The organism is Leifsonia poae, from assembly GCF_050632865.1.
GTDB lineage: Bacteria > Actinomycetota > Actinomycetes > Actinomycetales > Microbacteriaceae > Leifsonia > Leifsonia poae_B.
The window spans coordinates 780,931-834,964 of the sequence record NZ_JBODSA010000003.1; the positions used below are offsets into that span (position 1 = coordinate 780,931).

Annotated in this window: 61 protein-coding genes and 4 pseudogenes (2 of these 65 running past the window's edge); 41 read left to right on the top strand and 24 right to left on the bottom strand. The window is 71.1% G+C overall.

Annotated features, from left to right (window positions below; all coding sequences use genetic code 11):
- Window positions 1-126, top strand: partial view of a hypothetical protein gene (locus ACRAWB_RS14020; RefSeq protein ID WP_431353868.1) — the 3' end only. 1,431 nt of this gene lie to the left of the window's left edge; 126 of the gene's 1,557 nt are visible here — the last part of the coding sequence; its start codon lies beyond the left edge, outside the window; its stop codon occupies window positions 124-126.
- A gap of 19 nt (window positions 127-145) precedes the next feature.
- Here the strand turns inward: ACRAWB_RS14020 and ACRAWB_RS14025 are convergent, their stop codons facing one another.
- Entirely contained in the window at window positions 146-343 is a 198-nt protein-coding gene (locus ACRAWB_RS14025) for a hypothetical protein (protein ID WP_431353869.1), read from the bottom strand.
- An 89-nt stretch (window positions 344-432) separates the two neighbouring features.
- Between ACRAWB_RS14025 and ACRAWB_RS14030 the strand changes: the two genes are divergently transcribed.
- A complete protein-coding gene (locus ACRAWB_RS14030; RefSeq protein ID WP_431353870.1) occupies window positions 433-1,002 on the top strand; it encodes a CGNR zinc finger domain-containing protein in 570 nt (189 codons plus the stop codon).
- A gap of 65 nt (window positions 1,003-1,067) precedes the next feature.
- Here the strand turns inward: ACRAWB_RS14030 and ACRAWB_RS14035 are convergent, their stop codons facing one another.
- From ACRAWB_RS14035 to ACRAWB_RS14045, 3 genes are all read right to left on the bottom strand, one after another.
- The gene (locus ACRAWB_RS14035) at window positions 1,068-1,574 is read right to left on the bottom strand and encodes a DUF2087 domain-containing protein (RefSeq protein WP_431353871.1); all 507 of its coding nucleotides are present in this window, start codon (window positions 1,572-1,574) and stop codon (window positions 1,068-1,070) included.
- Between the two features lie 589 nt (window positions 1,575-2,163).
- Window positions 2,164-3,735 (bottom strand): transporter, encoded by a 1,572-nt coding sequence (locus tag ACRAWB_RS14040; RefSeq protein WP_431353872.1) that lies wholly within the window; start codon window positions 3,733-3,735, stop codon window positions 2,164-2,166.
- Complete coding sequence (locus tag ACRAWB_RS14045) at window positions 3,717-4,490, bottom strand: ABC transporter ATP-binding protein (RefSeq protein ID WP_431353873.1); 774 nt, start codon at window positions 4,488-4,490, stop codon at window positions 3,717-3,719. Before ACRAWB_RS14045 ends, ACRAWB_RS14040 begins: the two co-directional genes overlap by 19 nt.
- Before the next feature lie 483 nt (window positions 4,491-4,973).
- On the opposite strand from ACRAWB_RS14045, the gene ACRAWB_RS14050 reads away from it, so the two are divergent.
- A complete protein-coding gene (locus ACRAWB_RS14050) occupies window positions 4,974-5,696 on the top strand; it encodes an ABC transporter substrate-binding protein (RefSeq protein WP_431353874.1) in 723 nt (240 codons plus the stop codon).
- A gap of 906 nt (window positions 5,697-6,602) precedes the next feature.
- On the opposite strand, the gene ACRAWB_RS14055 is transcribed toward ACRAWB_RS14050, so the two are convergent.
- The 4 genes from ACRAWB_RS14055 to ACRAWB_RS14070 form a co-directional block, all read right to left on the bottom strand.
- On the bottom strand, window positions 6,603-7,256 hold the full coding sequence (locus ACRAWB_RS14055) for an MFS transporter (RefSeq protein WP_431353875.1): 654 nt from the start codon (window positions 7,254-7,256) through the stop codon (window positions 6,603-6,605).
- Window positions 7,142-7,882 carry an MFS transporter gene (locus tag ACRAWB_RS14060; protein ID WP_431353876.1) on the bottom strand — a complete coding sequence of 247 codons (741 nt, stop codon included), beginning with the start codon at window positions 7,880-7,882 and terminating at the stop codon, window positions 7,142-7,144. Before ACRAWB_RS14060 ends, ACRAWB_RS14055 begins: the two co-directional genes overlap by 115 nt.
- A 132-nt stretch (window positions 7,883-8,014) precedes the next feature.
- Window positions 8,015-8,983 (bottom strand): carbohydrate ABC transporter permease, encoded by a 969-nt coding sequence (locus ACRAWB_RS14065; protein ID WP_431353877.1) that lies wholly within the window; start codon window positions 8,981-8,983, stop codon window positions 8,015-8,017.
- A complete protein-coding gene (locus tag ACRAWB_RS14070) occupies window positions 8,983-9,951 on the bottom strand; it encodes a carbohydrate ABC transporter permease (RefSeq protein WP_431353878.1) in 969 nt (322 codons plus the stop codon). Before ACRAWB_RS14070 ends, ACRAWB_RS14065 begins: the two co-directional genes overlap by 1 nt.
- 352 nt (window positions 9,952-10,303) lie before the next feature.
- On the opposite strand from ACRAWB_RS14070, the gene ACRAWB_RS14075 reads away from it, so the two are divergent.
- From ACRAWB_RS14075 to ACRAWB_RS14120, 10 genes and pseudogenes are all read left to right on the top strand, one after another.
- A complete protein-coding gene (locus tag ACRAWB_RS14075) occupies window positions 10,304-11,338 on the top strand; it encodes a LacI family DNA-binding transcriptional regulator (RefSeq protein WP_431353879.1) in 1,035 nt (344 codons plus the stop codon).
- 77 nt (window positions 11,339-11,415) lie between these two features.
- Window positions 11,416-12,348 carry a BadF/BadG/BcrA/BcrD ATPase family protein gene (locus tag ACRAWB_RS14080; protein WP_431353880.1) on the top strand — a complete coding sequence of 311 codons (933 nt, stop codon included), beginning with the start codon at window positions 11,416-11,418 and terminating at the stop codon, window positions 12,346-12,348.
- Between the two features lie 29 nt (window positions 12,349-12,377).
- Window positions 12,378-13,643, top strand: a complete 1,266-nt coding sequence (locus ACRAWB_RS14085; protein ID WP_431353881.1) for a 6-phospho-beta-glucosidase — start codon at window positions 12,378-12,380, stop codon at window positions 13,641-13,643.
- On the top strand, window positions 13,640-15,193 hold the full coding sequence (locus ACRAWB_RS14090) for an FAD-dependent oxidoreductase (RefSeq protein ID WP_431353882.1): 1,554 nt from the start codon (window positions 13,640-13,642) through the stop codon (window positions 15,191-15,193). The genes ACRAWB_RS14085 and ACRAWB_RS14090 overlap by 4 nt, the downstream gene beginning before the upstream one ends.
- A 75-nt stretch (window positions 15,194-15,268) precedes the next feature.
- Window positions 15,269-15,583 (top strand): hypothetical protein, encoded by a 315-nt coding sequence (locus tag ACRAWB_RS14095; protein ID WP_363806186.1) that lies wholly within the window; start codon window positions 15,269-15,271, stop codon window positions 15,581-15,583.
- 70 nt (window positions 15,584-15,653) lie between these two features.
- The gene (locus ACRAWB_RS14100; RefSeq protein WP_431353883.1) at window positions 15,654-16,145 is read left to right on the top strand and encodes a hypothetical protein; all 492 of its coding nucleotides are present in this window, start codon (window positions 15,654-15,656) and stop codon (window positions 16,143-16,145) included.
- Window positions 16,126-16,278: pseudogene (locus tag ACRAWB_RS14105) on the top strand (DUF6098 family protein); the annotation flags it as partial. The gene ACRAWB_RS14100 and the pseudogene ACRAWB_RS14105, both read left to right, overlap by 20 nt.
- 35 nt (window positions 16,279-16,313) lie before the next feature.
- Complete coding sequence (locus tag ACRAWB_RS14110; protein WP_431353884.1) at window positions 16,314-16,574, top strand: DUF6098 family protein; 261 nt, start codon at window positions 16,314-16,316, stop codon at window positions 16,572-16,574.
- Complete coding sequence (locus ACRAWB_RS14115; RefSeq protein WP_431353885.1) at window positions 16,567-17,214, top strand: hypothetical protein; 648 nt, start codon at window positions 16,567-16,569, stop codon at window positions 17,212-17,214. Before ACRAWB_RS14110 ends, ACRAWB_RS14115 begins: the two co-directional genes overlap by 8 nt.
- Complete coding sequence (locus tag ACRAWB_RS14120) at window positions 17,211-18,176, top strand: glycosyltransferase (RefSeq protein WP_431353886.1); 966 nt, start codon at window positions 17,211-17,213, stop codon at window positions 18,174-18,176. Before ACRAWB_RS14115 ends, ACRAWB_RS14120 begins: the two co-directional genes overlap by 4 nt.
- A 16-nt stretch (window positions 18,177-18,192) precedes the next feature.
- Here ACRAWB_RS14120 and ACRAWB_RS14125 read toward each other — a convergent pair whose 3' ends face one another.
- The 5 genes from ACRAWB_RS14125 to ACRAWB_RS14145 all read right to left on the bottom strand — a co-directional run bounded on the left by ACRAWB_RS14125 (window position 18,193) and on the right by ACRAWB_RS14145 (window position 22,140).
- Window positions 18,193-19,062 (bottom strand): hypothetical protein, encoded by an 870-nt coding sequence (locus ACRAWB_RS14125; RefSeq protein ID WP_431353887.1) that lies wholly within the window; start codon window positions 19,060-19,062, stop codon window positions 18,193-18,195.
- A gap of 73 nt (window positions 19,063-19,135) precedes the next feature.
- Window positions 19,136-19,813 (bottom strand): hypothetical protein, encoded by a 678-nt coding sequence (locus tag ACRAWB_RS14130; protein WP_431353888.1) that lies wholly within the window; start codon window positions 19,811-19,813, stop codon window positions 19,136-19,138.
- A 43-nt stretch (window positions 19,814-19,856) separates the two neighbouring features.
- Window positions 19,857-21,368, bottom strand: a complete 1,512-nt coding sequence (locus ACRAWB_RS14135) for an FAD-dependent oxidoreductase (protein WP_431353889.1) — start codon at window positions 21,366-21,368, stop codon at window positions 19,857-19,859.
- A gap of 70 nt (window positions 21,369-21,438) precedes the next feature.
- A complete protein-coding gene (locus tag ACRAWB_RS14140; RefSeq protein ID WP_431353890.1) occupies window positions 21,439-21,720 on the bottom strand; it encodes a hypothetical protein in 282 nt (93 codons plus the stop codon).
- Between the two features lie 81 nt (window positions 21,721-21,801).
- Window positions 21,802-22,140 carry a hypothetical protein gene (locus ACRAWB_RS14145; protein ID WP_431353891.1) on the bottom strand — a complete coding sequence of 113 codons (339 nt, stop codon included), beginning with the start codon at window positions 22,138-22,140 and terminating at the stop codon, window positions 21,802-21,804.
- 87 nt (window positions 22,141-22,227) lie between these two features.
- Between ACRAWB_RS14145 and ACRAWB_RS14150 the strand changes: the two genes are divergently transcribed.
- From ACRAWB_RS14150 to ACRAWB_RS14160, 3 genes and pseudogenes are all read left to right on the top strand, one after another.
- A complete protein-coding gene (locus ACRAWB_RS14150; protein WP_431353892.1) occupies window positions 22,228-22,848 on the top strand; it encodes a flavodoxin family protein in 621 nt (206 codons plus the stop codon).
- Window positions 22,849-22,865: 17 nt separating this feature from the next.
- The gene (locus tag ACRAWB_RS14155; RefSeq protein ID WP_431353893.1) at window positions 22,866-23,639 is read left to right on the top strand and encodes a putative protein N(5)-glutamine methyltransferase; all 774 of its coding nucleotides are present in this window, start codon (window positions 22,866-22,868) and stop codon (window positions 23,637-23,639) included.
- Between the two features lie 46 nt (window positions 23,640-23,685).
- A pseudogene (locus ACRAWB_RS14160) lies at window positions 23,686-24,500 on the top strand (TspO/MBR family protein).
- Here ACRAWB_RS14160 and ACRAWB_RS14165 read toward each other — a convergent pair.
- On the bottom strand, window positions 24,497-25,009 hold the full coding sequence (locus tag ACRAWB_RS14165) for a tetratricopeptide repeat protein (RefSeq protein ID WP_431353894.1): 513 nt from the start codon (window positions 25,007-25,009) through the stop codon (window positions 24,497-24,499). The pseudogene ACRAWB_RS14160 and the gene ACRAWB_RS14165 overlap by 4 nt on opposite strands.
- Before the next feature lie 9 nt (window positions 25,010-25,018).
- The gene (locus tag ACRAWB_RS14170; RefSeq protein ID WP_431353895.1) at window positions 25,019-25,552 is read right to left on the bottom strand and encodes a TOPRIM nucleotidyl transferase/hydrolase domain-containing protein; all 534 of its coding nucleotides are present in this window, start codon (window positions 25,550-25,552) and stop codon (window positions 25,019-25,021) included.
- 69 nt (window positions 25,553-25,621) lie between these two features.
- Between ACRAWB_RS14170 and ACRAWB_RS14175 the strand changes: the two genes are divergently transcribed.
- A complete protein-coding gene (locus ACRAWB_RS14175) occupies window positions 25,622-25,924 on the top strand; it encodes a hypothetical protein (protein WP_431353896.1) in 303 nt (100 codons plus the stop codon).
- Between the two features lie 10 nt (window positions 25,925-25,934).
- Here the strand turns inward: ACRAWB_RS14175 and ACRAWB_RS14180 are convergent, their stop codons facing one another.
- Together ACRAWB_RS14180 and ACRAWB_RS14185 are read right to left on the bottom strand one after the other, a co-directional pair.
- Window positions 25,935-26,474, bottom strand: coding sequence for a hypothetical protein (locus ACRAWB_RS14180; RefSeq protein WP_431353897.1), 540 nt, complete (start codon window positions 26,472-26,474; stop codon window positions 25,935-25,937).
- Window positions 26,475-26,483: 9 nt separating this feature from the next.
- On the bottom strand, window positions 26,484-26,756 hold the full coding sequence (locus ACRAWB_RS14185; RefSeq protein ID WP_431353898.1) for a TetR family transcriptional regulator: 273 nt from the start codon (window positions 26,754-26,756) through the stop codon (window positions 26,484-26,486).
- An 83-nt stretch (window positions 26,757-26,839) separates the two neighbouring features.
- On the opposite strand from ACRAWB_RS14185, the gene ACRAWB_RS14190 reads away from it, so the two are divergent.
- The gene (locus ACRAWB_RS14190) at window positions 26,840-27,769 is read left to right on the top strand and encodes an aldo/keto reductase (RefSeq protein ID WP_431353899.1); all 930 of its coding nucleotides are present in this window, start codon (window positions 26,840-26,842) and stop codon (window positions 27,767-27,769) included.
- An 87-nt stretch (window positions 27,770-27,856) separates the two neighbouring features.
- Complete coding sequence (locus ACRAWB_RS14195; RefSeq protein WP_431353900.1) at window positions 27,857-29,062, top strand: GDSL-type esterase/lipase family protein; 1,206 nt, start codon at window positions 27,857-27,859, stop codon at window positions 29,060-29,062.
- A gap of 6 nt (window positions 29,063-29,068) precedes the next feature.
- Here ACRAWB_RS14195 and ACRAWB_RS14200 read toward each other — a convergent pair.
- A pseudogene (locus ACRAWB_RS14200) lies at window positions 29,069-29,976 on the bottom strand (5'-3' exonuclease).
- Between the two features lie 91 nt (window positions 29,977-30,067).
- On the opposite strand from ACRAWB_RS14200, the gene ACRAWB_RS14205 reads away from it, so the two are divergent.
- From ACRAWB_RS14205 to ACRAWB_RS14225, 5 genes are all read left to right on the top strand, one after another.
- Window positions 30,068-30,517, top strand: a complete 450-nt coding sequence (locus ACRAWB_RS14205; RefSeq protein WP_431353901.1) for an SRPBCC family protein — start codon at window positions 30,068-30,070, stop codon at window positions 30,515-30,517.
- 26 nt (window positions 30,518-30,543) lie between these two features.
- On the top strand, window positions 30,544-30,948 hold the full coding sequence (locus ACRAWB_RS14210; protein WP_431353902.1) for an NUDIX hydrolase: 405 nt from the start codon (window positions 30,544-30,546) through the stop codon (window positions 30,946-30,948).
- 70 nt (window positions 30,949-31,018) lie between these two features.
- Entirely contained in the window at window positions 31,019-32,239 is a 1,221-nt protein-coding gene (locus ACRAWB_RS14215) for an alpha/beta hydrolase family protein (protein WP_431353903.1), read from the top strand.
- 41 nt (window positions 32,240-32,280) lie between these two features.
- Window positions 32,281-32,646, top strand: coding sequence for a VOC family protein (locus ACRAWB_RS14220; protein WP_431353904.1), 366 nt, complete (start codon window positions 32,281-32,283; stop codon window positions 32,644-32,646).
- 1 nt (window position 32,647) lies between these two features.
- Window positions 32,648-33,499, top strand: a complete 852-nt coding sequence (locus ACRAWB_RS14225) for an SDR family oxidoreductase (protein ID WP_431353905.1) — start codon at window positions 32,648-32,650, stop codon at window positions 33,497-33,499.
- A 16-nt stretch (window positions 33,500-33,515) separates the two neighbouring features.
- On the opposite strand, the gene ACRAWB_RS14230 is transcribed toward ACRAWB_RS14225, so the two are convergent.
- The 4 genes from ACRAWB_RS14230 to ACRAWB_RS14245 all read right to left on the bottom strand — a co-directional run bounded on the left by ACRAWB_RS14230 (window position 33,516) and on the right by ACRAWB_RS14245 (window position 38,023).
- Window positions 33,516-33,737, bottom strand: coding sequence for a helicase associated domain-containing protein (locus ACRAWB_RS14230; RefSeq protein ID WP_431353906.1), 222 nt, complete (start codon window positions 33,735-33,737; stop codon window positions 33,516-33,518).
- Window positions 33,738-33,877: 140 nt separating this feature from the next.
- Window positions 33,878-35,566 (bottom strand): phospholipase C, encoded by a 1,689-nt coding sequence (locus ACRAWB_RS14235; RefSeq protein ID WP_431353907.1) that lies wholly within the window; start codon window positions 35,564-35,566, stop codon window positions 33,878-33,880.
- Between the two features lie 61 nt (window positions 35,567-35,627).
- Window positions 35,628-36,839 (bottom strand): iron uptake transporter deferrochelatase/peroxidase subunit, encoded by a 1,212-nt coding sequence (gene efeB / locus ACRAWB_RS14240; RefSeq protein WP_431353908.1) that lies wholly within the window; start codon window positions 36,837-36,839, stop codon window positions 35,628-35,630.
- On the bottom strand, window positions 36,836-38,023 hold the full coding sequence (locus ACRAWB_RS14245; RefSeq protein WP_431353909.1) for an EfeM/EfeO family lipoprotein: 1,188 nt from the start codon (window positions 38,021-38,023) through the stop codon (window positions 36,836-36,838). The genes efeB and ACRAWB_RS14245 overlap by 4 nt, the downstream gene beginning before the upstream one ends.
- A gap of 226 nt (window positions 38,024-38,249) precedes the next feature.
- On the opposite strand from ACRAWB_RS14245, the gene ACRAWB_RS14250 reads away from it, so the two are divergent.
- Entirely contained in the window at window positions 38,250-38,468 is a 219-nt protein-coding gene (locus tag ACRAWB_RS14250) for a hypothetical protein (RefSeq protein ID WP_431353910.1), read from the top strand.
- A gap of 6 nt (window positions 38,469-38,474) precedes the next feature.
- On the opposite strand, the gene ACRAWB_RS14255 is transcribed toward ACRAWB_RS14250, so the two are convergent.
- On the bottom strand, window positions 38,475-39,122 hold the full coding sequence (locus ACRAWB_RS14255; protein ID WP_431353911.1) for a response regulator: 648 nt from the start codon (window positions 39,120-39,122) through the stop codon (window positions 38,475-38,477).
- Window positions 39,119-39,523, bottom strand: coding sequence for a response regulator (locus tag ACRAWB_RS14260; protein ID WP_431353912.1), 405 nt, complete (start codon window positions 39,521-39,523; stop codon window positions 39,119-39,121). The genes ACRAWB_RS14255 and ACRAWB_RS14260 overlap by 4 nt, the downstream gene beginning before the upstream one ends.
- Window positions 39,524-39,591: 68 nt before the next feature.
- Here ACRAWB_RS14260 and ACRAWB_RS14265 point away from each other — a divergent pair, with 68 nt between their 5' ends.
- The 16 genes and pseudogenes from ACRAWB_RS14265 to ACRAWB_RS14340 form a co-directional block, all read left to right on the top strand.
- A complete protein-coding gene (locus ACRAWB_RS14265; RefSeq protein ID WP_431353913.1) occupies window positions 39,592-42,195 on the top strand; it encodes a PAS domain S-box protein in 2,604 nt (867 codons plus the stop codon).
- On the top strand, window positions 42,192-42,527 hold the full coding sequence (locus ACRAWB_RS14270; protein WP_431353914.1) for a hypothetical protein: 336 nt from the start codon (window positions 42,192-42,194) through the stop codon (window positions 42,525-42,527). Before ACRAWB_RS14265 ends, ACRAWB_RS14270 begins: the two co-directional genes overlap by 4 nt.
- 167 nt (window positions 42,528-42,694) lie before the next feature.
- Window positions 42,695-43,000, top strand: a complete 306-nt coding sequence (locus ACRAWB_RS14275; protein WP_431353915.1) for a hypothetical protein — start codon at window positions 42,695-42,697, stop codon at window positions 42,998-43,000.
- Window positions 43,001-43,067: 67 nt separating this feature from the next.
- Window positions 43,068-43,532 (top strand): hypothetical protein, encoded by a 465-nt coding sequence (locus ACRAWB_RS14280; protein ID WP_431353916.1) that lies wholly within the window; start codon window positions 43,068-43,070, stop codon window positions 43,530-43,532.
- Window positions 43,529-44,760: pseudogene (locus tag ACRAWB_RS14285) on the top strand (NRAMP family divalent metal transporter). Before ACRAWB_RS14280 ends, ACRAWB_RS14285 begins: the two are co-directional and overlap by 4 nt.
- Window positions 44,757-45,161 (top strand): hypothetical protein, encoded by a 405-nt coding sequence (locus ACRAWB_RS14290; protein WP_431353917.1) that lies wholly within the window; start codon window positions 44,757-44,759, stop codon window positions 45,159-45,161. The pseudogene ACRAWB_RS14285 and the gene ACRAWB_RS14290 overlap by 4 nt, the downstream one beginning before the upstream one ends.
- Window positions 45,148-45,492, top strand: a complete 345-nt coding sequence (locus ACRAWB_RS14295) for a PRC-barrel domain-containing protein (protein ID WP_431353918.1) — start codon at window positions 45,148-45,150, stop codon at window positions 45,490-45,492. Before ACRAWB_RS14290 ends, ACRAWB_RS14295 begins: the two co-directional genes overlap by 14 nt.
- 72 nt (window positions 45,493-45,564) lie before the next feature.
- Window positions 45,565-46,059: a DUF4383 domain-containing protein gene (locus tag ACRAWB_RS14300; protein WP_431353919.1), complete on the top strand. Its 495-nt coding sequence runs from the start codon at window positions 45,565-45,567 to the stop codon at window positions 46,057-46,059.
- A gap of 8 nt (window positions 46,060-46,067) precedes the next feature.
- Window positions 46,068-47,309 carry a cytochrome P450 gene (locus ACRAWB_RS14305; protein WP_431353920.1) on the top strand — a complete coding sequence of 414 codons (1,242 nt, stop codon included), beginning with the start codon at window positions 46,068-46,070 and terminating at the stop codon, window positions 47,307-47,309.
- Window positions 47,306-48,268, top strand: coding sequence for a glycosyltransferase (locus ACRAWB_RS14310; protein ID WP_431353921.1), 963 nt, complete (start codon window positions 47,306-47,308; stop codon window positions 48,266-48,268). The genes ACRAWB_RS14305 and ACRAWB_RS14310 overlap by 4 nt, the downstream gene beginning before the upstream one ends.
- 55 nt (window positions 48,269-48,323) lie before the next feature.
- Window positions 48,324-49,361 carry an iron-containing redox enzyme family protein gene (locus ACRAWB_RS14315; RefSeq protein ID WP_431353922.1) on the top strand — a complete coding sequence of 346 codons (1,038 nt, stop codon included), beginning with the start codon at window positions 48,324-48,326 and terminating at the stop codon, window positions 49,359-49,361.
- Entirely contained in the window at window positions 49,358-49,564 is a 207-nt protein-coding gene (locus ACRAWB_RS14320; RefSeq protein WP_431353923.1) for a CDGSH iron-sulfur domain-containing protein, read from the top strand. The genes ACRAWB_RS14315 and ACRAWB_RS14320 overlap by 4 nt, the downstream gene beginning before the upstream one ends.
- Before the next feature lie 149 nt (window positions 49,565-49,713).
- Window positions 49,714-50,193, top strand: coding sequence for a CinA family protein (locus ACRAWB_RS14325; protein ID WP_431353924.1), 480 nt, complete (start codon window positions 49,714-49,716; stop codon window positions 50,191-50,193).
- A complete protein-coding gene (locus ACRAWB_RS14330; RefSeq protein WP_431353925.1) occupies window positions 50,190-50,702 on the top strand; it encodes a DUF6328 family protein in 513 nt (170 codons plus the stop codon). The genes ACRAWB_RS14325 and ACRAWB_RS14330 overlap by 4 nt, the downstream gene beginning before the upstream one ends.
- Window positions 50,703-50,778: 76 nt before the next feature.
- Window positions 50,779-51,795: a PDDEXK nuclease domain-containing protein gene (locus ACRAWB_RS14335; protein ID WP_431353926.1), complete on the top strand. Its 1,017-nt coding sequence runs from the start codon at window positions 50,779-50,781 to the stop codon at window positions 51,793-51,795.
- A 95-nt stretch (window positions 51,796-51,890) separates the two neighbouring features.
- On the top strand, window positions 51,891-54,034 hold the 5' portion of the coding sequence (locus ACRAWB_RS14340; RefSeq protein ID WP_431353927.1) for a molybdopterin oxidoreductase family protein. The gene runs 226 nt beyond the window's last position; only the first 2,144 of its 2,370 coding nucleotides appear in the window; its start codon is at window positions 51,891-51,893; its stop codon lies off the right edge, out of view.

A 54,034-nucleotide genomic window follows, 5' to 3' on the forward strand; every position in this document is an offset into this window, starting at 1 on the left:
GGCATGGTCAGCGAGCGGTACTACCAGACCGCCTGCTTCCAACCGAAGGGGATGCTGCTGACGCTCTCGCACGCCTGGAGCGTCGGCGTGACGCTGCTGGCGTGCGAGCAGACGCTCGCCGGCTGAGCGGGCATCGCGCGCCTGCTCAGCGGTGCAGTCCCCAGAATGCCCACGGTGAGATGCCGTCGGCCCAGCGGTCGCCGTGCGCTCGCCGCGCGAACCGGCGGGCGCGCATCGCCCGGTAGCGGATCCACAGCCACCGCCCCGCCCCCGCCGGCTGCACCTCCTCCTCGACGTTGCTCCGTCGTTCGCCGCCCGCCCATGTCGCTGCTGCCTGATCCACGATAACCTCCACCCCGGCTAAACCTATTTGCTGGTGTTCGCCAGCATGGACGCCTCGACGTACACCTGTCAAGTGCTTATGCTGGTGTCATGGGTAGGCAGACGGATCTGGCGTTCCAGCGAGAGGACGAGGTCATCCCCGTCCCGCTGCGTCTCGTCCGCGACTTCGTGAACACGGTCGAGTACCAGGAGGACGAGGAGGGCTGGGAGCGGCCGGCCGATCTCACCGCGTGGTTGCGTGCGCGGGACCTGCTCGGCGGCGAAGCGGCGGCGTCGGAGCGCGACCTCGAGCTGGCGAAGACGGTCCGCGAAGGTCTCCGCAGCGTGCTGGCGGCCCACGCCGGCCACGACGTCGACGACGCCGCGGTCGCCCGGCTCGACCAGGCGCTGGCGCAGCTGCCGCTGCGGGTGACCTTCGGCGCCGCGGGGACGTTCTCCCTGGCTCCCGCCGGTGGTGATCGGGTCCTGGACGCGCTGGCCGGCGTCCTCGACGCGGTGCGCGCGTCCCGCGAGGACGGCAGCTGGTCGCGGCTAAAGGTCTGCGACCGCGCGACGTGCCGCTGGGCCTACTACGACTACTCCAAGAACCGCTCCAGCCGCTGGTGCACTATGGCCGGCTGCGGCAACGCCGTCAAGATGCAGAAGCGCGCGCACGCGTAGCCGTCATCCATGGGTCGCAACACGCCGTTATCGCCGCGGCGTGACGGCGTGTTGCGTCCCCTCGTTCAGGCGCGGGCGTACTCCGAGCCCGACGGGGTGCGGACGACGAGGCCTGCGTCCACGAGGTAGCGCCGCAGGGCGACCGGGTCGTCGCTCCGGGCCGCCAGCCGCTCGGTCAGCGCGCGCTCCCCGACGACCTCGCCGTCCCCGAGCACGTCCTGCGCGATCATGCGCAGTAGCGCCATCCGGTCGTCCGCAGACGACGGGTACCGGTCGATGCGCCCGTCCGGCCGCAGGAACCGCTCCACCCCCGTCGGCTTGGGCCGGACCGCCGCCGACGCGGCGAGGAGGCTCCGGAACACCCCGTCATCCGCCTCCACGCTGTCGCCAACCCGGCGCACGAGCCTGACCCGTTCGAGCAGTTCCAGCGCCCGCCGCGTCCGCGCGGCGCCCAGGCCAGCATCCGCCTCGCCCGTCGCCACGACCGCGGCCCACACCGCGCGAGCGTCCCGATTGGCCAGCGCCGCGACCACCGGCCGCCAGTCCGCGCCCCCCGCCTCCGTCTGCTCCACCCGTCCACCCTCGCACGCCCCCGCCCGCCCCGCACCTACTGGCCCCAACACGCCGCGCCCAGTGGGTGACTAAACCAGGCGCCGGGCCGCCGCTCGCGCAGCGCCACCCGACGCCCCTGCATCTGCTGGTCCCCCGCCGTTACTCCCATCCGCGTAGCGGCGTGTTTGCGTCAAGTAGATGGGTGGCTCGGGCATCAGCCCGCCTCCCGCGCAGCGCAACCGGGCGCTTCTGCACCTACTGGTCCCGACACGCCGTTGCGACCCGTCGCATAACGGCATGTCGGGCCCACTAGGTGACTGGGCGGGGCGTCAGCTGGCGGCGCCGCGCCGGCGGGCTTCGGGTTGACGTAACACGCCGTCGCAAACGCATGCCCTGCGGCGTGTTGCGTCAAGTAGAGCGCCGCCAGTATTTCCATGTACTAGTCCCGACTCACCGTTACGCCCACTCGCATAACGGCATGTCGGGAAAACTCCGTGACTGGGCTGGGCATCAGCCGGCGACACGCCGCCGGCGGCCTTCTGGTTGACGCAACACGCCGTCGCCAACGCGCGCATTGCGGCGTGTTGCGTCAACTACAGCGGGCGGGCGTTAGCCGTCTTTGCGGAGCTGCTGCAGCAGCTCGGGGGCGCGCGCGTCGAGGACGCGGCCGCCGAGGCGCACGCCGACGACCAGGAGAACCGGGCCGAGGATCACCCCGGCCGCGAGCCCCAGCCAGCCCCACACCGCCTCGCGCGTCACGAGCGACAGGACCAGCAGCACCACCTCGGGCAGGCACAGCACCGCGATCACGCCCCACGCGGCGAAGGTCGGGCCGAGCAGCGAGATGTTCGCACCCGGCCGCGAGCCGAACGGGTTGTCGCCGGGCTCCGGCACGGGGAACACGAAGCGCGCTGACGTGACCGAGCAGACGGCGACGCCGCTCAGGAGCATCCCGAGCGTCAGACCGAGCAGACCGGGCGCCGGGAGCCAGTCACCCTCGACCGCGGCCGAGCCCAGCGTGATGATCGCGACGGCCGGCACGGCGAAAGAGAGCAGCGCGGAGGCGCGTCCCCACCGGTCGGCGCGTCCGGGCACCGCTTTGGACACGTGCAGCGCGAAGGCCGTGGAGTCGTAGGAGACGTCGGCGATCATCCCGATGCCGAGGGCGAACGCGACGACCGGGCCGACGGCGAAGATGTACCCGGTGGAGTGGTTGATGCTCGAGTAGAACCACATGACGGCCGGCAGCAGCGGGATGACGAGCAGCTGGCGCAGATAGCGCGGGTCGCGGAACCAGTACGTCAGGCAGCGCGCGGCGATCGCGCCGGCGGGCGTCCCCGGCAGCACGCCGAACAGCCCCGACTTTCCGGGAGCACGCACCCGCGAGGACGCGCGCACCGGCGTCACGAGCGACCGCGCGAGCCCCCAACGCCACACGAACCACAGCACGACGAAGGTCGCGACGGCGATCAGCAGCCGCAGCAGCGCGCCGAGCGGGTCACCCGCGGCGACCGCTCCAGGCACGGCCCACGCGGCGCCGAGCGGCGACCAGCCGAGACCGGACGCGATGGCCGGGAGGGCGTCCGCCGAGCGACGCAGACCGCTGGTGATGCCGATGACGATGGGTCCGGCCAGGATGAGCGGGATCAGGATGAGCAGCCCGCTCGCCTCCCGGAACCGCCGCCCCGAGGCCAAGCCGCTCGCGACGGAGGTGACCGCCCGCGACACGACGATGCAGGTCGCGGCGCCGAGCACGCCGGTGACCAGCGCGATCACCGCGACGCCTGGTGAGCGCAGCCACGGCAGGGCGGTCCCGAGCGAGGCGATCGTGGTGGCGGCACCCGCGACCCCGACGGCTCCGCTGAGCAGCATTCCGAGCATGAGGGGCCGCAGGCCGATCGGGTAAACGGCGAGGTGACCGGGATCGAGCGTCTGCTCGACGCCCGAGAGCAGCAGCGGGAAGACGGCCCAGCCGAGCACGGCCGCCGACCCAGCCAGCACGACGACGGTGGTCGCGATCTCGGGAGGAGCGAACGACAGGCCGACGAGCCCCGCCAGCACGACGAGCAGGCCGCCGACGCCGTACACGGCGCCGATGATGACGGCGACGAGCTGACTGGTGCTCCGGCGGAACGAGTTCCGCAGAACCAGCAGCCGAAGCCTTACGAGTGTCGCAACCACTCCGGCCCCTCCCCGACGCGGCGTCCTCCGACGAGCTCGACGAAGCGGTCCTCGAGCGTGGATCCGGCGCGCACGTCGTCCACCGACCCGGCGGCGAGCACCCGGCCGGCGCTGATCACGGCGACGTGGTCGCACATCCGCTCGACGAGGTCCATGACATGCGAGGACACGACGACGGTGCCGCCGCCCTGCACGTAGGTGCGGAGGATGTCTCGGATGTTCGCCGCCGACACCGGGTCGACGGACTCGAACGGCTCGTCCAGCACCAGCACCCGCGGCGCGTGCACCATGGCGGCCGCGAGCGCGATTTTCTTCGTCATGCCGGCCGAGTAGTCGACGACGAGCGTGCCGCCCGCCGACTGCAGGTCGAGCAGCTGGAGCAGGTCGGCGGTGCGCTGCTGGGCGGTCGGGCGGTCCATCCCGCTGAGCAGACCCGCGTACTCGACCAGCTGCTGGCCGGTCAGGCGGTCGAACAGCCGCACCCCGTCGGAGAGCACGCCGACCATCGCCTTGGCGACGAGCGGCTGCTGCCACAGGTCGACGCCGTGGATGAGCACCTGACCGGCATCTGGGCGCAACAGCCCTGTCGCCATGCTCAGCGTCGTGGTCTTGCCGGCGCCGTTCGGCCCGACCAGGCCGTAGAAGCTGCCGGACGGCACATCCAGGTCGATCCCGTCCACCGCGACCTTCTCGCCGAACCGCTTGTGCAGCCCGCGGATCCTGATCGCGAGACCTTCGTCCTCCGTCACGCGCACCCCCTCACGTCCGGGCGTTCGCACCTCGATCGCGCCGTCGGTCCACCCTAGCCGCGCCGGGATTCGGGATGCGGCGCGCCGCGGCGCCCCTGGTCGCATTCGGCGCGCCACATCCGTCAGTGGGAGGGGAGGGAAACGCCTGCCACCGATGCTTCATCCGGAGCGGGGCGCTGATCGGTTCGGAGTTTGTGCCCCTTATGAGGGGTCTCCCAGGTTGGCGGCAGAGTATCCGCCGGTCGCGGATGTGGCATCGTTGCCATAAGGGCACAGGGGTTGAGAACCGTCCCGCTCGAGCGTAAGAAACGATCAAGTAACGAAAACCGGCTCCGTGTACCCGGTCCCCTTGTGAAGAGCCGCACCGCTGCATTAGCGTGCGATGTGGGAAGGTTTCCATACTGTCGCCCTCAACCCCGGCGGTAGGGAATCCCGTACCTCTTCGCTCGGGCGAGGACGCCCGCTGCGACACCACTGAAGGGAAATCAGATGAACAAGAGGCACACCGCCCTCGCCGCGTTGGCAATCACCGCGTCGGTGGCGCTCCTCGCCGGGTGCAGCTCCAGTGGCGGCAGCTCCTCCGGCGGGAACTTCTCGAAGGACGCCAAGGGCAGCCTGAACGCCTGGGGCTTCGACAACGCCGACGAGGTCGGCACCTCCCGCATCGACTACGCCAAGAAGCAGCTCAAGGACGTCACGATCAAGATCGACCAGACGCCCTTCGACGCGCAGAAGTTCACCACTCGTGTCGCGGGCGGCAACGTGCCCGACGTCGTGCAGATGGACCGCCAGTTCGTCGCGACCTACGCGGCGCAGGGCCTCATCCAGCCGCTCGACCAGTGCTACTCGGTGCACAACGTCGACCCGCAGAAGCAGTACTACGGCTCGGTCGTCGACGACATCACCTACAAGAGCAAGATCTACGCCGTGCCGCAGTTCTACCAGCCGCCGGCGATCATCACCAACGAGCGCGTCATGAAGGCGGCGGGGTCACCGACGCCGACATCGACACCTCGAAGCCGGACCAGCTCGTCGCGGCCGTCAAGAAGATGTACAAGGAGTCGGGCGGCAACCCGAGCGTCCTCGGGTTCGACCCGCAGGCCTCCGGCCAGGCCGGTCTGTGGCTCCTCGCCAACGGCGGACAGGTCATCGGCAGCGACGGCAAGCCGACGCTCGATGACCCGAAGAACGAGAAGGGCCTGGAGGTCCTGAAGCAGATCGCCGACGCCCAGGGCGGCTACGCGAAGATGAAGAGCTTCACCGACTCCTTCGACTTCTTCGGCGAGAACAACCAGTACGTGAAGGACCAGGTCGGCGCTGAGGTCAACGCCCAGTGGTACGTCAACGTGCTGACCCCGTTCGTCGACAAGGTCGAGATCGGCGCCGTGCCGTTCAAGGACAGCAGCGGCCAGCCGTTCACCGTCGCGTCGGGCACGTCGTTCGTCATCCCGACCGGTGCCAAGAACAAGGACGCCGCGTGCGCCTGGGCACTGAACCTCACCAGCCTGGGTGCGTGGGAGGCTGCGGGTGCGGCCCGCGCCAAGACGATCGAGAAGACCCCTGGGGCGATCAACACCGGCCTCTTCACCGGTTCGCCGGAGGCCGACAAGACGCTCCGCGAGAAGTACGTGAAGCCGTCCGGCAACGAGGGCTTCGACAAGGCCATCTCGACCTACTACGACGTCGTCGGCAACGGCAAGTCGTTCGGTGCGTCGCCCGCCGGCCAGCAGATCCAGACCGAGCTGCAGAACGCGATCCAGAAGTACCTCCTGGGTCAGGCATCGGCCAGCCAGGCCCTCAAGGACGCGCAGACCGCGGCCCTGAAGGCCTACGACCAGTCCACGAAGAGCAGCAAGTAACACGCTCTTGCCAGGGGCGGCCTCCTCGCGGAGGCCGCCCCTTCTGCGTGCCCGGGCGCCCGGCCCTCCCTTCCGTGAATTGCTCGTAGCTGCGCCCGACACGCCGCGCGCGACCGCACCTACGAGCAAATTCACGGGGAGGGGATGCGCGGCTCAGCCACGCGGGCGGGCGCGGTCCTCCGCCGAAGTGCAGCTAGTTGCGCCCGACGCGCCCCGTGGCCCAGCAACTAACTGCACTTCGCGCGGGAGGGGACCGGGCTCACGCGGGCGGTGCGGGCGCGGCCGCCGCGGCGGCCTCGGGGAGGTCGGAGACCTCGCGGACGCCGCGCAGCGCGGACCACAGCACCACGGGGCACGCGAGCAGCAGCACGCCCGCAACGATCAGCGTCCAGCGTGCACCGATCACGTTCCCAAGAATGCCGCCGACGAGCGCCCCGACGGGGAACAGCCCCATCATCACCACCTGCATGGTGGCGTTCACGCGGCCCAGGATGCGGTCCGGGCAGACCTGCTGCCGCACGCTCACCTGCGTGATCGCGTAGACGATCTGCCCGAACTCGCCCGCGGCGATGCCGAGGACGATCAGCAGCGTCCACCATCCCGGCTGCGCGAAAGCGCCCAGGAGGGACAGCGGCGCCGTCACCGCCAGCGACAGCCACACGATCCGCACCGACCCGACCGCCCGCGACAGGCGCGTCGTGAACGCCGCGCCGACCATCACGGTCACCGATCCGACAGCGATGACGATGCCGATCAGGGCCGGCGACAGGCCGAGGGGCCGCGACAGGAACACCATGTTCACCGCAGACGCGATCGCGAACGAGAAGTTGCTGAGCGCGCTCGCCACCGCGGTCGCGCGCAGCACGCGCGTGCGGAAGACGAAGCCGAGTCCTTCGGCGATCTCGGTTCGCATGCGGCGAGGACCGGCAGGCGAGGAGCCGGAGCCTCCTCCCGCGCGCGGATGCCGACGAGACACAGCGCCGACACGGCGAACGTGCCCGCCTGCACCAGCAGCACCGAGGCCGCGCCGATCAGCGACACCAGCACGCCGCCGAGTGCAGGTCCCGCGACCTGACCGGAGGCGCGCACGAACTCGAGCGAGGAATTGCCCGCGAGCACCTTCTCCCGCCCGATCACCGCGGGCAGGTAGCTGCGGTAGCCGACGTCGAAGAACACCCGCGCCACCCCGGTCAGCAGCGAGACGAGGAGCAGCTGCCACATCGACAGCATCCCGAGCAGCGCGGCGAGCGGGATGGTCGCGAGGAGCAGGGCGCGCACGACGTCGCTCGCGATGAGGACCGGCCGGCGTCGTACGCGGTCGATCCAGGCGCCGGCGGGGAGCCCCAGCACGGCGAATGCGATCGTGGATGCTGCACCGAGCATCCCGACCTCGAACGGGGTCGCGTGCAGGGTCACCACCGCGAGGAGCGGCAGGGCGACGCCGGCGATCTGGGCGCCGAGCTGGCTGGTCGTCTGGCCGGCCAGCAGCAGCCGGAAGTCGCGGGACGCGAACAACGAGGGGGAAGAAGAGGAGGTCACGACGTGGGCCTTTCGAATCCGGAACAGGTGGTCCTCCCACCCGCCGGCTCGATCCGGAAATCGTCGCTAGGGGGTTAGACATTACCGGGCGCGGGGACCGGAGTCCACCCGCGCCCGGCAAAAGGGTGAGGTTCAGCCCTTGCGGCCCTGCGTCGCAACGCCCTCGATGAAGTAGCGCTGGCCGAACCCGAACAGCAGCAGCATGGGCAGCGTCACGATCAGCGCGGCCACCATCACGAACTGGTAGTCGCCATGTCCGCCGTTGGTCGGGCTGAACGTCGTCATCGCGTACGAGATGCCGAGCGGGACGGTGAAGCCCTCGACGCCTCCCGCGTTCAGGTAGATCAGCGCCGCCTGCAGGTTGTTCCAGCTGGCCTGGAACTCGAACAGGAAGATGATGATGAACGACGGGATGCTGAGCGGCATCGCGATCCGGGTGAACAGCCTCCAGTAGCTGGCTCCGTCGAGGCGGGCGGCCTCGAACAGCTCACGCGGGAGCCCCATGAAGAACTGCCGCTGCAGGAAGATGTAGAACGCCGATCCGAACAGGTTCATGCCGAACAGCGGGATCCACGTGCCGATCAGGCCCAGGTTCTTCCAGATGAGGTACTGCGGGACCATCGTGACGGCGCCGGGCAGCATCATCGTCGCGAGCACCAGGCCGAACAGCAGCGTCCGCCCCGGGAACTTGAAGTACGCGAAGCCGAACGCGACGATCGAACTCGAGATCGCCACCAGTCCCGCGGCGAGGATCGCGATGACGACGCTGTTGCCGATCCATGACAGCAGCGGCAGCTGGTTCCACACCTCGACGTAGTTCTGCGGCGTGAACGTCTTGGGCCACAGCGAGTTGTCGAACACCTCCTGCCGCGGCTTGAGGCTCGCCGCGAGCAGCCAGGCGAAGGGGTAGAGGAACAGCAGTGCGAAGCCGACCGCGACGATCCACAGCAGGGTCTTCGCGATGATCGACTTGGGGCGGTACCAGCGGCTGCCGGCGGGCTTGTCGCCCTTGTTCGGCGTCTTGCCGGTCTGGTTCTGCGCGGCCTGCAGCTCGGAGGCGAGCGGTGCCGCGGCCGGTGCGGATTGGGTCGCGGACGACATCACTTGTCTCCTTCGTAGTAGACGAGGCGGTTGCTGACCTTCACCTGGACCAGGGTGATCAGCAGGATGATCACGAACAGCAGCCACGCCATCGCCGCGGCGAAGCCGAAGTTGAACTGGCGGAAGGCCTGCTGGAACAGATAGACGCCGTAGAACAGGGAGGAGTCGGGGGACGCGTTCGTCTGATCTCGCCAGAACAGCAGATACGCCTGGTCGAACACCTGCAACGCCGCGATCGTCAGGACGACCACGTTGAAGAAGATCGCCGGCGAGATCATCGGGATGGTGATGGTGAAGAACTTGCGGAACGCGCCGGCGCCATCCAGCGAGGCCACCTCGTAGAGGTCCTGCGGCACGTTCTTGAGCGCCGCGAGGAAGATCACCATCGTGCCGCTCACGCCCCACAGGGTCATCAGAACGATCGACGGCTTCACCCAGTTCGGGTCGATGAGCCATTGCGGGCCCTCGATGCCGAACAGTGCGAGGAAGCGGTTGATGGCACCCGTGTTGCCGTTCAGCAGCAGCAGGAAGATGGAGGCGGTCGCCACCGCAGGGGTCATCTTCGGCAGGTAGTACAGAGTGCGGAAGACGCCGGCCCCGCGCCCCACCCAGTTGAGCAGGAGCGCCAGGAGGAGCGCGAAGATGATCTCCAGCGGCACGGCCATCACCGCGTAGAAGAGCGTGTTGCCCAGCGACAGCGCGACCTTCGGGTCGTTGAACAGCTCGGCGTAGTTGTCGGTGCCGGCCGGGCTCGCGCTGTTGGTCGCCAGGTTGTAGTTGCTGAACGAGATGAAGAGGCTGTACAGCATCGCGCCGAGCGTGAACACGAGGAACCCGATGATCCACGGGCTGATGAAGAGATAGCCCGCGATCGCCTCGCGCCTGTTGTACTTCTTGACCCGCTTCTTCTCCGGCTTGCGGTCACCCGTCCGGGTCTCGCTGCCTGACGTCTCGGAGAGGACAGCCATCAGCGGCCTCCCCGTGTCGCGTCATCGAGCTCGGTGATCCTCATCGCCACCCTTTCGATCCGTCCCCCGCCACCATCGGCGCGGTGTGGCATCGTTACCACATAGCAGCGACTATAGGTCCTCGTGAGCAGGCGGTGCAACCGCGCCCAGGGCTTTCCCGGGCGGGCGGCCTCTCGCGATGCGGACCGGTCACTGGGTGCGGACGTGCCGGCGGGGGTTCTGCCTGTTGCGGCGCACGGTACACCCGGACGGGGGCAGCGTCACCGGGCCTCCGGCGCGCCGGGACGCCGCCGCGACCGTTATGGTGGACTTCGCCGGGCTTCCGGCGCTCCGGCGCCCGGGGAGAGGTGCGATGATCGGGAACGATGCGGAGGGGGCTCCGCGCCGCGCGACGTTGAAGGACGTCGCCCTGGCGGCAGGAGTGTCGCAGTCGACGACATCCCGTGCCCTGAGCGGCGAGGGGTATGTCGCCGCCGGTGTGCGAGAGCGTGTGCTCGCCGCCGCCGAATCCCTCGGCTACGTCCCGCACGCGATGGCCCGCAGTCTCCGCAAGCAGGACAGCCGCACGATCGGGGTGCTGGTCTCCGACCTGCGCAACGCCTTCTACGCCGATCTCGCTGCCGGCATCGCCGCCCGCGCCCGCCGCGAGGGATACACGATGATGCTCGTCGACGACCAGGGGTCGACCGAGGCGGAGATGGATGCGGCACGCGCGTTCGTGGCCACCCGTGTCGCCGGCGTGATCGTCACCCCGCTGTCGGGCGATGTCTCCGACTACCTCGTGCGCCAGCACATCCCCGTCATCGAGGCCGACCGCCAGTTCTCGGCCGGCCGCTGCGACGCGGTCATCATCGACAACGCGGGCGTGGCCAAGCGGATGACGGATCACCTCATCGATCTCGGCCACCGCCGCATCGCCCTGTTCATCGACGAGACGACGTGGACCACCGGTGGGGAGCGCGCCGCGGGCTACCGCACCTCACTGGAGGGGTCCGGCATCGAAGCGGATCCGTCGCTCGTCATCTCGACCGGGTGGGACGCGGACGGCGCCCGCAAGTCGGCCATCGACATCCTCGCCCGCCGGGACCACCCGACCGCGATCTTCGCAGCGAACAACCTGCTCGCCGAGGGCGTCTGGCGCGCCACCAATGACCTCGGGCTGCGCATCCCGGAGGACGTCAGCGTGGTCTCGTTCGACGACTCGGAATGGATGAGCATGGTCAGCCCCGGGATCACGGCGGTGGCGCAGGATGCGGTCTCGCTCGGCGAGACGGCCCTCGACCGCCTGCTGGAGCGGCTGAAGGATCCCGGCGCCGAGCCGCAGACCACGGTGCTCGAGGCACAGGTGCTCCCGCGCGGCTCGACCGCCGCCCCGCGCGCGCTCTGACAGACGCCTTGGGGCAGTTCTCCACAGCCTGACACGGCTGGGTGGAAACGATCCCATATCTGCGGCAGGATGTCACCATGCCAGACCGCACCGAGTCACCGTTCGCCGTCGCGATCGACGGTGGCAACTCCAAGACGGAGGTCGTGCTGCTGGACCGTGCCCCGGCCGGGCTCATCGAGCGCGCGCGAATGATCGGGCCTGGAAGCGGCGAGGGCCCCCAGGCGGTCGCCCGCGTCGTGACGGCCCTGCTCGCAGAGGCCGGAGTCGACCGGCTGCTCGTCGGCGAGGTGTCGGCGGCCGTCGCGGGATTGGACTTCGCGGGCGACGAGGTCGCCTACGCCGCCGAGCTGTCGGCGGCCTTTCCGAACGCCGCCGTCGAGGCGGTGGGCGACGTGGTCGCGGTACTGGATGCGGGCGGCGGCCTGGGCGACGCGCTCGCCATCGTCTGCGGGGCCGGCCTCAACGCCGTCGCCCGCGGGCCGCGGGGTCTCGCGACCGTCCCCGCGCTCGGCTGGGTGAGCGGCGACTGGGGCGGCGGGCACGCGCTCGGCCGCGAAGCGGTGCGTGCCGCCGCACGCGCCGAGGACGGGCGCGGTCCGGCGACGGAGCTGCTGCCCCTCGTGCTCGCGGCGACCGGCACGTCGGACGCGGTGGCGCTCGCGCGCGGCATCCGCGACGGCGTAGTGACCATGGACGCGGTGGGTGCGCTGGCGCAGGTCGTCGCGCAGGCGGCCGCCGACGGCGACGCGCTCGCGAGCGAACTCATGGCGCGGGCAGCGGCTGAGGCGCTGCTGCTCGCCGGGGTCGTGACACGCGGCGCCTTCGGGCCGGAGGCGTCTGTCCCGCCCGGCACCCCGGCCGTCCTCGCCGGCGGCCTGTTCTCCGACCCCGGCTTCCTCTCCGCCGTCTCCGACGGTCTCCGAGAACGCGGCTTCGACCCGTCGCCGCTCGCCTTCCGCCCGGTCGACGGTCTCGTGCGGGCGCTCCGCGAGCGCGCCGCGTCCCGCTGACCCCACATCCACCGCAGAAAGGACCCACGATGAAGATCACGGTCATCGGCGCCGGCTCCACCTACACGCCCGAGCTCGTCTCCGGCCTGTGGAACGAGCGCGAACGCCTCACGGTCGGCGAGCTGTGGCTCATGGACATCGACGGCCCGCGCCTCGAGATCGTCGGCGGTATGGTGCGCCGGATGCTCGCGCGCCAGGGCGCGGACGTGCCGGTGACCCTGACCACCGACCGCGCCGCGGCCATCGCGGGCGCGGACGCGGTCCTCATCCAGCTGCGCGTCGGCGGCCAGCGGGCGCGCCTGCAGGATGAGCTGTTCCCGCTCGCCTGCGGATGCGTCGGCCAGGAGACGACCGGCGCGGGCGGCCTCGCCAAGGCACTTCGCACGGTCCCGGTCGTGCTCGACATCGCCCGGGAGGCACGGGAGTTCGCGAAGCCGGGGGCATGGGTCGTCGACTTCACCAACCCCGTCGGCATCAACACCCGGGCCCTGCTCGACGACGGGCACAACGCCATCGGCCTGTGCAACTTCGCGATCGGCGTCCAGCGCTGGATCGCACGCGAGCACGGCGTCGAGCCGCAGCGCGTCGAGGTCGACCCGGTCGGCCTGAACCACCTGTCCTGGGTGCGTCACATCCGGGTCGACGGCGTGGATGTGCTGCCCGGGATGATCGCGGAGCGATCCGACGAGCTGGGCCGGCGCGGCGGCGTGACCGGCGAGCTCATCCGCGACCTGGGCGTGCTGCCCTCGTACTACCTGAAGTACTACTACGCGCACGACGCCACGGTCGCCGAGATGAACGCGGGCACACCGCGGGCGACGGTCGTCGCGGACGTGGAGCGAGAGCTCCTGCAGCTCTACGCGGATCCGCGCGTCGACACCAAGCCGCCGCAGCTGGAGGCACGGGGCGGCGCCTTCTACAGCGAGGCGGCGACGGCGCTGCTGGCGTCGCTCGTCGCGGGCACCGGCGACAACCACGTGGTGAACGTGCGCAACAACGGCCTGATCGCGGGGCTGGCGGATGACGACGTGATCGAGACGCTGTGCCGGGTGGATGCGACGGGAGCGACACCGCTGCCGCAGGAGCCCGTGGCGCCCGAACTGCTCGGCCTCATCCAGCACGTGAGCGCGTACGAGCGGCTGGCAGCCCGCGCCGCCGTGACCGGCGACCGGCGGCTGGTGCGCAAGGCGCTGCTCGCGCATCCGCTGGTGCAGCAGTGGGACCTGGTGACCGCCCTGGAGCGCGGCCTCTTCGAGACCGGCGGCGAGCTGCTGCCGCAGTTCGCGGACGCATGAGCCGGTCCGCCGAGGTCGTCGTCTACGGCGCCACGTCCGCCGGGGTCGCCGCCGCGGTCGCCGCGGCCGAGGGCGGAGCGCAGGTGGTCCTCCTCGAACCGGGCCGGCACCTCGGCGGGATGACGTCCGGCGGCCTCGGCTACACCGACGTCGGCGACGTGCGCGCGCTCGGCGGCGCTGCGGCCCGGCTGCGCTCGGACATCGCCGAGCACTACGGCACCGCGCCCGGCGGCTATGCCGGACCCGAGCCGCATGTCGCCGAGGCGATCTTCCGCCGATGGCTGCAGCAGGCGGGCGTCACGGTCGAATTCGACGCGAGCCTGCGCGCCGTCGAGGCCGCCGTGGGCCGCGATGGCCGCGAGCTGCGGGCGATGACCACGACGGCGGGCGACCGGCTCGAGGCGGCCGTCTTCGTGGATGCGAGTTACGAAGGCGACCTACTGGCAGCGGCCGGCGTGCCGTACCGCGTCGGCCGCGAAGACCGCTCCCTTTACGGTGAACGCTTCGCCGGCCGCCAGGAGCTGGTGCCCGGGATGCACGCCATGCCGCCCTGGGTCTCGCCCTTCGCCGGCGACCCCACTGGGCGCGCCGAGAGTCGCATCCTGCCGCAGTTGCACGACCGGCCGCTCGCGCAGGTCGGCGAGGGCGACGGCGGTGTCATGTCGTACGGCTACCGGGTGTGCCTGACCACCGCCGCGGACGGCATCCCGTTCGACAGGCCCGAGGACTACGACGACGAGTACTGGGAGCTCGGGCGCCGGCTGTTCGCGCGCGACCGCCGAGAAGGTGTGGAGCGCACCGCCGGGCGGATGCTCGGACTCGAACCGAACCTCCCGGGCGGGATGGCGGACGGCAACTCGCTCGGCCCGGTCTCGCTGAGCGTGCTCGACGGCTCGGCGTGGGAGTACCCGGACGCATCGCCGCAGCGCCGCGAGGAACTGCGGCAGCACCACCTCTCGCACACGCGCGGCTTCCTGTACTTCCTCTCGCACGACCCCGCTGTTCCGGTCGCGATCCGGCGCGAGCTCTCCCGCTGGGGCCTGCCGCGCACCGAATTCGCCGACACCGGTCACCTCCCGCACCAGCTGTACGTGCGCGAGGCGCGGCGCATGGTCGGGACGCAGGTCCTCACCGAGCACGACCTCGTCGCGGGCGCGGTCCCGCCCGATTCGGTCGCTCTGGGTTCGTACCACATCGACGTGCGCGAGGTGCAACGGGTCTGGCGCTGGGTCTACGAGCATCCGGACCCGATCGGCACGGTGTTCACAGAGGGGTACCTGTCGGTGCCGGTGCCGATCTACGGCATCCCGTACGGCGCGCTCCTGCCACGGCGCGAGGATGCGTCGAACCTCCTGGTACCGGTCTGCCTGTCGGCCTCCGCGGTCGCCTTCGCGTCGGTGCGGATGGAGCCGCAGTACATGATGCTGGGCCAGGCCGCCGGGACGGCGGCCGCGCTCGCCGTGTCTCTCGGAGTCGCCGCGCAGGACGTGCCGCGTGACGTCCTCCGCGGTCGCCTGCGGGAGGGAGGCTTGCGGGCCGAACCGGTTTAACCACGGTCTGATACCGGTGTCAATCCCCCTGACACAAGAGGATTTCGGTGCCACGCATGAGGCACTATGAGGGTTATGGGAAAACTCGTCTACGGCCCGGGGCAGGAATACGATCTCGACGACCGCGTGCTCAGCCACGTCAAGCTCGCGATCGTCGCCAAGCTCCGCCGCCACGAGAGCTTCCTGCTGAACTGGGACGTGCCGGTCGAGCAGGGCTCGGGCCGTGTCTCGCTCTGGATCAGCCGCGAGGTCCCTCTCGCATTCCAGTTCAGCGGCAGCCGTCCGCCGGCGATCAACCCGCAGTGGCTGGAAGCGCTCATGCACACGTCGCAGCGCACCGGCGGCATGGTGATCATGCCCGAGGACGAGATCGGGCACCACATCCCCTGACCACCCGCACCCGCGCGCGCAATCGTCAATCCCCTGCTATTAGGGTCGCCCGCACCTTAGCTTTGCTTGCATGGGCGATATGACGGCGACAGCGGTGCTGATGATGCTCCCGCGCCGAGCCCGCACGCCTGTCGCCGTGCTGGTCGACGGTCCTGTCCCCTCCTCGCTCCGTCTGGATGTGTTCGGCGGCCGCGACCTGTTCGTGCGGATGCGTCGCGGACCCGGCGTGCACGGACTCGCCGAGCCCTACCGCGAGCTGCCGCGCGACGACTTCCCGGTGGAGTCCGAGCCCGCCGTCGTCGTCACCGCCGACGGCTACGCCCAGGGCCGATTCGCCTGCTCGGCGTCCGTGTTCGGTGCGTCGGACGTGGTCGTCTTCGTCCCGCTGGACGCCGACGCCGAGGCGCCTGCGCGCGTCCGCATCCCCATCCCGTCGCTCGACCGGCCGTCCTGGCACGAGTACGAGCTCGTCACCCGCACCCGCATGGAGTGCCGCTACCGCGTCGCCGACCGCGACGAGCCCGTCCCGACCGGAGGATCCCGTGCTTTATCAGCTCTCTGAGGTCGAGCGCCTGCTCGACGACGGCCCGGGTCTTCACGTGCGGTTCTCGGCAGGATACGCCGCCGATCTCGAGTCCGGATCGATGGATGCGGAGAGCGGGCTGTCGATGCCCGGCCTCCCCGCGCATCCCCTCGACGCGGAGGAATGGTGGACGCTGCCCCGGATCGAATGGATCGCTCGGCAGATCAGCCGCCTCCCGGCCCCCGGCACGCCCCGCAGGACGGCTCCCGACCTGAGCGGTTCGCCTGGCTGCTGCGCGGCCGGGAGGTCGGTCATGCGCCCGACGGCGAGACGCTGCTCGCCGACGTGGAGGTGGTCGGACGCCTGGCCGAGTGCCTGATCGACCAGGCCGACCGTGTCTGGGGCGCGCGTTTCGACGCCGAGCTCGGGCGCCGCGAGACGGAACTGGTGTCGGTGGCACATGCCTGAGGCCGCCTCGTCCGCCGGGGCTTCGCTCGTCGAGGCGACGGCGGTGCTCCAGCTCATCTCGGACAGCCCGTCGGGCGGCACCGCGATCGTGCTGCGCAGCTCGGAGGCGCCGCCGTTCGTCGTGATGGGCGACGACTCCGAGGAGGGCTTCTCGCGCCTGCGTCGCGGGACGATCGCCTACGGCGTGCCGGAGTTGTACCAGGCGATGCCGCGGGACATGATCCGGGCCGGCCACATCCTTCATGTTCGGGACGACCACCGGCCGGCCCGCGTCGACAAGGCGGGCTCGATCTTCGGTCCCATGCCCGAGAAGCTGTGGGTGCCGCTGGACGATGACGGCGCGCCGTTCGCGGCGATGCGGGTGCCCATCCCCTCGCTCGAACGCCCGGCGTTCGTCGAGTTCACGCTCCAGGCGGGCGGCGGCGTGCTCGAGTACCGGCTGAACGGCGAGGCGCGGATCGGCGACGGGTACATCTGCTCGTACTGCGGCAAGCTGTGCCCGCAGAAGGAAGCGCACACCGCCGCCCACGGGGTCGCGGGGCACACGCACGCGGGGGTCGCCGCCGGTCAGGAACGCGAGCCGGCTCCGCTCACCGGCCCCTTGGAACTGGGACACCCCGGTTCCGGGACGCAGCTGTGAGCCGCGCGCTGCGGCTGCTCGTCTGGCAGGTCCACGGCGGCTGGATGGACGCGTTCGTCCGCGGCCGTCACACCTACCTCCTGCCGGTGGACGCGGCCGGCGAGGGCGGGGTGGGCGGTCGCGACTGGCCGGAGAACGTGGTGGAGGTCCCGGAGGCCGACCTGGCCGAGACGCCCTTCGACGCCGTCGTGCTGCAGCGGCTGGAGGAGTTCGAGCTGGTCGAGCGGTTGACCGGACGCAAGCCCGGCGTGGATGTGCCGGTCGTGTTCGTGGAGCACAACACGCCGCAGGAGGACGTGCCGCGCTCACGGCATCCGCTCGCCGACCGAGAGGACCTGCTGATCGCGCATGTCACGCACTTCAACGCGCTGTTCTGGGACACCGGATCTACGCGAACCCAGGTCATCGAGCACGGTGTCGTGGACTACGGCAGCTTCTTCACCGGTGAGCTGCCGCGGGCGGCGGCCGTCATCAACGAGCCGGTGCGCCGCTGGCGGGTGACCGGGTCGGACCTGCTGGGCGGCTTCAGCGCCGTCGCACCGGTCGACGTGTTCGGGATGCAGGTCGATGGCCTCGCTCAGGCGCTCGGCGTCGGGCCCGACCGCGTGGTCGCGGCGGGCGACATCGAGGCGCCGCGGTTGTTCTCCGAGATCGGCCGTCGCCGCGTCTACGTGCACCCGAACCGGTGGACGTCGCTCGGCCTCGCGCTGCTCGAGTCCATGACCGCCGGGGTGCCGGTGGTGGCGCTGGATACGACGGATGCGCGCCGCGCGGTCGTGCCGGGCGTCGGGGCGATCTCGACCGACGTGACGGAGCTGCACGACGCCGTCCGGGCGTTCGTGGACGACCCCGGCCGCGGGATGGAGGCCGGATTGCGCGCCCGGGAGTGGGCGCTGGAGCGGTTCGGTCTCGGCCGTTTCCAGGCCGACTGGGACGCGCTGCTCGCCCGCTGGGTCGCCTGACCTTCGCGTAGGGCGGTCAGTCGGCGCGGGCGTCGCGCAGCTCGCGCTCGGCCTCGCGGACCGCGCGCTGCGCGTCGGAGAGACGCGAGCGCAGCTCCTTCTCGGAGGCGCGCGTCTCGGTGAGGTCGTCCATCAGGCGCTGGAGCTTGCGTTGGAGGCGGTCGCGTTCCGCCTCCAGGTCGCCGCGGCGGTCGACGGTCTCATCGAGCTCGTCGTCGAGCGCGTCGGCGTCGGCTCGGGCGCGCTCGACGGCCTTCTCGGCCGCACGGATGCGGCGCTGGCGCTCCCGACGCTCGCTCGGCGTCTCGACGGGCTCGGCCGGCTCGGCCGCGGCCGCCTCGTCTTCGTCTTCGGACCCGGACTCCGCAGCAGGCGCCGCCTTCTTCCGCCCCGGCCGCGGCGCCGGGAAGTCCTCGATCTCGACCGGCAGTGCGACCGCATCCGACACATCCACCTGCTCCAGCCCGGTCGACTCGAGCGCGCGCACCAGCATCCCGCTCCGGACCGCCGCAGCAGCGGCCGGGTCGATCACTGCGGCCTGCAGCGTCTCCTCGACCTCGCGCTGCACGGCGGGGCTGAGGTCCAGCCCGTCGGTCGCGCGCTGCAGCAGCCGCTGCCGCTCCTGCGTCAGCGACCGGATCTCGGCGCGGTCGCGGGAGGCGAAGGCGTCGCGCATCCGAGCCCCGATGTCCAGCACGTCGCCGATGAGGTCGGGCTGGTCGCGCACGAGCGCGTTGATCGCCGCGGCGGACGCGGACGGCTTCCGCAGCGCCTTGATCTCCTTCGCGGTGGGACGGTCGGCCCCGGCCGCCGCCGCGTTCCGCTTCGCGATGAAGTCGCCCGGCGCGGCGGCGTAGAGCTCGCCGGCGACATCCCGCAGGTCCATGCCGCGAGTGTACGCGTGCCGGACACGGCTGCGGCCCGTGGACCGGAGTCCACGGGCCGCAGAGGGATGGGCGTCAGGCGCGCGGCGCCTTCGAGGCCTTGACCGCGGCGAAGTACTCGCTCGACGGGCGCAGCCAGATGAGGATCGTGCCGATGATCGTCGCGATGACCTGCAGAGCTCCGGTGCCGAAGCCGTTGATGATGTTAAGCAGCGACAGGACGGTGAGCACCGTGAGCACGATGCGCGCCCAGTTCGCGCCGCGTCGCATGAAGAACGCGAAGAGGACGAACGCCACGGCCCAGAAGATCAGCGTCACGACGGCCCAGACGGTGGCGCCGGCGATGACCGCGTCCGCGATGCTCTGGGGGTTGGCCGAGCCTGTGTTGTTCGAGTTGCGGACGGCGTCGATGAAGTCGGCGCGCTGGTTCCCGATGGTGGCGATGGTGATGATGCCGCTGATCACGCTCAGCACCGCGCCCGCGACGAACAGCCAGAACGCGATGTTCACCGTGCGCGGGGGAGCCGTCGGTGCGGCCACAGGGGCGCCCGCGGGTGCACCGGCACCGGCACCGGCCGGGTAGGCGGGAGGGGGCGGCGGCGCGGCCGGGAAGCCCGGGCCGGGCGCTGCGGGAGGAGGAGTCGGTGCGCCGGTCGAGGCCGGAACGTCCGAAGCGGGCGGCGGGGTCGTCGGCTCGCCTGCCCCGGTGGGTCCGGCGGGGCGCGGCGTGCTCTCGTCGTCAGGATTCGTCATGTTATGAACCTACTCCCAGCAGGCTCTCAGAACTAGAGTCCCCTCAGGGGTGCTCCGGTGCCGGCGGTGCGGGAGCGAGTGGCTGGGTCGCGGGTCCCTCCAGGACGCTGCCGTCGGGAGCGAACCGCGAGCCGTGCAGCGGGCAGTCCCACGAGAGCTCGGCGTCGTTCCACCGCACGACCCCGCCGAGGTGGGTGCACACGGCCGACAGCGCGCACGTCTCGCCGTCGATCGTCGACACGGCCACGGGGGCGCGTCCGCGGCGTCCCACCGTCCCGGTGCCCTCGCCGACCGGCGCATCCGGGAGCTCCGGCCCGGTCGTCGCGGAGGCCCACTCGGTGACCGCCGCCTTGCCGACACCCGCGTTCATGGCGACGCCGGAGGCGATGTCCACCGGCCGGGTGACGCGATGATGCAGCACGCGCGCCCACTCGAGCGTTTCGCCGGTGAGGTCCGCGGTGAGGCTCAGTGCCGACGCGATCGCGTTCGTCATCCCCCACTTGTCGTAGCCCGTGGCGAGGTAGACGCGTCCGCGTCCGCGCGGGAGCCACCCGACGAACGGCACCCGATTCGCTGAACGGTAATCCTGCGCCGCCCACCAGTGCGTTCGCTCGGCGCCGGGGAACATCCGCTCCGCCCAGGCCGTGAGGTCGGCGATCTTCTCTGCCGGCGAGTGGGCGCGGCCGACGGGATGCCCGTTCCCGCCCACCAGCAGCAGCTCGCTGCCGTCTGCGGCGGTCGCCGTCCGCAGCGAGCGCGTGGGAGAGTCGGCCGAGAGGTGCATCCCGCGCGGAATGCTGCCGGGCACGCGGAACGCGGCGACGTACGACCGCGTCGGCTCCACCTTCGCGAAGTACAGTCCGCGGTCCAGGATCGGCGTGCCGGTCGCGAGGATCACGTGGTCCGCGTGCGAGGTGCCGGAGGTGCTGGTGACGACGGCCGGCTTCGCCGCCGACACGTCGGTCACCCGCTCTCCCTCGACGATGCGTCCGCCGAGCGCCCGCAGCTCCTTGGCCAGCGCGGCCAGCACCTTCAGCGGGTGCACCTGCGCCTGCCCGGCCAGCGTCAGCGCACCCTCGACCGGGAACGGCAGTTCGGTGCTGCGCTCCTCCGCCGCGTCGAGCCCGGCGGAACGGGCGGCGGCGAGCTCGGCATCCAGCTTGTCCAGGCCGTCCAGCGTCGTCGCGTAGGTGACGGCGTCCCGCACCTCGAACGGCACACGCTGCTCCTCGCAGAAGTCGAGCAGCCAGCCCTGACCCGCCGTGTTCCCGTCGACGTAGGCGCGCAGCACTGCGTCGGACGAGTGGCGGCGGATGGAGGACAGCGTCGTCCCCTGCAGCAGGCTGACCTTTCCGGTCGTGTTGCCGGTGGTGACAGCGCCGACGCTGCGCGCCTCGAGCACGCACACGCGCATCCCGGAGCGGGCCAGCATGAGGGCTGTCGCGAGCCCGGTCAGGCCGGCGCCGACCACGATCGTGTCGTAGTGGCCGTCCCACTCGAAGGAGTCGGTTGCGATCGGCGGGGCGGTCTGGAGCCAGAGGGACGTCGTCGGCATGACACGAGCATCCCCTGCCGGATGGGCGGGCGGTAGTGCTTGACTCCGCGCGGTGTTCGCGTCCCGCCGGTCAGGCGAGGGAGTCGAAGTCGAACCAGAAGGCGTCGTCGTCGTCTTCTCCGGCGGCGGCACCGGTGGAGACCGGGTCGCGCGGGATGGTGGCCGTCTCGATCCGCACCTTGGTCTGGCTGGTGACGAAGATCTCGCTCGGCGGACGGCTCGACTGGGTGATGGAGACGAAGTCGCCGTCGTTCCTGCTCGCGGCGACGACACTGCTCTTCAGTTCCTCGACCGGGGCGCGGTCGACGAAGGTGAACCTCAGGTCGTCGATGTAGACGTGGAACACCTGCATTACCCTCTCCCGGTCGTCTGTTACTCGCCCGATAGTACGCGGTGCCCGTGAGAGCGCCAGTGCAACTGTGTATCGAGCGGCTTAAAGCAGGTCGTAGTCGAGATCGGGCAGGTCGTCCGTCCCATGTTCGACGAAGGTGGCGCGAGTCGGAGCGAGGGCGGCGATCTTGCCCTCGCACTCGTTCACGAACTCCTCGTCGTGCAGCTCGCTCCCGCCGTACTTCTCGTCCTCGGCGAGGATCTGGCTGGCCGGTCCGAGCAGCATCAGCACTTCTCCGGTGTCGCCGCCCTCGATGATGGCCGGCGCGTGCACCTCGGCCGCGTCGTTCTTGTGCGCCAGGGCGGCCGCGAAGCGCACCAGGACGTCGGCGATGTCGTCGCCGGTGAGCAGCGAACCGCTCGCGTAGTGGATGCGTTTCATAGTCCATCAATACATCCCTCATGCGGGAGGTCAAGGTTGCCTGCGAATCGCTTGCGTTCTGAGAGGGCCGCGCGTTCACTCCACCGCATGACCGATCAGAACCGCCCGTTGACCGCCCTCGCCCTGGTCTGCACGCTGACGCCGTCGCCCGGCGAGTCGAGCAGCCAGCTGATGGCCCGGCAGCTGCTGGACGAACTGGCCACCCACGATGTGACCGGAACGGCCGTGCGCCTGGTCGACTACGACATCAAGCCCGGCGTCTCCAAGGACGAGGGGAACGGCGACGAGTGGCCGAAGATCCGCGAGCAGGTCCTCGCCTCCGACATCCTCGTCGTGGTGACGCCGACCTGGATGGGGCATCTCTCCTCCGTCGCCCAGCGAGCGCTGGAGCGTCTGGACGCCGAGCTCTCCGAGACCGACGACAACGGCCGTCCGCTCGTGGAGGGCAAGGTCGCGATCGTCGGCGTCGTCGGCAACGAGGACGGCGCGCACGGCATCATCGCGGACCTCTTCCAGGGCCTCAACGACGTGGGCTTCAGCATCCCGTCGCAGGGGTCGACGTATTGGAACGGCGAGGCGATGCAGACGGTCGATTACAAGGACCTCGACGAGACCCCGGAGGCGGTGGCGGGCCAGAACGCGACGGTCGCGCACAATGCGGCGCATCTCGCGCGGGTGCTGCGGTCGCAGCCGTTCGGGTCCGCCTGAGTCGTTAGCATGGCCGGGTGCCCGCACCCGACCCCGCGATCGTCACGCGACTCCGCGCCGCGGGATGCGTCTTCGCCGAGGATGAGGCGCAGCTGCTGACCGAGGCCGCGGGCTCCGCCGCCGAGCTGGAGGCGCTGGTCGCCCGTCGCGTCGCCGGCGAGCCGTTGGAGCCGCTGCTCGGCTGGGTGGACTTCTGCGGCCTGCGCCTGCACGTCGATCCGGCCGTCTTCGTCCCCCGTCAGCGCACGTCCCGGCTGGCGCTGCGGGCGGCCGAGCTCGCGGCGGCCGGTGGCACGGTGGTGGTCGACCTGTGCTGCGGGATCGGCGCGATCGGCGCGGTTGTGCGGAACGCGGTGCCCGCCGCCGAGGTCTACGCCGCCGACATCGACCCGGCCGCCGTCCGGTGCGCCCGGCGCAACCTCCCCGCCGACCGCGTCTTCGAGGGCGACCTGTTCGCCGCCCTCCCGGCGGCGCTGCGCGGCCGCGTCGACGTGCTGGCCGTCAATGCGCCCTACGTGCCGACCGACGCCATCGCGCTGATGCCGCCGGAGGCGCGGGATCACGAGCCGCCTGTCGCGCTCGACGGAGGCGCGGACGGACTCGACCTGCACCGCCGGATCGCCGCGGAGGCCGCCCTCTGGCTGGCGCCGGGTGGCACGCTCCTCATCGAGGCCGGGGACTCGCAGGCCGCGACCTCCGCGGCTCTGTTCGCCACGGCCGGCCTCGACGCGACGGTCGACTCGGACGTTGACACCGGCTCGACGGTCGTCGTCGCCGTTGCCCCGCGCTGACCCGCCTCCCTTCAACGCCGCCCGTTTCGGGACTACCGTTCGCGGCATGAGCACGCTCGCCGCCGCGCGGCCCATGCCGGCCGACCGCGTCCGCCAGTCCCTCGTGATCGCCGGCACCGTCGTGGCGATCGTGGGGGCGTTCGTGGGCTCCGGCGCCGCGGGGGAACGCCCATCCCCGAGGTGGCTGGTGGGGCGTTGAGTGCGGACGCGACCCTCCTCGCGCCGGCCGGTCCGGCCTTCGCGATCTGGTCGGTCATCTACGCGGGCCTCGTGGCCTACGCGATCTGGCAGGCGATGCCGTCGCAGGCGGCCCGGGAGCGGCAGCGCCGCGCCGGCTTCTGGGTGCTCGCGTCGCTGCTCCTCAACGCGGCGTGGATCCTGTCCGTCCAGGCCGGCCAGCTCGGCCTGTCGGTCGTCGCCATCGTCGCGCTGCTGGTGGTGCTCATCGTGGCGTTCGTCATCCTCCGCCGTCACCCCTCCGAGTCGACGGCGGACGCGGTCCTCCTCGACGGCGTGATGGGCCTCTATCTGGGTTGGGTGATGATCGCGACGGTCGCGAACGTCACCTCGTGGCTGCAGAAGACCGGCTTCGACGGCTTCGGAGCGAGTCCGCATGCGTGGGCGATCGCCCTGCTCGCCGTCTTCACCGTCATCGGCGGGGCGCTCGCGATCTGGGACCGCGGACGCTTCGCCCCGGCGATGGCCTCCGCCTGGGGCCTCGTCTGGATCGGCGTCTCGCGGCTGACCGGCTCGCTGGAATCGGCGCCGGTCGCGATCACCGCCTTCGCGGCGGCCGCCCTGCTGCTGCTGATCGCGCTCGCGGTGCGCGTGGCGCGGCCGGGGCCTGGGCGCCGGGGCTAGCGCCCCTCATCCACCTCGCGCAGGTATGCCGCGTTCCCGCGGATGGCCGCCTCGTAGCGGAGCAGGTCGGGGGTGCGGATGTTATCCGCCGCGACCTCCATCAGCTCGGCGACCGCCGCGTCGCTGCGGCCGGCCGCGTGCAGCGACAGGGCGTGCCAGACGCGCACCGACTCGGACTCCGGGAACAGAGTCAGCGCGCGGTCGAGGACTGCGAGCGAGTCGTCGAACCGGTCGAGGTTGCGGAGGGTGCTGCCGTACTGGAGGAGGCAGCGGCGGAGCGTGTCGCCCTCGAGTCCCGCCTCCAGGGCGCGCTCGTAGTACCCGGCGGCCGTGTCCTCCTCGCCGGCTGTGTCGTATGCGCCGCCGACCTCGTAGAGCACGTGCGGGTCGTCGGGGTGCTCGGCGAGCACCGCGCGCAGGGCACCGATGGTCGGCTGCATGTCCGCACGGTCACGGGCGGCGAACAGGTCGGCGAGGTGCGCGAGCAGCGCCGGATCGGTCGTGGGCATCCCCTCACCCTAGGGGAGCTGGTGCAGGATGCCGCAGAGCGGAGCGGGGAGTTCCGCGGGGGTGAGGGCAGCGGTGAGAACGGCTCCGTAGTGCTCCTTGCGGCCGGAGGTGGTGCCCAGGAACCGGTGAAGCTGCTGGTCGAGCGTGCGCGTGCGCTGCGCGGGCTGCTGCTGGAACATCCGGAACAGGCGCAGATCGCCCTCCTGCTCCAGGACGGCGAAGGTCCGCTCGGGGCCGAGCGCGCGCAGCAGCTCCGCCTCGAGGTCCGGGCGGCAGACGAAGATCGCGGCATCCGGCAGGCCGGCCCGCTGGTAGTACCCCGCCTCCCGCGCGTCGCACAGCCCGCGCAGCCTCAGGCCGTCGCCGGACGGTCCCAGCTCCGCCACGAACCGGCGGATGCTCATCGCACCGCCCATAGGCACGACCGCCACGTCGCCGCCCGCCAGATCGATCCCGAGCAGGCCGGCCGCCGTCAGTACCGCGGCGCGATCGCTCGCGCCCTCCACCAGGATGGCGGTGCCGTGCTCGCGCCTGCCGCTCACGCTGACATTGTGCTCCACGCGCCGGACGAGCACTGTCGCGCCCCGGCCTCCGCGCGTACGGTGCACCCCATGAAGATCATCACTTTTGCCGCAGGAGTCGCCGTCGGGTTCATCATCGGAGCGCGCGCCGGGCGGGGTGCGTACGAGGACCTGCGCCGCAAGTGGCGCGGGTTCACGGAGTCGGACACCATCCAGAGCGTGAAGGGCGACGTGAAGGACTTCGCCGGGCGCGCCGCATCCGACGTCGGGGGCAAGGTCAGCGAGACCGTCAGCAAGGTCGCCGACAAGGCGTCGACCAAGATCGACCAGGTCACCGGAAAGGGCGGCAGCAGCAACGACGAGGGCAGCGCGTCCCCGTCGCCCGCCGTCTGATCCGTCCCCGCTACGCTCCCTCGGGCGGGTGGGCCAGCAGGTCCACCCGCTCGGAGAGGTAGCCCTCGAAGGCCAGCGCGTGCGCGTCGTCAGCCGCCGCGCTCCAACGGACCAGCGCCTGCCCGTCCCGCAGGAACAGCGGGCCGGTGGACGCCCGCAGGGCGTCCGGGTCGAGCGGGGTCGGACGCGCGTCGAAGTTCACCGTCTCGCCCTCGCGGAAGTGCCCGCGCTGGGCGGCGGCGCGCAGGGCACGCCGGTACTCCGCGGACTGCGACTGGTACTGCGGCCGGCCGGGAGGCGTGGCCCGCACCAGCGTGCCGGTCGCGTACAGCGTGCCTGCCTCGTCGAGCAGGAAGACGCCCAGCCGCCACACGCTTCCGATCCGGCGCAGTGCCGGTTCGCGCCGGATGCCGAGAGTGCGCCGTGCCGGGACGAACTCCGCCAGCGCCTCAGGGCGGGCTCCGGCGGCGGTCAGCGCGGCCACCGCGTCCTGAACCGCTGCATGGATGCGGGCGATCGCGTCCGCGCCCTCATCCATCCCGTAGTGCACGGGACGAGCTTACGAGGCGGTGCGGATCGAGAAGGAGTTGTCGTCCGTGACGAGCAGCAGCTCGAGTCCCTTGTCGTGGCGCAGCACCACGAGGGCGGACGAATCGGACGCGGCGACGCGCTCGACCTGGTTGAGGAAGATGCGGGCCATCTCGTCGGTGACACGGAAGTCGCGGCCCAGTGCGTTCACGATGAATCCGCACGTCTTCGGCGGGATGCGGCGGAGGCCCGCCTCCTCGGCGAAGTCGTCGACAGCGACATGGAAGTCGGGCGTCATGGTCATCGGTGGCTCCTTTACTGCCATCACGCAATGTAGGCGCTGAATTCCGCGCCGCCAGGGGGTTGACGAGGAGTTAGATGGAAGGCATGAGAACGTTCACCTTCCCCCGCACCGACATCGAGGCGTCGAACATCGTCCTCGGCCTCATGCGCATCTCCGACCTCGACGACGAGCAGATCCGCACCCTCGTCCGCACCGCGCGCGACTCCGGGATCACGATGTTCGACCACGCCGACATCTACGGAGGTGAGACTCACGGCTGCGAACGCCGCTTCGGCGACGCGGGCGCCATCCCCGCCGCCGAGCGCGATCAGGTCGTCATCCAGTCGAAGGTGGGCATCCGCGACGGGTACTTCGACTTCTCGCGGGAGCACATCCTGCATGCGGTCGACGGGTCGCTGAAGGCGCTGAAGACCGACTACCTCGACATCCTCCTGCTGCACCGCCCGGACACGCTGGTCGAGCCCGACGAGGTGGCCCTCGCTTTCGACGAACTGCAGAGCGCAGGCAAGGTCCGCGCTTTCGGCGTCTCGAACCAGACGCCCGGCCAGATCGAGCTGCTGCAGCGCTCGCTCTCGCAGCCACTGGTGGCCAACCAGGTGCAGCTGAGCATCACGCACGCGCCGATCATCGCGCAGGGCGTCGCCGTCAACATGGCAGCGCTCGACCAGTCGATCGACCGCGACAACGGCATCCTCGACTACGCACGCCTGCACGACATCGTGCTGCAGGCATGGTCGCCCTTCCAGAAGGGATTCTTCGACGGCGTCTTCCTCGGCGATCGCGAGAACTTCGCCGAGCTGAACGACGCGATCGACGAGCTCGCCGAGAAGTACGACGTGACGCCCACCGCCATCGCCGTGGCCTGGATCACCCGTCACCCCGCCCGGATGCAGGTGATCCTCGGCACCACGAACGAGCAGCGCGTGCGCGACGCGGCGGCCGGCTCCGAGATCCCGCTCACGCGTCCCGAGTGGTACCGGCTGTTCACGGCCGCGGGGCACACGCTCCCGTAACCGTCCTTCAGGATCGGGCGGCGGCTCAGCGAACACGACGACGCCGCCCGGTCCGTCGGAGGCGCCGCGACCGGTTACGGTCGGTAGGTGGTCGACGATCGTGTGCCGCTGTCGCACAGGATGGCGATGCGACTCTGGCGCGCCCATGTGACGGCCGTGCGCTCGCGGCTGGTTCGCCCCGTGGACGGACGGCAGGCGTACGCCGCCGGACGGAGGACCATCCGCGTCCTCCTCGTCGGCTCCGGTCCGGTGATGGGCTGGGGCGTCGGAAGCCACGACCTCGGACTGCCCGGCGCGGTGGCGCGGGCGCTCGCAGCGGCAACCGGTCGCGGCGCCGTGGTGGATGTGGTGCCTCACCCCTCGGCGGGCGTGGCGCGCCTGGGCAAACTGCTCGACCAGGCGGGGTTCGAGCGCTACGACGCCGTGGTGCTGAGCGCCGCCGTGGCCGACGCCCTCAGGATGGTCGAGCTGCCCGGCTGGGCGGCGGAGCTCCGGAAGCTCCTCGAGCGCGCCCGGTCCTGCGGCCCGCGGACCGTGGTCTGGCTGGGGGCGCAGCCCATCCTGTCCATCAAGTCCTACGACAACGCGGGCGGCCGCATCGCCGACCAGCACGCGCAGCGGCTCAACGCGGTGGCGCGCGAGGTGTGCCGCGAGACCGGCGCGCTCTACGTCGGTCTCACCGCGCCGGAGCACTCCGAGCAGCGGCGGCGGCGGACGCCGGCCGATTACCTGTTCTGGGCGCGGCAGATCGTGGACGCGCTCGCACCGGCGCTGCAGGAGCGGGAGGCGCAGCGGGCCGTTCCCACCGCGGACGGCGCCGAGCGCGTGGAGGCCATCGAACGCCTCAAGCTCAGCCGCCGTGGCGGCGACTCCCGGCTCGACGGCATCGTCAGCACGGCGAAGCGCACGCTCGGCACCGAAATCGCGATGTTCACCGTCCTGGACGACCGGAGCGAGTGGCCGCTGGCCTCGACCGGGGCCGTGCTGGACAGCATCCCGATCGAGCAGTCGGCGTGTATCCACACCATCCAGACCGACGACGGGATGGTCGTGCCGAACGCCGAGGAGGACGAGCGCTTCGCCACGAACGCCCTCGTCACCGGGCCCGCCGGGCTGCACTACTACGCCGGGTACCCGGTGGAGGCGCCGGACGGGACTCGGATCGGCGCGCTCTGCGTGTTCGGGCGCGCGCCCCGCGACCGGGCGGACGGGGAGGCGGATCTCGACGTGCTCCGCGAGCTCGCCCTGCTCGCACAGCGGGAGCTGTGGCGGTGGGAGCCGCCGAAGGCCTGAGCGGGGTCAGCCGTTGAGTGCGGTGAGAAGCCGATCGAGCGAGCCGCCGAGTCCGTACTGCTCGGACAGGGCGCTCAACGTCTCACGCTGCTGGTCGGTCGGGGAGTGAAGCGAGCGTCCACTTCGAGCAACGGGAGGTCGCGGACGACCTCGACCACCTTCGGTGCGACCGCCAGATAGTCCTCCGCGGCAGCGAAGCGTGCCCGCGCCGCGGGCTTCATGCCGCTTGCGGAATCCTCCGCCGCCGCGATGATCCCGGCCAGGTCGCCGTAGTCCGCCAGCAGCGCCGCCGCGGTCTTCTCACCGATCCCGGCGACCCCCGGGAGGCCGTCGGACGTGTCGCCGCGCATCGCCGCGAAGTCGGCGTACTGATCCCCGCGCACGCCGTACTTCTGCTGGACGACGGCATCGGTCACGACCTCGAGGTTGCTCATGCCGCGAGCGGTATACACGATGCGCACGTCCCGCTCGTCATCGACCAGCTGGAACAGATCGCGGTCGCCGGTGACCACATCCACCGGTCCGTCGGCGCGGGTGGCCAGGGTTCCGATCACGTCGTCGGCCTCGGCCAGCGGCGCGCCGACGATGGGGATGCCCAGCGCATCCAGCACCTCGCGGATGACCAGCACCTGCGCCACCAGCGCCTCCGGCACCTCCTCCACATCCACTCCGCCGGGGACGAGAGTCGCGACGCGGTGCGCCTTGTAGCTCGGGATGAGGTCGACGCGCCAGCGCGGCCGCCAGTCGTCATCCCAGCAGGCGATCAGCGCCTCCGGGCGATAGTCGGTGACCAGCTTGGCGATGATGTCGAGGAAGCCGCGCACTGCGTTCACGGGTGAGCCGTCGGGCGCCTTCACCGTGTCGGGCACGCCGTAGAACGCGCGGAAGTAGAGGGAGGCGCTGTCGAGCAGCATCGTTCGGCCGGTCACGCGACGATCCTGCCACGCGAGGGCCGCGCGCGGCACGCCTCCCCGCGCGCACCCCGCGGGCACTAGTGTTCGCGTCATGGCCGAAACCGTCGTCGTCGAACGCACCGAGCGCATCAACGCCACCCCCGAGCAGCTGCTCCCGCATATCGCGCGCTTGCCCGAGTGGACGCAGTGGTCGCCGTGGGAAGACCTCGATCCCGACCTGCAGCGTGAGTACACCGGCGAGCCGGGCGCCATCGGTTCGACCTATGCGTGGTCGGGCAATCGCAAGGCCGGATCCGGGACCATGCGGGTCACGGCCGTGGACCCGGATGGCGTCGGCATCCACCTGGAGTTCACCCGTCCGTTCCGCTCGTCGAACGAACTGCATTTCGTGCTGACGCCCGAGGGCGACGGGACGCGCGTGGTCTGGCGGATGGAGACGCCGCGCAAGCTCTACACGCGCTTCGTCAACCTGGACAAGCTGCTCGGCGGCGACTTCGAGAAGGGGCTGCGCAAGCTGAAGCAGGTCGCCGAGACCCCGTGAGCCGGGGAGGCCGCTAGCGTGGGAGGGTGACCTCCGATCCGATCATCGTCTCCGCCGTCGCGGTGGTTCGTGATCGCCGGGTGCTGATGGTCACGGCCCGAGGGCGCGACGTCTACTACATGCCCGGCGGCAAGGTCGATCCCGGCGAGACGGCTGCGGAGGCCGCAGCCCGCGAGGCGTTCGAAGAGGTCTCGCTCCCGTTCCGCGCCGACGACCTCGAGGAGCTGTTCGAGGTGCGGACGCAGGCGCACGGCGAACCCGACGGCCGGATGGTCCACATGCGCGTGTTCCGCGGGTGGACCGACGACGAGCCGGTGCCGTCCGCCGAGGTGGGCGCGGTGCACTGGACCACCAGCGCGGATGCCGACCGCTGTCCGCCCGCCGGCACCGAGGTGCTGCGCCGGCTGGTCGAGCTGGGCCTGATCGACTGACGAACGCTCGGCCGCATCCACCCCGCATGAGGGCTGGCGGCGGCCCAGCGGGGAGCGTCAGGCTGTGCGCATGGCGCGCACGCACGAGTTCACGTTCTCCGGCAACCCCGACTTCGACTTCGAGATCCGCACGACGATCGGCCAGGCGTTCAGCGGCGCCGCCGACATCGGGGAGGTGATCGCCGCCGTCCACGGGGTCGGCGAGAAGGACCACGAGGGCTGGTTCCGGGCGTGGCTCGGGCTGGGCGACCGTATCGCTGCGCAGGCCGAGGCGTCGGCGGCCGCGGGTCACGCGGTGAGCGCCGCGAGCGCCTACCTGCGCGCCGCGTCGTACTACGGCACGGCGGTCAATGCGGTCGCCTCGCTCCCGTCGGAGGACGAATTGCTGCCGACGTTCCGCAAGCACCGCGCGGCGTGGGACGCGTGGGTGGATGCGGTCGACCTCGACATCGAGCGGATGGCCATCCCGTACGAGGAGACCACGTTGCCCGGTTACCTGTTCCGCGCACCGGGCACCGCCGAGTCCGGTGGCTCTCGCCCGCTGCTGGTGGTCGCCAACGGAAGCGACGGCCCCCTCACCAGTCTGTGGGCATCGGCCGTCTCGGGCGCGCTCCGCCGCGGCTACGACGCCCTCGTCTTCGACGGTCCGGGCCAGCAGTCGATGCTGTTCGAACGCGGTGTGCCGTTCCGTCCCGACTGGGAGGCGGTACTGACGCCGGTGCTCGACTTCGTGCGGTCGCAGCCCGGCGTGGACACCGACCGCGTCGCCGTCTACGGCATCAGCCAGGCCGGCTACTGGGTGCCGCGCGCGCTCGCGTTCGAGCACCGGTTCGCGGCGGCGATCGCCGACCCCGGCGTCGTGGACGTCTCCACCTCCTGGACCGACCACCTGCCCGGCAACATGAAGAAGCTGCTCGCCGACGGCGAGGACGAGAAGTTCGACCGCGACATGGAGATGGGCGCGAAGTTCTCGCACGAGCTCGCCTACACCTGGCGCTTCCGGGCCCGCCCCTACGGCACGACCGGCTATGCCGAGACCATGCGGACCGTGATGCAGTACACCGTCCAGGATGTGGCGGCGCAGATCACCACGCCGCTGCTGATCACCGACCCCGAGCACGAGCAGTTCTGGCCCGGCCAATCGGAGCGCCTGGCCGCCCTCACGCCGAACGTCTCGACGCTGGTGCGGTTCACGGAGGCCGAGGGCGCCGACTTCCACGTTCAGCCGCTCGCCCGGGCGCTGACCGAGCAGCGGATGTTCGACTGGCTGGACGAGCGCTTGGGGCGCTGACGATCCTTGCCGCTGTCGCTGGCCTGCGATTGGATGCTGCCATGCGGATCAGACGCGAGATCGTCGTCTTCGACACCCCTGACCTCGAGCGCGAGTCGTCCTTCTGGGCCGCGCTCACCGGCGGGGAGGTCCGGGGCGACGACGCGGACTGGCGAACCGTCTACGTCGACGGCGAGCCGCGATACGGCTTCCAGCTCGCGCCGGGCCACGAGCGGCCGTCCTGGCCGGACGGCCCGCAGCAGCAGCTCCACGTCGACCTCTACGTCGACGACATCCGCGAGGCGCACGAGCACGCGATCGCGGTCGGTGCGACGCTGCTGAGGGCGGCCGACGACCCCGGATCCGTCGAGGGTTTCCAGGTTTACGCAGATCCCTCCGGGCACCCCTTCTGCCTATGCTGGGGCTGATATGACCGACTCGAACCCGTCCCTGGCCATCACCGGCGTGACCGGCGGCGTCGGCCGCATGACCGCCGACCTGCTCGCCGACGCCGGTGTCCCCTTCCGGATGCTCGCGCGCTCGCCGGAGAAGGCGCCCCGCTATCCCGGCAGCTCGGTGGCCCGCGCGGCCTACAGCGACCGGGACGCGGTGCTCGCGGCGCTCGAGGGCGTCGAGACGCTGTTCATGGTGTCCGCCGCCGAGAACAAGGAGCGGCTGGGAGAGCACCTGGCCTTCGTCGAGGCGGCCGTCGATGCGGGCGTGGAGCATGTCGTCTACACGTCGTTCTTCGGCGCGGCGCCCGATGCGACGTTCACGCTGGCCCGCGATCACTACGCGACCGAGCAGCGCATCCGGGAGTCGGGGATGCACCACACCTTCCTGCGCGACAACCTCTACCTCGACTTCGCACAGTTCCTCGTCGGCGACGACGGCGTCATCCGGGGACCGGCCGGCGACGGACGCGCCGCGATGGTCGCCCGGGCGGATGTCGCGCGGGTCGCCGCGGAGGCGCTGCAGCATCCCGCCGACCACCTCGACGTCACCTACGACCTGACCGGCCCCGAGGAGCTGACGCTCGCCGAGGTCGCCGAGAAGCTGTCGGCGCACACCGGCCGGGCGGTGTCGTTCCACGACGAGACGCTGCCCGAGGCCTACGCCTCCCGCGCCAAGTGGAACGCACCCGACTGGCAGGTCGACGCCTGGGTGTCGACCTACACGGCCATCGCCGCGGGCGAGCTGGCCGGCGTGTCCGGCGACGTCGAGCGCGTCACCGGCCGGCGCCCGCTCTCGCTCGACGAACTCCTCCGCGACACCCTCTGACGACGGGACGGCCGCGTCACCAGCGCCAGTCGGGAAGGTCTTCGAGCAGGGCGGCGCGCTCCGCGGTCAGGGTAGCGGTGCCGATACCGGCGTGGGCGTTCCGCTGGGTGGAGATCCAGCTCCGCAGCCGACGCTCCACCGGGCTCGCGTAGGTAGCGTTCGGATATCTCCCGTGATCGGCGAGGAAGTGGCGCAACTCGTCGTACGTGTCGAGCCATTGGAGGTCGGCCGGCCGCACCGATGGCCGGGTCGGGTCAGCTTGCTACCGTGCCATGGCCCAGTGCTATCGCGATTCGCACCGCCCCGACAGACAGCGTCCGCCGCAGAACGACAAAGGAGGCGGCCCGCACACCGCGGACCGCCTCCCGGGTCAGCTGGTTACGGCTGCGTGGCCCAGCCGCCGCGCGGCGGGGCCGGCCAGTGCGGCTTCGTCGGAACGACCGACGACACAGCGCCGGTCACCGGGTCGAGCAGCACCTCGCGCTGCCGCGGGTGGAACCAGTCGAACAGTCCGCCGAGGGAGCCGGCGGAGGCGTCGAACGACGCGTCGCCGATCCGGCCGGTCAGCCAGTTGTTCTCGATGAAGCGGAGGATGCTGGCCTGGTTCGTCAGCGTGTGGTCGACGCGGTTCTGCGCGGCCCACGGCGAGACGACCAGCAGCGGCAGGCGCTGGCTGGGGCCGCAGCGGTCGGCGTAGCCGCCGGCGACGTGCTGCACGCTCGTGCACACCGTCGAGTCGACGGCCGCGTCGTTCGATCCGTTGGTGACCTTCGGCGCGACGTGGTCGTACCAGCCGTCCGAGTCGTCGTAGGCCACGACGACCGCGGTGCTCGACCAGCTCTTCGACTCTTGGAGCGCGTTGATCTCGTTGACGAGGAACTTCTGCTCGTCGATCGGGTCGGAGTAGCCGGCGTGGCCGTCCTGCGCCTCCGGAGCCTTCAGGTACGAGACGGCGGGCAGGTTGTCCGCCTTCAGCGCCGCGTCGAACGACGTCAGGTCGTACTGGTGGTTGGCCTGATCCGTGTGCCCGATCGCCTTCACCGAGGTCGGCGGCAGGTGGTGCGGGTTCGACGTGGACTTGTAGTACTGGAAGGGCGAGTGGTGCGGCGAGTAGTCCTTCGGCGTCGCGCCCGCGATGTTCGCGGTCGTGGCGTCGCACTTGGCGTACGAACCGGCCTGGCCGTTCCACGCGGTGGTCGGCGTGAAGCCGCCCTGGAACCAGCCCCAGGTGACGCCGCGCTGGTTGAGCAGGTCGCCGACGTTCTTGCCCGCCATCCCGACGACCGCGGAGGTCGAGGTGTGGTCGTTGTCGGAGCAGTCGTCGTAGGCCGGGTCGGGGTCGCCGATCACGGTGCCGACGCCCTGAGGGTTCGGCGACTGGACGGCCGTGGACGCCGTGAGCACCGCTCCCGTCTTCGGGTCGTAGGCGGTGCCGCCGTGGGTCTGGCCGGAGATGAGGTTGAGCGCGCCGGGCGTGGACGGACCGAACGTGGTGTCCCAGCTGTTGTCGCTCATCGCGTAGTTCTGGGCGTAGTTCCACAGGCCGGCGACCGTGTTGCCGTCGTAGTAGTCCATGACCAGGCCTGGAGCGCCGTACGCGCCGGTGCAGGTGTCGGTGGACGTCTTCTGGACGAACTGGTCCATCGCACCGCCGTCGACCGCCTGCTGCTCCGCCTTGTAGCTGTGGTTCTGGTCGCAGGTGACGGCCTGCGCCGGGGTCAGTCGCTTCGGCGGGTACAGGTTGGGGTTGTTCGTCAGGGTCCCGGAACTGACGAGGGTGTTCGCCTGCGGGGTGTTCTTCGCCGCGGTGAACGGCGTCCCGTCGGTGTTGGCCGCGTTCGGGTAGGTGCCGAAGTAGTGGTCGAACGAGATGTTCTCGTCGAAGATCACGACGAGGTGCTTGATCGGGGTGACGGTCTGGTTGGAGTGGTCGCCGTGCTGGCCGCCGGGGTTGGCGACAGCGGGGGCGCCCGCGAGGATTCCCGCGCCGGCGAGGGCGGCCGCGACGGCGAGCGCGACGCCGGCCAGGGCGACGGGGGAGCGGCGCAGACGTGAGGGTCTGAACACGATTCCTTCTTCCTTCTTCTTCTGTGATCCCGGCACGGTCGCGCCGGGCGGCCTCCTCTGGTCAGGCGAGCATCGTGCGCCCGAGCCAGTCGGAGGAGTCGCGGGCTCCGGGGAGCGCGAAGTAGTACCCGCCGCCGAACGGCTGGATGTAGTCGGTCAGCGGTTCGCCCGCCAGCCGCTTCTGAACCGTGACGAACTGCCGGTCGAGGTCCTGGTTGAAGGCGACGAAGATCAGCCCCATGTCGAGGTTGCCGTTGGCGTCGAGGCCGCCGTCGTAGTTGTAGGCGCGGCGCAGCATCCGCTGGTCGGCGGTGTCGTGCGTGCGCGGGTTCGCGAGGCGGATGTGCGCGTCCAGCTGGATGACATCGCCGGTCGGATCGTTCTCGAAGTGCGGGTCGTCGAACTCGGCGGAGGCCGTGAGCGGGGCGCCGGTGTCGCGGCGGCGGCCGATCATGTTCTCCTGCTCGTGCAGGTTGACCCGGTCCCAGAACTCGACCAGCATCCGGATGACGCGGACGACGTGGTAGCTGCCGCCGGTGACCCAGGCGGGTTCGGAGCCGCCGGCCTTCGCCCAGACGAGTCGGGACATGAGGGACGCGTCGGTCGTGTCGGGGTTTCCCGTCCCGTCCTTGAACCCCATCAGGTTGCGCGGCGTGCCGCTGGGCCGAGGCGGCGAGACGAAGCCGTCCTGCCGCCAGCGCACCTGCATCGCCCCGCGGGTCGCCCGGGCGATCTCGCGGACGGCGTGCGCGACCGCGTCCCGGTCGGCGGCGCAGACCTGGAGCAGGAGGTCGCCGTCGCACACGTCGCGACGCAGGGCGTCGTCGGGGAACTCGTCCATGGTCCGCAGCCGGGCGGGCTTCGCGGCGGCGAGCCCGAACCGGTCGTCGAACAGGGAGGCACCGACGGACACGGTGACGCTGAGCCCGTCAGGGACGACGGTCGGCCCGAGCACGCCGGAGTCGCGCGGCGGCGCGGCCAAGCCGGGGTCGGGAGGCGTCCCTCCGGTCGTGAGGAACCGGGCGCGCTCGGTGATGGTCTTGAGGAGGTCGGCGAGTTCGGCGCGGGAGCCGGCGGTCACATCCAGGGCGACGAAGGCCGAAGCGCGCTGGGCGGGCGTGAGGATGCCCTGCTGGTGCGCGCCGTGGAACGCGAGCGCGGTCGGATGCGCTGCTGTCACAGGGTGAGCGGAGGCGGCGGCGATCCCCGCACCCGCGGCGACGGCGGTGACGGCCGACGCCTGCAGGAAGCCGCGACGGTCGATGCGGGTCATGATTCCCTCCGGGGGTCGCAGATGGCGGCGACGGGTGCGAGCAGTTCCGCGGCATGGCTGAGGGCCGCATCCACCCGCTCCCGCGCGTTCAGGTCTAGCTCGGAGAGCGGCGTCCACGTGCCATCGGCCGCTCGGAACGACTCCACGAGCGCCTGGGCCTGCGTCAGCGCCTGCTGGGTCTCGGCCAGGCGGTCGTAGCGGCCGGCGAGCACGTCGTGGAGGGGCGCGAGCGCGGCGGCCGCGCCGGTCAGGTTCGCGTCGATGCCGGCGAGTTCAGTGCCGGAGCCCGCGTCGGTCGCGCCGGTGAGCCCGTCCTGGATCGCGTCCTCGACGATCTCGTGCGCCCGCAGTGCGACGTCGCCCGGATCGAGCTGGGCGTCGGCGAACTGCGCCTGCAGTTTCCCGACGAGCGCGACCAGCGCGTGTGCGGAGGCGGCGACGTCGAGGGCGGGAGCGCCGTGCCAGAGCTGCGACTCGAGGAGGTGGAATCCGGTCAGCCCGTGCCGGGGAAGCCCGTCCAACTCCTCGCCGAGGTCGCCGAAGGCGTCGTACGCGCCGCCCAGGGTCTCATAAGTGGTGTGCGCGGTCAGCCAGTCGCGTTTCGCCGCCGGTAAGTCCCCCTCCTCGGCGTCGGCCGCCACAGCGGCGACCTGGCGCTGCAACGTCGGTAGGCGCCCCGCGACCCAGGCGGTGTACGCCTTCGTCACCGGGATGAGGTCGTTGCGGGTGACCGGGACGATGCCCGGCGTCAGCGCCGAGCCCGGAGGTGCCTTGCCCACGATCACGGTGGGCCCACGCGCCGGGTCGGCGTCGGCGGGCAGGCAGACGAAGCGGTATCGACCCGCGCCCAGGGACGCCCGCACGGTCGCGTGCGCCCCGGCGCCGAGGCTTTCGAGGTCGAGGTAGACGCGCTTGCTGTCGACCGCCTGCAGGTAGACCTCGATGCCGCCGACGGTCGTGTTCGTCACGCTGAAGGTCTGGTCGCCGCCCGGAACGGTGGCTGCGGCGCCGTCGGCCGACCTCCATCCCCTGCCGCAGTCGTCCAGCCCCGCGCTGATGTCGAACGCCGCGGGCGCGGCCGCACCGCTCGCGGCGGGCCGCAGCACGATCGCCAGCACCGACGCCACGACGACCAGCGCCGCGAGCGCCGCGAAGAACGCGGTCAGCCGGGCGCGAGACGACATCGGCGGATGCCTCCAGAGGGGATTCATGGTCCGGACGACGCCCGGCGTGAGCGATCCTAGGAGCGCGTCGGAGCCCCCGGATCGGTCTTCACGCGGAGTTCACCGGACCGTCACCGCGCCGCCCCCGAGAGGGGGACAGACAGTGGCCCAGCCCGTTCGCGCCGCGAACAGGGGCCACGGCGATTCGCCCATGTCGGGCGCATGATGGAGTGTCGGAAGGGGCGCCATGCGCGAGGCCTGCTGCCCGCAGTGCCGGGGTGCTGCACGCTTGGTGCGCAATCCCTATTACGGCGCGGGCCTGGCCGTGCACGCCGACCTGCTGGTGTGCCAGTCCTGCGGCTACACCGGCTATGCCGACAATCCCGAGGAGGATGCCGCCGAGGTGTCGCGCACACAGGCTGACGGAGCCTTGCGGCGATTCCTACGCATGCTCGCGGGCGGCTAGCGACAGCTACCGGATCCGCACCCGCCCCTGCTGCCACATCCGCGCCGCCGTGACGCGCGGGTTCGCCTGCTCGTCCGCATCCACCCCGAGCGCCGTGTAGAGCCGCGCGAGCATCGTCTCCACCGCGCGCACGCTGGTGCCGCGCTCGCTCGCGATCCGTCGTGTCGACGCCCCGGAGGCGACCAGGCGCAGCACCTCGGCCTGCGCCCGCGTCACGGTGCGCACGTCCCCGGTCGGCTCGGCCGGCCGGTGCTCGCCGCCGACGATCGCCGCGTCGACCGCCGCGACCAGCACATCCACGTCCTTCACCTGCGACTTGACCAGGTAGACGACCGAGGGAGGCAGCGCGTCGTCGCCCACCGCGAGTTCCGGCGACAGGTGTGACGTGAGCACGACCAGTCCGACCCAGGGCAGGTCGCGGTGGACGCGCCACAGCAGTTCCGCGCCCGAGCCTCCGCCGCCGAAGTCGAGGTCCGTCACGACGGCGTTCGGCTCGACCTCGAGGATCGTCGTCCAGGCCTCCTCGGCCGACGTCGTCTGGGACGCTTCGATGCCGGTGGAGCGGAGGGCGGACGCGACCATCGACGCCGTGAAGACGTCGTCGTCGGCCACCACGGCTCTCAGCGTCCGCGTCCGTGCGGAAGTGTCGGTCATCTGCTGGCTCCTGCCCCTTTTGTCTCCGTCCCAGAGGTGGACGCCACGAGCCCGTCGACGGCGCCGACGAGCTCGGTGAGGGGGAACGGCTTCGCGAGATAGCCGATCCCGGTTCCGGCGAGCTCCGCAGGCGGGGCCAGGGAACCGCTCATGACCAGTATCGGCCGGGCGCTCCCGTCGTCCCGGCGACCCAGCAGCGTCAGGCATTCGCTGAGCGAACAGCCCGGGATGATCGCGTCGAGCAGCACGAGGTCGGCCTCCATCCCGGTGGCGGCAGTCCGGGGGTCGCCGGTCGTCGTCACCCGGTACCCGTGCGAGGTCAGCGCCGCCTCGACGGTGAGGCGGATCAGCGGGTCGTCGTCGACGACGAGGACGCAGATAGCGGGCTGCAACTCGCTCATGGCGGTCAGTGTAGGCCGCCCGATCCGCCTACAATCCCCACCATGCCCCGCCAGTTCGAAGCCCTGCCATGACGACGCCGGCCGAAGCCCTCCGGCTCAACGGTCTGGATGCGCTGTTCCACGGCCATCCGGACGGTGTCTGCGTGGTCGACGCGGACGGCGTCTTCGTGGAGTCGAACAGCACCCTCGCCGACCTGACCGGCTACCGCGCCGCGGACCTTCTCGGGATGCCCTTCTCGCGCCTCCTGCATCCCGACTACGTCGACACCACGATGGCGCGGTTCGTGGAGGCCGTCGCCGGGGAGAACCGCCGGTACGTCACGCGCATCGTCACGCCCGACGGCACCGTGCGCCTGCTCGATGTGACACTCATCCCGCTGCGTGGCGACGAAGCCGAGGTGTCTGCGGTCCTGGCCATCGCTCGCGATATCGGCGACGTGGAGCGGGCGGCCGCGGCGGCCGCGGGCAACGAGGCGCTGGTGCGGATGGCCGCGCGGATCGCCGGTTTCGCCGGCTGGACCGTGGACGTCGAGACGGGCCGCATCGAGTGGAGCGAGGAGCTGTTCCGCCTGCTCGGCTTGGAGCCGGGCCACGTTCCCGGCGAGGAGGACTCGCTCGCTCTCTTCGAGCCGGCGGACCGCGAGGAGGTGGCCCACGCATTCGAGCGGACCATGCGTCACGGCGAACCGCTGGACCTGCGGGCGACGATCGTGAACGCCTCGGGGCGGAAGGTCCACGCGCACCTCGTCGGCGAGGCCGAGCGCGACGAGAGCGGCCGGATCGCGCGCGTCCACGGAGCGTTCCACGATGTCACGGCGCTGGTGCGGCACCGCGAGGAGCACCGGGCGATGGCGCGACTGCTGCGCAGCTCCCTCGACCAGGTGCACGACGCGATCGGGTTCGTCGACCGGGGCTGGCGGTTCACCTTCGCCAACTCGTGGGCACTGCAGCTCGCCGGGATCGACGAGGCGCGACTGCGCGACCACACGTTGTGGGAGATGTTCCCCACCACGCAGGGGAGCCCGTTCGAGACGATCTACCGGGACGCGATGGACCGCGGCGTCGCGGGGTCGGCCCGTGCGTTCGTGCCGGACTGGCGCAGCTGGTTCGAGGTGGACGCGCATCCCACCGAGGAGGGCATCGCCATCATCGTGCGCGACGTCACCGACGACCAGCTCGCGCGGGAGAAGCTGGACGAGTACACACGACGCGTGGAGGCGCAGGCGGCGCTTCTGGACGCGGCGCGCGACGCGATCCTCGTACGCGACCTCAACGGCGTGATCCTGTACTGGAACCATGGCGCGGAGACGATCTACGGCATACCCGCGGAGGAGGCTGTCGGCCGGTCGGTGCGCGACCTGCTCTACGACGACCCGCGCGAGTTCGACGTGGCGGCCGCAGCCCTGCTGCGCGACGGCTTCTGGGTGGGCGAGCTGCGCCAGCGTCGGGCCGACGGCGCTCTCATCGTCGTGGACTGCCGGTGGCAGCTCTCGCGCGGCGAGGACGGCCAGGTCACGGTGTTCGCCGTCAACTCCGACATCACGGAGCACCGCCGCGAGCAGGAGCAGCGCATCCGGACGCAACGGCTGGAGAGCCTGGGAACGCTCGCCGGCGGCATCGCACACGACCTCAACAACGTGCTCACGCCCATCCTCATGTCGGTACAGCTCCTTCGCCAGGACGAGAAGGATCCCCGCCGCCGTGACATGCTCGACGCCCTGGACGCCGCCGCGCAGCGCGGGGCGTCGATGATCCGGCAGGTGCTCTCGTTCGCCCGCGGGTCGCAGGGACGGCGAGCGCCGGTCGAGGTCGGGCCGCTGCTCTGGGAGCTGGCGCGGTTCTGCCGCGAGACGCTGCCGAAGTCCATCGAGCTGCGCGTGGAGTCGGCGGACGGGCTGCCCGCTGTGTCGGGGGATGAGACGGAGCTGTTCCAGGTGCTGGTCAACCTCGTCACGAACGCTCGCGACGCGATGCCGGAGGGCGGCGTCCTGACGCTCCGCGCTGACGAGCACGACGGCAACGTGCGCATCGAGGTGCGCGACTCGGGTACCGGGATGGACGAGGTGACCGCCGGTCGCATCCTGGAGCCGTTCTTCACCACGAAGGAGAGCGGGACGGGCCTCGGCCTGCCGACGTCCGCCGCGATCGTGAAGGCGCACGGCGGCGAGCTCGAGGTGGACACGGCGCCAGAACGCGGCACCTGCATCGCGTTCGAGCTGCCGTCTATAGCGCAGGCGGAGGCGTGGCCGCCACCGGAGGAGGCGCCGGCGCCGGGTCCGGGCCGCGGACGTCGCGTGCTGGTCGTGGACGACGAGCCGGCGATCTGCGAGCTCGTCCGGGAGACTCTGGATCAGCGCGGGTTCGTGACCGAGGTCGCCCAGGGTCGGGAAGCGCTCGAGCTGCTGACCCAGGGCCGCCGCTTCGACGCGGTGCTGACCGATGTGATGATGCCCGGCGTCGCGGGTGACGCCATCGCCCGCCGGCTGACCGCCGAGCAGCCTCAGGCGGCCGTCGTGCTGATGAGCGGGCTGCTGCCCGGTCCCGGCGCCCGCGCGGCGGTCGAGCGCGACGGCGCCCACTTCCTGGCGAAGCCGTTCACCCCGGCTGCGCTGCTGGCGACACTGGATGCGGCGCTCACGGAACGCGCCGCCTCCCGTCAGGCGCAGCCGTGACCGATGCCGACGCGGTGCTGCGTGAGGTGCTGGAGCCCGCACTGCGCGACGGTCTCGCGGTGCTGTCCGACGCGTCCATCGAGCCCGGCGATCGCAGCCGAGTGGGCGAACGACTCGCGGCGGCGGCCGAGAGCGCGCAGGAGCGGCTGGGCGAGAAGGCGCGCGAGTCGCGCGTCCACAGCATCATCGGCGCGGCCGCCTCCGCGTCGATGGCACTGACGCTCGGGGACGGCATGATCCCGATCTCCGACGTGCGGCAGCGACTTCGCGAGGGCCTGGATCTGTTGACGGCGGGATCCTGGTCACCCGAAGACCAGGATCCCGCCGAATAGATGCCGCGGCGGTTCAGCCAGGGACCGGGGGGACGGGGCTGCTCCAGACACGCGACGCATCGATCATCCGGGTTGCGTCGGTCCGGGTGCAATAACGACCCCGCCACACTGTGCGCGAAACGAAGAAAAAGGGCCACGAGAGCGCTCTCCTATGAGAGGCTTCAGACATGAAGGAATCTCACGGAACCGATGCGACGGAGCCCGCGTCCGTACACGGACCGGGCCGGGCACCGGCCGGGATGCCCCTCACGATCCGTCTCGGAGAGCGGGAGTACGCCGCGCTGGTGCGGATCGCCCGCTCGCGGGAGACCACGGCCGCCACGCTCGTGGAGCAATTGGTCCTCCACGCACTGAGCAAGGCCGACGTCCCGCCGCCGGCAGAGTCGCACCCCGCCCGGCGCCACACGACGTACGAGGAGGCGACCGCCGGCTTCCGCCGCGACGAGCGGGCGCACACGGCACCAGACATGTAGGTCTTCTCAGGATCGGTTGCGCGGCCGCCACTGTCACCGTCCTCACAGCGCGCGTACAGTCGCCGGCGTGATCCACCGCCCTCTGACGGCGCGCGCAGCTTCTGCCGCGCTCGCCGCCGCTCTCGTGGCCGGCGCGCTCGCCGGGTGCTCGGCGGACGCCACCGCCCGCGGGAGCCTGTCCCAGTCGGCCGGCACGGCGGCCGCGAGCGCCCGATCCGCAGGCCTCGTGCTCGGCCTGCATCAGAAGGACCGCATCCTCGGCACCGTCGTCGACACCGGCCTCTCCGACGCTGCCGACAAGCTCGCCGCAGAGGCGCGGGCCGTCGCTACGATGACGGCTCTCGGCGGGATCGGGGCCAGCCGGGATCGCGTGCTCCACGACATCCGGGCCGCGCAGGACGAGGTCGCCTCTGCGCAGCGCGCTGTCGCGGCGAACCGTGACTCCGGCAACGCCCTTCAGCAACAGCGTCGCGAGCTCGACCGCCTGGCGCAGCAGCTGGATGCGGCGTCCAAGCGGTTGGAGAGCCGGTGAAGGCGCTCTTCGCCGTCGCACTCGGCGTCCTCACTGCGATCGGCGGCTTCGTCGACATCGGCGATCTGGTGACCAGCAGCGTGGTCGGCTCGCGTTTCGGGCTGACGCTCACCTGGGTGCTGGTCCTCGGGACGATCGGCATCTGCCTGTTCGCCCAGATGTCCGGGCGTGTAGCGGCGGTCAGCGGACGCGCCACCTTCGAGATCATCCGGGAGCGGCTGGGGGCGCGGATGGCCCTCGCCAACCTGTCCGCCTCGTTCCTGATCAACCTGCTGACCCTTGCGGCGGAGGTCGGCGGCATCGCGCTGGCGCTGCAGCTCGCCTCCAGCATCGAGCCGACGCTGTGGTTCCCCGTCGCCGCGATCGCGGTCTGGATCGTGGTCTGGCGGGTGAAGTTCTCCATCCTGGAGAACGTGACGGGTCTCCTGGGCCTCGCGCTCGTGGTCTTCGCCGTGGCGCTGTTCGCGCTGCATCCCGACTGGTCGTCGCTCGCATCGCAGGCGCTTCAGCAGCCCTCCCCGCACACCGACGAGTCGCCCGCGACCTACTGGTACTACGCGGTCGCGCTGTTCGGCGCCGCGATGACGCCGTACGAGGTCTTCTTCTTCTCCTCCGGCGCGATCGAGGAGAAGTGGAAGCCGAAGGATCTCGCGCAGTCGCGGGTCAACGTCCTCGTCGGGTTCCCGCTCGGGGCGCTGCTCTCGTTGTCCATCGCCGCCTGCGCCGCCGTCGTGCTGCTCCCCAAGGGGATCGCCGTCGAGTCGCTGTACCAGACCGCGCTTCCGGTGGCACAGGCGTTCGGCAAGATCGGACTGATCGTCGCCATCCTCGGCTTCGTCGCCGCGACCTTCGGCGCCTCGCTGGAGGTGACGCTCTCGAGCGGGTACACCGTCGCCCAGTTCTTCGGGTGGCCGTGGGGAAGTTCCGGCGTCCGGCGTCGGCGTCGCGCTTCCACGCGGCGATGATCCTGTCGCTGGTCGTCGCGCTCGCCATCCTCTTCACCGGCGTGGATCCCGTGCAGGTGACGGAGTTCTCCGTCGTGTTCTCGGCGATAGCGCTGCCGTTGACCTACCTGCCCATTTTGATCGTGGCGAATGATCCGAAGTACATGGGGAAGCGGGTCAACGGCAAGGTCACCAACTTCTTCGGCCTGATCTTCTTGGGGATCATCCTGATCGCATCCCTCGCCGCCATACCCCTGATGATCGTGACGGGAGCAGGAGCATGACCGAGCACCACGAGCTTGCGCGGCCCCCGAAGGTGGCGGGGCGGATCCTCGACGCCGGCCTGGACCTCCTCGACCGCCAGATCCTCGACCCGGAGCACGTGCCGGTCACCACGGTCGACGACCTGGAGATCACCACGCCGAACGACCTCGCGCACCTCGACCCCGACCATCCGCCGGTCATCGAGGCGCTGCTCACCGGCCCCGTGCTGCTCACCCGCATCTTCGGCGGCCGCCTGCCCGACTCGCGCTTCATCCGCATCCCGTGGCGGGTCGTCTCGGACTGCGGGATCGTCGTCAGCGTCGGCGTACCGGCGGACTCGCTCGACGCGAGCTGGACCGAGCGGTGGATGAGCGAGCACGTCATCGGCCGCATCCCCGGAGGTCAGCATGATCCTGAGTGACCTGCTCGGCAGCCCGGTGCTCACCGCGGAGGGCGAACGCGTCGGCGAGGTGGTCGACGCGCGCTTCGTTCTCGACGGGCCGCCGGACGGGATGCTCGCCGCGGCCCGCCTGCACGGCCTCGTGGTGAGCCCGAACTCCCGCAGCTCGTTCGCCGGCTACGAGCGCACCGGAGTGGATGCGCCCGCCCTCATCGCACGCTACCTGCGCTGGCGCGCCCGCGGGTCGGTCCTCGTGCTGTGGACCGACCTCGCGTCGTTCACGGACGACGTCATCCGCCTCCGCCCCGGTGCGATGCTGTACTCGCCGCGGCTCGACGACTCAGAGGTGTAGCTCTCAGGTTGTCAAGGGCTCCACCTGCCCGCCCGGTGCGTGTTGCGTTCACGGTGACCCAAAGGAGCCATCATGACCACAGCAGATCCTTCCGACCGGAGGTTCGCCGACCGCGACGACCGCCGCTATGCGGGGACAGCCGTCCAGAAGGCGGCCTTGATCGCCGGAATCGTGTTCCTCGTCGTCGGGCTCGCCGGATTCATCCCCGGGCTGACGACGAACTACGACCAGCTGTCCTTCGCCGGGCACGACTCGATGGCGTTGCTGCTGGGCGTTTTCCAGGTCTCTGTTCTCCATAACCTGGTGCACCTCCTGTACGGCGTCGCCGGGATCGCGTTCGCCCGGTCTCGCATGGGGTCGCGCAACTACCTCGTCATCGGCGGCGTCGTGTACGCGCTGATCTGGATCTACGGCCTGTTCTTCAGCGGCGATCACCCCGCGAACTTCGTGCCCGTGAACAGCGCGGACAACTGGCTGCACCTGATCCTCGCCGTCGGGATGATCGCGCTCGGCATCTTCCTGAGCCCGCGCGGCGCCGGCGTCGACCGCCCCGCGACCCGGGTCTGAGGCGGCCGATGGGGGACAGCACTCTGCGTTTCGTCCGCGACGGCTACCTGTTCGGGACGCGTGGCTTCCGGGCCGCCTGCGCCGACTCGTTCCGCACACGGCTGCTCGGCCGTCCCGTGCTCGTCATGCGCGGGGCGGAGGCGGCGCGCTTCTTCTACGAGGGCGGCCGCTTCCGGCGCGAGGGCGCCATGCCGCGCTCGGTGCTGACACTGCTGCAGGACGAGGGCAGCGTCCAGTCGCTCGAGGGTGTTGTGCACCGGCGCCGGAAGGAGATGTTCCTCGCGCTGCTGACCGGGGCGTCGGGGGACGCGCTCGCCGCTCGGTTCGGCCAGGAGCTTCGCCGTCGCGCCGCCGTCGCAGGGAAGCGGGTGGTGCTGCTGGATTTCTTCCACGACGTGCTCACGCGCGCCGTCACGACGTGGGCCGGGCTGCCCGCCGACGTGGCCGACGACCTCCTGCGCACCGGCGTCCTCGCCCAGATGGTGGATGCGGCGGGCACGGTCGGCCCTGCGAACTGGGCGGCGCGCGCCCGCCGAGCACGGGCCGAGCGGCTGATCGCGGAGGCTGTCGAGCGCGAGCGGGCGCAGCCCACCGCGGCGCCGGGGTCGCCTCTGGCGGTCGTCGCGTCCTACGTCGAGGCCGGCGGACACCTCCCGCCCGAGATCGCAGCGGTCGAACTCCTAAACCTCCTGCGCCCGACGGTCGCGATCGGGCGCTACCTGACCTTCGCCGCGCTCGCCCTGCACCGGCATCCCGGCTGGCGCGACGACCTCGCCGGCGGGGACGAGGCCGGCGTCCACTGGTTCGCGCAGGAGGTGCGGCGCTTCTACCCGTTCTTCCCGGTGGTCGGCGGCCGGGCGACGCAGCGCCTCACCTGGAAGGGCGAGCCGGTCCAGGAGGGCGACTGGGTGCTGCTGGACCTCTACGCGACCACGCACGACCCCGCGCTCTGGGATCAGCCGAACCGGTTCCTCCCGCAGCGCTTCGACGGAGCGACCGTCGACCGCAACGCGCTCATCCCGCAGGGCGGCGGAGACTACGCCGAGGGTCACCGCTGCCCGGGCGAGCCGGTGACCGTCGACCTGCTCGAGGTCGGCATCCGGATGCTGACCCGCGAGCTCGTCTACGACGTCCCCGAGCAGGACCTGCGGATCAGCCTTCGCACGTTCCCCACCCGTCCGAAGAGCGGCTTCATCGTCACGGGACTGCGCACGACCGGACGGCATGCCGCCGAGCGGGCGGTCGTGTGAGGGTCGACGCGGAGTACGTGCTGCCTCTGCGGTGGGCGTCCGACGACGGCCTCGACGAACTGGTCGCCTACCTCGACGGGCTCCGGGAGCTGATCGACGTGACGATCGTCGACGGGTCGGCGCCCGACCTGTTCGCGGCGCACGCCCGGGCCTTCCCGCCCGGGGTGCGCCACGTCCCCGTGGAGCCGCGTCCCGGTCGCAACGGCAAGGTCGCGGGCGTGATGACGGGCGTCCATGCCGCGCGTCACGACCGGGTCGTGATCGCGGACGACGACGTGCGATACGACGAGGGCGCCCTGCGGGCGGTGGTCGGGATGCTCGACGCGGCCGACCTCGTCCGCCCCCAGAACGTGTTCGTGCCCGCCCCGTGGCATGCGCGCTGGGATACCGGCCGCAGCCTCCTGAACCGAGCACTGGGCCACGACTATCCCGGGACGCTCGCCCTACGCCGGCGGGTGCTGGTGGGCGCGGGCGGCTACGACGGCGACGTGCTGTTCGAGAACCTGGAGCTCATCAGGACGATCGTGGCCGAGGGCGGCGCCGTCGTGACCGCCGACCGGATCGGGGTGGCCCGGCGTCCTCCCGCGCTGCGCCACTTCCTCCGCCAGCGCGTGCGCCAGGCGTACGACGACTTCGCCCAGCCCGTCAGGCTGATCGCCGAGCTGGCGGTCCTGCCGCTGGTGCTGGTGTCCCTCCGGCGTCCGCGCCGCATCCTGGCCGGGGCTGTCGCGGTCGTGGCGCTCGCCGAGGTGGGTCGTCGGCGCGCGGGAGGCCGTCGGCTGTTCCCTGCGACAGCGGCGCTGTGGGCGCCCGCGTGGCTCGCCGAGCGCGCCGTCTGCGTGTGGCTGGCGGTCGGCGCGCGGCTGCGCGGGGGCGTCCGCTACTCCGACGGCCGGCTCTTGCGCGCGGCCACTCCGCTGCGCGAGCTGCGGCGGCGCCAGGGCGCGCCCAAGCACTGATCCGGCGCGCTGGCAACCACTTGAAAGTCCTCTCAGACGCCGGTTGCCTCGGGATATGACACCACGCATCACCCCGAGGGGGCCGGTGAGCGAGGCGCTGCTGGAGGTGCTGCAGACCGATCCGTCCGCCGCCTCCGGCGAGGTCGCCGTCTTCGCCGACAGCACCGCCCGCGCGCTCCAGGCGCACTCCGACCTCCTCACCGACGAGGACCTTCAGTTGACCTTGTTCATCCTGTACGGCCTGCACTACGGCGACACCGTCGACGCCGACGACGAGTGGGAGTGGCATCCCGAACTGCTGCGGACGCGCCGCACGATCGAGCGCGAGTTCGAGCGGCAGCTCCGCGAACGCGTCCCCGTCGGCGACCTCCCCGAGCCGAACGCCGACGCGGTCGCCGCCTATCTCTTCGACCTGACCAGCGAGGACGGCGGCCCCAGCCTGTCCCGCTTCCTGGCCAAGAAGGCCACGGAGGAGCAGGCGCAGGAGTTCGTCATCCATCGCTCCATATACACGCGGAAGGAGGCGGACCCGCACTCCTGGGCGATCCCGCGCCTCACCGGTCGCGCGAAGGCCGCGCTGGTCGAGGTGCAGTCCGACGAATACGGCGCCGGTCGCCCGGAGCGGATCCACGCCGAGATCTTCGGCCGCACCATGCGGAACCTGGGCCTGGACGACTCCTACGGCGCGTACATCGACAACGTCCCGGCGATCACGCTGGCGTCGTTCACGATGATGTCGATGTTCGGCCTCAACCGGAGCCTGCGCGGCGCGATCACCGGCCACTTGGCCGCGTTCGAGATGACCTCGTCGATCCCGAACCGCTTCTACGGCAACGGCTTCCGGCGCCTCGGTCACGGTGAGGACGTCACCTGGTACTACGACGAGCACGTCGAGGCGGATGCGGTGCACGAGCAGATCGCCGGCCGTGACCTCGCGGGCGGCCTTGCGGAGCAGCATCCCGAGCTCCTACCCGACATTGTCTTCGGCGCTGCTGCGTGCCTGTACGTCGACGGCCTCGCCGGGCAGCACCTGCTGGAGAGCTTCGAGGCCGGCCGCAGCTCGCTACGCCAGCCCGTGGCGGTGCCCGCATGACCGCGCACGAGGAGGAGCCGGTCATCGTCGCCTGCCCGGACGGACCGCTCCTGGTCCGCGGGCACATCGACCTGACGACCCCGGACGGGACACCGATCGAGCAGCACCGCCGCACCGTGGCCCTGTGCCGCTGCGGCGTGTCGACCATCAAGCCGTTCTGCGACGGCAGCCACAAGGCCGTGCACTTCCGCACGGACGTTTGACGGAAGAGAGAGGGAACACCATGTCCGACCCCCAGCACACCGAAGGCGACCGCCACGACGAGAACACCGAGGCGGAGCAGCAGATCGTCGACAAGCCCTCGCAGGCCGAGGGCGACGAGGGCGACTCCGACAACGGCTAGGGTTCCTGCATGACGACGGAAGAAACCACCGACCTCGGCGAGCGCATCGCCGACCTGGCCTCCTCCGCCGGCACCACCATCGCGGTCGCCGAGTCGCTGACGAGCGGCGCGATCGCGTCGGCGCTCGGCGCCTCCCCGCAGGCGGGCGACTGGTTCGCCGGCGGGGTGGTCGCCTACTCCGAGCACGTCAAGTTCGATGTGCTCGGTGTGACGCCGGGTCCGGTGATCACGGCATCCAGCGCCGAGCAGATGGCCGCGGGCGTGGGGAGGCTGCTCAGCGCGGATTTCGTGGCCGCGGTCACCGGCGCCGGAGGCCCGGGCGCGCAGGAGGGCCGCGAAGCGGGGACCGTGTTCCTGGCCCACGGCCGCCCGGACGCGCTGCAGGTCGAGGAGCTGCACTTCGACGGCGACCCGGAGGAGGTCGTCCACGCGACCGTGGACGCCGCACTGGACGCCCTCGCCCATGACCTCGAGGAGGCGCGGAGGTGAGCGGAGCGGAGGGCGTCGACGCCGACCCGGGCGACGGCCGCAACGAGACGGCGACTCAGCGCGCGGACCGCAACTGGAATGAACTGCTGCAGGAGTTCCGCGTCTTCCAGACCGGCACGCAGATCCTCGCCGCGTTCCTCCTGACGCTGCCCTTCCAGCAGCGCTTCACGGAGCTGCACCCGTTCGACGTGGTCGTCTATCTCGTCCTCGTGTTCCTCGCGGTGACCGTGACGCTGCTGGCGCTCGCCCCGGTGAGCCTCCATCGCCTGCTGTTCCGGCAGAAGGCGAAGGCGGAGCTGGTGGGGCTGGGCAGCAAGCTGCTGATCGTCTGCCTGGCGGCGGCATCCCTGCTGTTCACCGGCATCGTGCTGTTCATCGTTGACTTCCTGCTCGCCCCGCCCGCAGGGATCATCGCGGCGGGATGCGTGTTCGTGGTGCTGATCGTGATCTGGGCGGTCCTCCCGCTCGTGGTGCGCGCGCAGCACCGGAGGAACGTCGAGGGGCGCTGACCGCAATCACGGCCTGCCGTGGCCGCAATCGCCGTTATCGGCTTTCGGCCATGCCGTCGCTGGCTAGGCTGCGCGCATGTCATCCGCCATCACGCTTCCCGATTCTTACGGTCGCGTGCTCGCGGAACTGAAGCTGCGGGTCCGGGCTGCGCAGCACAGCGCCCGGCGCCGGGTCAACAGCGAGCTCGTGACGCTCTACTGGTCGATCGGCCGCACGATCCTCACCGAGCAGAACGAGCGAGGCTGGGGCGCGGGCGTCGTGAACCAGCTGGCCCGGGACCTCTCGGCAGCCTTTCCCGGAGTCGCTGGCTTCTCATCCACGAACCTCCGCTACATGCGCGCGGCCGCCCTCGCGTGGCCGGACGCAAATCTCCCACAACCTGTGGGGATTTTGCCGTGGGGGCACGTGCGTCTCCTCCTCGACCGTTTGGCAACCCGCGAAGAGCGCGATTGGTATGCCGAAGCTGCGGCCGCACACGGATGGTCGCGCAGCGTGCTGCTCGACCGCATCCAAGCCCGCGTCCGAGAGCGCACGGGCGCAGCGCCGTCGAACTTCTCGCAGCGGCTCGGCCTCGAGGATTCTCAAGCGGCAGGTCTGCTCGCGCGGGACCCGTACGTCTTCGACTTCCTGGATGTGACGGAGGCGGCTGCCGAGAAGGATGTCGAACAGGCGCTGGTCGCCAAAGTGGAAAGCACCCTGCTGGAACTCGGCGAAGGGTTCGCCTTCGTCGGCAGGCAGAAGCACTTCGCCGTCGAGGGCGATGACTTCCACATCGACCTCCTCTTCTTCCACACGGCTCAGTTGCGCTACGTCGTCATCGAGCTGAAGATCGGGCGATTCGAGCCCGCATTTGCAGGGCAGCTCGGCTTCTACGTCGCGCTGGTCGACGACCGGATGCGACTCCCGATCCACAACCCGACCGTCGGCATCCTGCTCTGCACCGATCGCAATGAAGCCGTGGTCAGGTACAGCCTCGGTGCAACCGACCAACCGCTCGCCGTCAGCACCTACACCTACGACGCATTACCCGCGGACGAGCGACAAGCCCTCCCTTCGGAGAAGGCGCTCGCCGCCGCCCTCGAGGGCCGCTGACCGCGTTCGCCCCCCGCACACCCACCTCCACCACACCCGTCCTTGCGCCCGCGCAAGGGGTTGAGCCGCCCGTTTCCCCGGCGCACCCTCGCATCATGGATCAGCGAACGACGACGTCCGCCGGGGATTCGTCCCGGATCGAGGACGTCTGGGGAGCGCGCACCCCATACGCGCGCGGAGATCTCTGGCCCGAGCGCGCCGATCAGGCGCTCGAGGCCGGGCTGACCGAGGCCGACGTCGACCGGTGGGTGCGCAGCGCCTGCGTGCTGTGCAGCAACGGTTGCGGCTGCGACATCGCGGTCAAGGACGGGCGGATGGTCGGCATCCGGGGCCGCACTGACGACCACATCAATCACGGCAGGCTCGGGCCGAAGGGGCTGTACGCCAGCTGGCAGGGGATGCGGGGCCGCGACCGGCTGGAGCATCCGCTCATTCGCCGCGACGGCGAGCTGGTGCAGGCGACCTGGGACGAGGCGATGGAGGCGATCGTCCAGCGCAGCAAGCAGCTCCTCGACGAGGTCGGTCCGCTCAGTCACGGCTTCTACACCTCGGGCCAGCTCTTCCTCGAGGAGTACTACGCGCTCGCGGTGCTGGGCAAAGCCGGCGTCGGCACCCCGCACATGGACGGCAACACGCGCCTCTGCACCGCGACCGCCGCGACCGCGCTCAAGGAGACCTTCGGGGCGGACGGCCAGCCGGGCTGCTACGAGGACATCGACGAGTGCGACGCGATGTTCCTCTGGGGACACAACCTCGCGGCGACGCAGACCGTCACCTGGTCGCGGGTGCTCGACCGGCTCGCCGGTCCCAACCCGCCACGGCTCGTCGTCATCGACCCGCGCACGACGGCCACGGCGAAAAAGGCCGAAGTGCATCTGGCGCTCAAGCCCGGCACCAACCTCGCCCTGCTGCTCTGCCTCGAGCGCGAGCTGATGGTCAACGGCTGGGTCGACCAGGAGTTCGTGGATGCCCACACCGTCGGCCTCACGGAGCTGCAGGCCCAGGTCGACGAGTGGACGCCGGAGCACGCCGCCGAGGTGTGCGGGCTGGACCCGGAGGACATCCGCCGCGCCGCTCGCATCTTCGCCGAGTCCCCACGCGTGCTGTCGACGGTGCTGCAGGGTTTCTACCAGGCTCCGCAGGCGACCGCTTCGGCGTGCCAGGTCAACAACCTCCACCTCCTGCGCGGGATGATCGGCAAGCCGGGCGGGGGCATCCTGCAGATGAACGGGCAGCCGACCGCGCAGAACAACCGCGAGTGCGGCGCCGACGGCGACCTCCCTGGCTTCCGCAACTGGGAGAACCCGGACCACGTCCAGCAGCTGGCCGACCTGTGGGGTGTCGACGCGCTCAAGATCCCGCACTGGGCGCCGCCGACGCACGCGATGCAGCTGTTCCGCTACGCAGAGCAGGGGTCGATCTCGTTCCTCTGGATCTCGGCGACCAACCCCGCGGTGTCCCTCCCGCAGCTGCCGCGCATCCGCGAACTGCTGGCGAAGGAGGACCTGTTCGTCGTCGTCCAGGACCTCTACCTGACCGAGACCGCCGCGCTCGCCGACGTCGTGCTCCCCGCCGCGGGCTGGGGCGAGAAGACGGGGACGTTCACGAACGCGACGCGCACCGTCCACCTCTCCGAGAAGGCGGTCGAGCCGCCGGGCGAGGCGCGGGCCGACCTCGACATCTTCCTCGACTACGCGAAGCGGATGGGCTTCCGGCGCAACGACGGCAGCCCGCTGCTCCCCTGGGCCGGCCCGGAGGACGCGTACCGCGCCTGGCAGGACGCCTCCCGTGGCCGTCCCTGCGACTACACCGGCATCTCCTACGACGACCTGCGCCGCGAGTCCGGCATCCGCTGGCCGCGGCGCGAGGGCGAGACGGAGAGCGTGCAGCGGCTCTATACCGACGCCGACTTCCCGTCGCACCCCGAGTACTGCGAGAGCTACGGGCACGACCTCCTCACCGGCGGCAGCGTGGGCCAGGAGTCGTACAAGGCGCTCCGCCCCGACGGTCGCGCGATGCTCAAGTCTGCGCCGTACAGCGGCCCGCACGAGCCGCCGGACGACGAGTACCCGCTTCGCCTGACCACGGGCCGGAGCGTCTACCACTTCCACACCCGCACCAAGACCGGCCGCACGACCGAGCTGATCGAGGCGGCGCCGGAGGTGTGGCTGGAGCTGGCGCCCGAGGACGCGGAGACGCGCGGCATCGCGGAGGGCGACATCGTCGAGGTGGTCTCGCG

Bases quoted from the DNA above. Each gene is read 5' to 3' on its own strand.
- ACRAWB_RS14290 (WP_431353917.1), top strand. From the start codon at position 44,757: ATGACCGAGCACCACGAGCTTGCGCGGCCCCCGAAGGTGGCGGGGCGG.
- ACRAWB_RS14115 (WP_431353885.1), top strand. From the start codon at position 16,567: ATGCCTGAGGCCGCCTCGTCCGCCGGGGCTTCGCTCGTCGAGGCGACG.
- efeB (WP_431353908.1), bottom strand. From the start codon at position 36,839: ATGACCCGCATCGACCGTCGCGGCTTCCTGCAGGCGTCGGCCGTCACC.
- ACRAWB_RS14260 (WP_431353912.1), bottom strand. From the start codon at position 39,523: ATGAGCGAGTTGCAGCCCGCTATCTGCGTCCTCGTCGTCGACGACGAC.
- ACRAWB_RS14075 (WP_431353879.1), top strand. From the start codon at position 10,304: ATGATCGGGAACGATGCGGAGGGGGCTCCGCGCCGCGCGACGTTGAAG.
- ACRAWB_RS14100 (WP_431353883.1), top strand. From the start codon at position 15,654: ATGGGCGATATGACGGCGACAGCGGTGCTGATGATGCTCCCGCGCCGA.
- ACRAWB_RS14085 (WP_431353881.1), top strand. From the start codon at position 12,378: ATGAAGATCACGGTCATCGGCGCCGGCTCCACCTACACGCCCGAGCTC.
- ACRAWB_RS14125 (WP_431353887.1), bottom strand. From the start codon at position 19,062: ATGGACCTGCGGGATGTCGCCGGCGAGCTCTACGCCGCCGCGCCGGGC.
- ACRAWB_RS14220 (WP_431353904.1), top strand. From the start codon at position 32,281: ATGCGGATCAGACGCGAGATCGTCGTCTTCGACACCCCTGACCTCGAG.
- ACRAWB_RS14300 (WP_431353919.1), top strand. From the start codon at position 45,565: ATGACCACAGCAGATCCTTCCGACCGGAGGTTCGCCGACCGCGACGAC.
- ACRAWB_RS14275 (WP_431353915.1), top strand. From the start codon at position 42,695: ATGAAGGAATCTCACGGAACCGATGCGACGGAGCCCGCGTCCGTACAC.
- ACRAWB_RS14215 (WP_431353903.1), top strand. From the start codon at position 31,019: ATGGCGCGCACGCACGAGTTCACGTTCTCCGGCAACCCCGACTTCGAC.
- ACRAWB_RS14150 (WP_431353892.1), top strand. From the start codon at position 22,228: ATGACCGATCAGAACCGCCCGTTGACCGCCCTCGCCCTGGTCTGCACG.
- ACRAWB_RS14255 (WP_431353911.1), bottom strand. From the start codon at position 39,122: ATGACCGACACTTCCGCACGGACGCGGACGCTGAGAGCCGTGGTGGCC.
- ACRAWB_RS14145 (WP_431353891.1), bottom strand. From the start codon at position 22,140: ATGAAACGCATCCACTACGCGAGCGGTTCGCTGCTCACCGGCGACGAC.
- ACRAWB_RS14325 (WP_431353924.1), top strand. From the start codon at position 49,714: ATGACGACGGAAGAAACCACCGACCTCGGCGAGCGCATCGCCGACCTG.
- ACRAWB_RS14065 (WP_431353877.1), bottom strand. From the start codon at position 8,983: ATGTCGTCCGCGACCCAATCCGCACCGGCCGCGGCACCGCTCGCCTCC.
- ACRAWB_RS14055 (WP_431353875.1), bottom strand. From the start codon at position 7,256: ATGCGAACCGAGATCGCCGAAGGACTCGGCTTCGTCTTCCGCACGCGC.
- ACRAWB_RS14320 (WP_431353923.1), top strand. From the start codon at position 49,358: ATGACCGCGCACGAGGAGGAGCCGGTCATCGTCGCCTGCCCGGACGGA.
- ACRAWB_RS14050 (WP_431353874.1), top strand. From the start codon at position 4,974: ATGAACAAGAGGCACACCGCCCTCGCCGCGTTGGCAATCACCGCGTCG.
- ACRAWB_RS14070 (WP_431353878.1), bottom strand. From the start codon at position 9,951: ATGGCTGTCCTCTCCGAGACGTCAGGCAGCGAGACCCGGACGGGTGAC.
- ACRAWB_RS14135 (WP_431353889.1), bottom strand. From the start codon at position 21,368: ATGCCGACGACGTCCCTCTGGCTCCAGACCGCCCCGCCGATCGCAACC.
- ACRAWB_RS14265 (WP_431353913.1), top strand. From the start codon at position 39,592: ATGACGACGCCGGCCGAAGCCCTCCGGCTCAACGGTCTGGATGCGCTG.
- ACRAWB_RS14110 (WP_431353884.1), top strand. From the start codon at position 16,314: ATGGATCGCTCGGCAGATCAGCCGCCTCCCGGCCCCCGGCACGCCCCG.
- ACRAWB_RS14140 (WP_431353890.1), bottom strand. From the start codon at position 21,720: ATGCAGGTGTTCCACGTCTACATCGACGACCTGAGGTTCACCTTCGTC.
- ACRAWB_RS14315 (WP_431353922.1), top strand. From the start codon at position 48,324: ATGACACCACGCATCACCCCGAGGGGGCCGGTGAGCGAGGCGCTGCTG.
- ACRAWB_RS14250 (WP_431353910.1), top strand. From the start codon at position 38,250: ATGCGCGAGGCCTGCTGCCCGCAGTGCCGGGGTGCTGCACGCTTGGTG.
- ACRAWB_RS14335 (WP_431353926.1), top strand. From the start codon at position 50,779: ATGTCATCCGCCATCACGCTTCCCGATTCTTACGGTCGCGTGCTCGCG.
- ACRAWB_RS14185 (WP_431353898.1), bottom strand. From the start codon at position 26,756: ATGACCATGACGCCCGACTTCCATGTCGCTGTCGACGACTTCGCCGAG.
- ACRAWB_RS14090 (WP_431353882.1), top strand. From the start codon at position 13,640: ATGAGCCGGTCCGCCGAGGTCGTCGTCTACGGCGCCACGTCCGCCGGG.
- ACRAWB_RS14175 (WP_431353896.1), top strand. From the start codon at position 25,622: ATGAAGATCATCACTTTTGCCGCAGGAGTCGCCGTCGGGTTCATCATC.
- ACRAWB_RS14295 (WP_431353918.1), top strand. From the start codon at position 45,148: ATGATCCTGAGTGACCTGCTCGGCAGCCCGGTGCTCACCGCGGAGGGC.
- ACRAWB_RS14165 (WP_431353894.1), bottom strand. From the start codon at position 25,009: ATGCCCACGACCGATCCGGCGCTGCTCGCGCACCTCGCCGACCTGTTC.
- ACRAWB_RS14225 (WP_431353905.1), top strand. From the start codon at position 32,648: ATGACCGACTCGAACCCGTCCCTGGCCATCACCGGCGTGACCGGCGGC.
- ACRAWB_RS14305 (WP_431353920.1), top strand. From the start codon at position 46,068: ATGGGGGACAGCACTCTGCGTTTCGTCCGCGACGGCTACCTGTTCGGG.
- ACRAWB_RS14190 (WP_431353899.1), top strand. From the start codon at position 26,840: ATGAGAACGTTCACCTTCCCCCGCACCGACATCGAGGCGTCGAACATC.
- ACRAWB_RS14080 (WP_431353880.1), top strand. From the start codon at position 11,416: ATGCCAGACCGCACCGAGTCACCGTTCGCCGTCGCGATCGACGGTGGC.
- ACRAWB_RS14095 (WP_363806186.1), top strand. From the start codon at position 15,269: ATGGGAAAACTCGTCTACGGCCCGGGGCAGGAATACGATCTCGACGAC.
- ACRAWB_RS14205 (WP_431353901.1), top strand. From the start codon at position 30,068: ATGGCCGAAACCGTCGTCGTCGAACGCACCGAGCGCATCAACGCCACC.
- ACRAWB_RS14030 (WP_431353870.1), top strand. From the start codon at position 433: ATGGGTAGGCAGACGGATCTGGCGTTCCAGCGAGAGGACGAGGTCATC.
- ACRAWB_RS14130 (WP_431353888.1), bottom strand. From the start codon at position 19,813: ATGACGAATCCTGACGACGAGAGCACGCCGCGCCCCGCCGGACCCACC.
- ACRAWB_RS14245 (WP_431353909.1), bottom strand. From the start codon at position 38,023: ATGTCGTCTCGCGCCCGGCTGACCGCGTTCTTCGCGGCGCTCGCGGCG.